At 72.0% G+C, this 57,671-nt stretch carries 46 protein-coding genes and 1 tRNA gene (1 of these 47 running past the window's edge); 24 read left to right on the top strand and 23 right to left on the bottom strand.

Annotated elements, in window-relative coordinates:
- Positions 1-123 precede the first annotated feature (123 nt).
- Positions 124-939, bottom strand: coding sequence for a nucleotidyltransferase domain-containing protein (locus ACFYZL_RS33905; protein ID WP_384749760.1), 816 nt, complete (start codon positions 937-939; stop codon positions 124-126).
- A gap of 169 nt (positions 940-1,108) precedes the next feature.
- Positions 1,109-1,783, bottom strand: coding sequence for a Crp/Fnr family transcriptional regulator (locus ACFYZL_RS33910; RefSeq protein ID WP_003981529.1), 675 nt, complete (start codon positions 1,781-1,783; stop codon positions 1,109-1,111).
- A gap of 254 nt (positions 1,784-2,037) precedes the next feature.
- Between ACFYZL_RS33910 and nth the strand changes: the two genes are divergently transcribed.
- The 3 genes from nth (at position 2,038) to ACFYZL_RS33925 (ending at position 4,997) form a co-directional block, all read left to right on the top strand.
- The gene (gene nth, locus ACFYZL_RS33915; RefSeq protein WP_384749758.1) at positions 2,038-2,952 is read left to right on the top strand and encodes an endonuclease III; all 915 of its coding nucleotides are present in this window, start codon (positions 2,038-2,040) and stop codon (positions 2,950-2,952) included.
- A gap of 106 nt (positions 2,953-3,058) precedes the next feature.
- On the top strand, positions 3,059-3,781 hold the full coding sequence (locus ACFYZL_RS33920; RefSeq protein ID WP_388684351.1) for an NUDIX hydrolase: 723 nt from the start codon (positions 3,059-3,061) through the stop codon (positions 3,779-3,781).
- 13 nt (positions 3,782-3,794) lie between these two features.
- A complete protein-coding gene (locus ACFYZL_RS33925; protein ID WP_384749754.1) occupies positions 3,795-4,997 on the top strand; it encodes a MarP family serine protease in 1,203 nt (400 codons plus the stop codon).
- 372 nt (positions 4,998-5,369) lie between these two features.
- Here the strand turns inward: ACFYZL_RS33925 and ACFYZL_RS33930 are convergent, their stop codons facing one another.
- The 5 genes from ACFYZL_RS33930 to ACFYZL_RS33950 all read right to left on the bottom strand — a co-directional run bounded on the left by ACFYZL_RS33930 (position 5,370) and on the right by ACFYZL_RS33950 (position 12,984).
- Positions 5,370-6,338, bottom strand: coding sequence for an alpha/beta fold hydrolase (locus ACFYZL_RS33930; protein ID WP_384749751.1), 969 nt, complete (start codon positions 6,336-6,338; stop codon positions 5,370-5,372).
- Positions 6,335-6,793, bottom strand: a complete 459-nt coding sequence (locus ACFYZL_RS33935; RefSeq protein ID WP_384749748.1) for a phage holin family protein — start codon at positions 6,791-6,793, stop codon at positions 6,335-6,337. Before ACFYZL_RS33935 ends, ACFYZL_RS33930 begins: the two co-directional genes overlap by 4 nt.
- 72 nt (positions 6,794-6,865) lie before the next feature.
- Complete coding sequence (gene nhaA, locus ACFYZL_RS33940) at positions 6,866-8,275, bottom strand: Na+/H+ antiporter NhaA (RefSeq protein ID WP_384749745.1); 1,410 nt, start codon at positions 8,273-8,275, stop codon at positions 6,866-6,868.
- A gap of 202 nt (positions 8,276-8,477) precedes the next feature.
- Positions 8,478-10,475 (bottom strand): acetate--CoA ligase, encoded by a 1,998-nt coding sequence (gene acs, locus ACFYZL_RS33945; protein WP_388684355.1) that lies wholly within the window; start codon positions 10,473-10,475, stop codon positions 8,478-8,480.
- Between the two features lie 184 nt (positions 10,476-10,659).
- Complete coding sequence (locus tag ACFYZL_RS33950) at positions 10,660-12,984, bottom strand: SulP family inorganic anion transporter (protein WP_384749741.1); 2,325 nt, start codon at positions 12,982-12,984, stop codon at positions 10,660-10,662.
- A 292-nt stretch (positions 12,985-13,276) separates the two neighbouring features.
- Between ACFYZL_RS33950 and ACFYZL_RS33955 the strand changes: the two genes are divergently transcribed.
- Positions 13,277-14,584, top strand: a complete 1,308-nt coding sequence (locus tag ACFYZL_RS33955; RefSeq protein WP_384749739.1) for a hypothetical protein — start codon at positions 13,277-13,279, stop codon at positions 14,582-14,584.
- On the opposite strand, the gene ACFYZL_RS33960 is transcribed toward ACFYZL_RS33955, so the two are convergent.
- Positions 14,538-15,569: an ATP-binding protein gene (locus ACFYZL_RS33960; protein ID WP_388684357.1), complete on the bottom strand. Its 1,032-nt coding sequence runs from the start codon at positions 15,567-15,569 to the stop codon at positions 14,538-14,540. The genes ACFYZL_RS33955 and ACFYZL_RS33960 overlap by 47 nt on opposite strands.
- A gap of 109 nt (positions 15,570-15,678) precedes the next feature.
- On the opposite strand from ACFYZL_RS33960, the gene ACFYZL_RS33965 reads away from it, so the two are divergent.
- Positions 15,679-16,500, top strand: coding sequence for an oxidoreductase (locus ACFYZL_RS33965; protein WP_388684359.1), 822 nt, complete (start codon positions 15,679-15,681; stop codon positions 16,498-16,500).
- Between the two features lie 404 nt (positions 16,501-16,904).
- On the opposite strand, the gene ACFYZL_RS33970 is transcribed toward ACFYZL_RS33965, so the two are convergent.
- A complete protein-coding gene (locus tag ACFYZL_RS33970; protein WP_388684362.1) occupies positions 16,905-17,780 on the bottom strand; it encodes an HAD family hydrolase in 876 nt (291 codons plus the stop codon).
- Positions 17,781-18,308: 528 nt separating this feature from the next.
- Here ACFYZL_RS33970 and ssd point away from each other — a divergent pair.
- From ssd to ACFYZL_RS34005, 7 genes are read left to right on the top strand one after another with little or no spacing between them, the layout of a single operon-like run.
- Entirely contained in the window at positions 18,309-19,457 is a 1,149-nt protein-coding gene (ssd, locus tag ACFYZL_RS33975; RefSeq protein WP_388684429.1) for a septum site-determining protein Ssd, read from the top strand.
- A complete protein-coding gene (locus tag ACFYZL_RS33980; RefSeq protein ID WP_384731031.1) occupies positions 19,454-20,602 on the top strand; it encodes a TadA family conjugal transfer-associated ATPase in 1,149 nt (382 codons plus the stop codon). Before ssd ends, ACFYZL_RS33980 begins: the two co-directional genes overlap by 4 nt.
- A complete protein-coding gene (locus tag ACFYZL_RS33985; protein ID WP_388684364.1) occupies positions 20,599-21,489 on the top strand; it encodes a type II secretion system F family protein in 891 nt (296 codons plus the stop codon). The genes ACFYZL_RS33980 and ACFYZL_RS33985 overlap by 4 nt, the downstream gene beginning before the upstream one ends.
- Positions 21,489-22,262: a type II secretion system F family protein gene (locus tag ACFYZL_RS33990; protein WP_388684367.1), complete on the top strand. Its 774-nt coding sequence runs from the start codon at positions 21,489-21,491 to the stop codon at positions 22,260-22,262. The genes ACFYZL_RS33985 and ACFYZL_RS33990 overlap by 1 nt, the downstream gene beginning before the upstream one ends.
- A gap of 49 nt (positions 22,263-22,311) precedes the next feature.
- Positions 22,312-22,509: a DUF4244 domain-containing protein gene (locus ACFYZL_RS33995; protein WP_384749724.1), complete on the top strand. Its 198-nt coding sequence runs from the start codon at positions 22,312-22,314 to the stop codon at positions 22,507-22,509.
- 25 nt (positions 22,510-22,534) lie between these two features.
- Positions 22,535-22,882 (top strand): TadE family type IV pilus minor pilin, encoded by a 348-nt coding sequence (locus tag ACFYZL_RS34000; protein WP_384749722.1) that lies wholly within the window; start codon positions 22,535-22,537, stop codon positions 22,880-22,882.
- A complete protein-coding gene (locus ACFYZL_RS34005) occupies positions 22,879-23,256 on the top strand; it encodes an Rv3654c family TadE-like protein (RefSeq protein ID WP_388684371.1) in 378 nt (125 codons plus the stop codon). The genes ACFYZL_RS34000 and ACFYZL_RS34005 overlap by 4 nt, the downstream gene beginning before the upstream one ends.
- Before the next feature lie 98 nt (positions 23,257-23,354).
- Here ACFYZL_RS34005 and ACFYZL_RS34010 read toward each other — a convergent pair whose 3' ends face one another.
- Positions 23,355-25,826, bottom strand: a complete 2,472-nt coding sequence (locus ACFYZL_RS34010; protein ID WP_384753221.1) for a DEAD/DEAH box helicase — start codon at positions 25,824-25,826, stop codon at positions 23,355-23,357.
- Between the two features lie 81 nt (positions 25,827-25,907).
- Between ACFYZL_RS34010 and bldG the strand changes: the two genes are divergently transcribed.
- The 11 genes from bldG to ACFYZL_RS34065 all read left to right on the top strand — a co-directional run bounded on the left by bldG (position 25,908) and on the right by ACFYZL_RS34065 (position 42,189).
- Positions 25,908-26,249: an anti-sigma factor antagonist BldG gene (bldG, locus tag ACFYZL_RS34015; protein ID WP_030199598.1), complete on the top strand. Its 342-nt coding sequence runs from the start codon at positions 25,908-25,910 to the stop codon at positions 26,247-26,249.
- 134 nt (positions 26,250-26,383) lie between these two features.
- Complete coding sequence (locus ACFYZL_RS34020) at positions 26,384-26,824, top strand: ATP-binding protein (RefSeq protein WP_384753223.1); 441 nt, start codon at positions 26,384-26,386, stop codon at positions 26,822-26,824.
- Between the two features lie 262 nt (positions 26,825-27,086).
- Positions 27,087-29,489 carry a sodium-translocating pyrophosphatase gene (locus ACFYZL_RS34025; protein ID WP_384753225.1) on the top strand — a complete coding sequence of 801 codons (2,403 nt, stop codon included), beginning with the start codon at positions 27,087-27,089 and terminating at the stop codon, positions 29,487-29,489.
- A gap of 160 nt (positions 29,490-29,649) precedes the next feature.
- Positions 29,650-30,210, top strand: a complete 561-nt coding sequence (locus tag ACFYZL_RS34030) for a small secreted protein (protein ID WP_384753228.1) — start codon at positions 29,650-29,652, stop codon at positions 30,208-30,210.
- Positions 30,211-30,379: 169 nt separating this feature from the next.
- Positions 30,380-31,894, top strand: a complete 1,515-nt coding sequence (locus ACFYZL_RS34035) for a methyltransferase (protein ID WP_388684376.1) — start codon at positions 30,380-30,382, stop codon at positions 31,892-31,894.
- Positions 31,895-32,021: 127 nt separating this feature from the next.
- Complete coding sequence (locus ACFYZL_RS34040) at positions 32,022-32,219, top strand: hypothetical protein (RefSeq protein ID WP_384758701.1); 198 nt, start codon at positions 32,022-32,024, stop codon at positions 32,217-32,219.
- Positions 32,220-32,521: 302 nt separating this feature from the next.
- Positions 32,522-35,341, top strand: a complete 2,820-nt coding sequence (topA, locus tag ACFYZL_RS34045) for a type I DNA topoisomerase (RefSeq protein ID WP_388684379.1) — start codon at positions 32,522-32,524, stop codon at positions 35,339-35,341.
- Between the two features lie 392 nt (positions 35,342-35,733).
- On the top strand, positions 35,734-38,979 hold the full coding sequence (tmk, locus tag ACFYZL_RS34050) for a dTMP kinase (RefSeq protein WP_388684382.1): 3,246 nt from the start codon (positions 35,734-35,736) through the stop codon (positions 38,977-38,979).
- Positions 38,980-39,066: 87 nt separating this feature from the next.
- Positions 39,067-40,278: a DNA polymerase III subunit delta' gene (locus ACFYZL_RS34055; RefSeq protein ID WP_388684384.1), complete on the top strand. Its 1,212-nt coding sequence runs from the start codon at positions 39,067-39,069 to the stop codon at positions 40,276-40,278.
- A 162-nt stretch (positions 40,279-40,440) separates the two neighbouring features.
- Positions 40,441-42,000 (top strand): alpha/beta hydrolase, encoded by a 1,560-nt coding sequence (locus ACFYZL_RS34060; protein ID WP_384749089.1) that lies wholly within the window; start codon positions 40,441-40,443, stop codon positions 41,998-42,000.
- A gap of 112 nt (positions 42,001-42,112) precedes the next feature.
- A tRNA-Thr gene (locus tag ACFYZL_RS34065) sits at positions 42,113-42,189 on the top strand.
- 149 nt (positions 42,190-42,338) lie between these two features.
- On the opposite strand, the gene ACFYZL_RS34070 is transcribed toward ACFYZL_RS34065, so the two are convergent.
- Together ACFYZL_RS34070 and ACFYZL_RS34075 are read right to left on the bottom strand one after the other, a co-directional pair.
- Positions 42,339-42,536 carry a hypothetical protein gene (locus tag ACFYZL_RS34070; RefSeq protein ID WP_388684387.1) on the bottom strand — a complete coding sequence of 66 codons (198 nt, stop codon included), beginning with the start codon at positions 42,534-42,536 and terminating at the stop codon, positions 42,339-42,341.
- Between the two features lie 10 nt (positions 42,537-42,546).
- Positions 42,547-43,398 carry a helix-turn-helix domain-containing protein gene (locus ACFYZL_RS34075; protein WP_388684390.1) on the bottom strand — a complete coding sequence of 284 codons (852 nt, stop codon included), beginning with the start codon at positions 43,396-43,398 and terminating at the stop codon, positions 42,547-42,549.
- 258 nt (positions 43,399-43,656) lie between these two features.
- Here ACFYZL_RS34075 and ACFYZL_RS34080 point away from each other — a divergent pair, with 258 nt between their 5' ends.
- Positions 43,657-44,151, top strand: coding sequence for an ATP-binding protein (locus ACFYZL_RS34080; protein ID WP_388684392.1), 495 nt, complete (start codon positions 43,657-43,659; stop codon positions 44,149-44,151).
- Positions 44,152-44,157: 6 nt separating this feature from the next.
- Here ACFYZL_RS34080 and ACFYZL_RS34085 read toward each other — a convergent pair whose 3' ends face one another.
- The 11 genes from ACFYZL_RS34085 to ACFYZL_RS34135 form a co-directional block, all read right to left on the bottom strand.
- Positions 44,158-44,709 (bottom strand): hypothetical protein, encoded by a 552-nt coding sequence (locus tag ACFYZL_RS34085; protein WP_388684395.1) that lies wholly within the window; start codon positions 44,707-44,709, stop codon positions 44,158-44,160.
- A 293-nt stretch (positions 44,710-45,002) separates the two neighbouring features.
- Positions 45,003-45,647: a hypothetical protein gene (locus ACFYZL_RS34090; RefSeq protein WP_388684398.1), complete on the bottom strand. Its 645-nt coding sequence runs from the start codon at positions 45,645-45,647 to the stop codon at positions 45,003-45,005.
- Between the two features lie 22 nt (positions 45,648-45,669).
- Positions 45,670-46,527 carry an immunity 49 family protein gene (locus tag ACFYZL_RS34095; RefSeq protein ID WP_388684400.1) on the bottom strand — a complete coding sequence of 286 codons (858 nt, stop codon included), beginning with the start codon at positions 46,525-46,527 and terminating at the stop codon, positions 45,670-45,672.
- A 238-nt stretch (positions 46,528-46,765) separates the two neighbouring features.
- Positions 46,766-47,620 carry an immunity 49 family protein gene (locus tag ACFYZL_RS34100; protein WP_388684403.1) on the bottom strand — a complete coding sequence of 285 codons (855 nt, stop codon included), beginning with the start codon at positions 47,618-47,620 and terminating at the stop codon, positions 46,766-46,768.
- Positions 47,621-47,637: 17 nt separating this feature from the next.
- On the bottom strand, positions 47,638-50,466 hold the full coding sequence (locus ACFYZL_RS34105) for a hypothetical protein (protein ID WP_388684406.1): 2,829 nt from the start codon (positions 50,464-50,466) through the stop codon (positions 47,638-47,640).
- Positions 50,463-50,876, bottom strand: coding sequence for a DUF6507 family protein (locus tag ACFYZL_RS34110; RefSeq protein ID WP_384588253.1), 414 nt, complete (start codon positions 50,874-50,876; stop codon positions 50,463-50,465). Before ACFYZL_RS34110 ends, ACFYZL_RS34105 begins: the two co-directional genes overlap by 4 nt.
- A gap of 70 nt (positions 50,877-50,946) precedes the next feature.
- A complete protein-coding gene (locus tag ACFYZL_RS34115; protein ID WP_384749121.1) occupies positions 50,947-51,258 on the bottom strand; it encodes a pore-forming ESAT-6 family protein in 312 nt (103 codons plus the stop codon).
- A gap of 25 nt (positions 51,259-51,283) precedes the next feature.
- On the bottom strand, positions 51,284-51,616 hold the full coding sequence (locus tag ACFYZL_RS34120) for a hypothetical protein (RefSeq protein WP_384588259.1): 333 nt from the start codon (positions 51,614-51,616) through the stop codon (positions 51,284-51,286).
- Between the two features lie 123 nt (positions 51,617-51,739).
- Positions 51,740-53,158, bottom strand: a complete 1,419-nt coding sequence (locus ACFYZL_RS34125) for a DUF6177 family protein (RefSeq protein WP_388684409.1) — start codon at positions 53,156-53,158, stop codon at positions 51,740-51,742.
- Between the two features lie 16 nt (positions 53,159-53,174).
- Positions 53,175-57,149 carry a type VII secretion protein EccCa gene (gene eccCa / locus ACFYZL_RS34130; RefSeq protein WP_384749126.1) on the bottom strand — a complete coding sequence of 1,325 codons (3,975 nt, stop codon included), beginning with the start codon at positions 57,147-57,149 and terminating at the stop codon, positions 53,175-53,177.
- Positions 57,150-57,248: 99 nt separating this feature from the next.
- A protein-coding gene (locus ACFYZL_RS34135; protein ID WP_388684412.1) for a cobalamin biosynthesis protein CbiA crosses the window boundary here: on the bottom strand, positions 57,249-57,671 show its 3' portion. Its footprint extends 1,542 nt past the window's final position; 423 of the gene's 1,965 nt are visible here — the last part of the coding sequence; its start codon lies beyond the right edge, outside the window; the stop codon is at positions 57,249-57,251.

The following is a 57,671-nucleotide window of genomic DNA, read 5'->3' on the forward strand; positions in this document are numbered from 1 at the left end:
CGGCTGGCTGCACTCCTACAATCACCACCGCGGACACACCGCGCTCGCAGGCAAACCACCCGCCAGCCGCGTCCCCAACCTCACTGAGCAATACATCTAGGGCCTGATCCCAAAGACAGACCCCTACGTCCGCTCGGGTGGTCGGGGGCCCTTGGTGCCGTGCCGGGCCGCGTACTCGTCCGCGAGCCACGGCCCGAGGTCCTCGACGTACGAGCGCAGCACCGCCGGGTCGTCGACCGGCTCCCGCGCCACCGTGGTCGCGGCCCGCATCTGCGCCGCGCGCTCGGGGTAGTACAGGCCGAAGATCTCCGCGGACTCGGCGAGATCGCCGGTCCAGCCGCCCCACCGGGGCATGACCAGGGTGAATCCGGTGCGTACGAGACGCCGTGCGAAGGACCGGCTCAGCTGCCGGTACTCCTGCGGGGTGGACGCGGCCCGCGTCCTCGTGCGCCAGTCGGGCAGCAGCTCGGCCAGGTCGCCGTTGGTCTCGCGGGCGAGCAGGCTGTCGGGCCGGTAGCGCGGCAGGTGCTCGGCCAGGTCCGCGCCGAGCAGCGGGGTGCACAGGCAGGCGAGGAACCAGCCGAGGTCGAATCGTTCCGCCTCGCCGAGCACCCGGTCCTTGCCGTGGAGCAGGACGTCGACCCCGTCGATCTCCGTGAAGTCCTCGTCGAGTCCGCGCGCCAGCACCTCGGTGGTGTCGCGGTCCTCGTGCGTGGGCTCGTGGTGCAGGACGATCAGCAGGTCGAGGTTCGAGTGCCCGGGGCGGGCCGTCCCGCGCGGCAGGGAACCGTGCAGGTAGGCGCTGTGCAGCCGGCGCCCGTACGCCTCGGAGATCCGCTCGCGCGCGGCCGCGACGACGCCCCTGAATTCGGCCGGCACCTGTCCGAGCGACCCCTCGCGCTCGAAGAAGCCGTCCGCGTCCACGCCTCTGCGCTCCATACGGCCACTGTGCACGTCCCCTGGCCGGGGGGCCTGGGGGCGATCTCGGCTCGCCGGCGCTTGAGGCGCGGGGCCCGGAACGGAGGCTCCGGCGACGGCGCCGCACCCGCAAACGCGAGAGGGGCCCCGCCCAACCGGGCAGGACCCCCTCGAACAGTGCCTACGAGCGTCAGCGGGAGCGCTTCGCGAGGCGCTCCACGTCGAGCAGGATCACCGCGCGGGCCTCCAGCCGCAGCCAGCCGCGGCCCGCGAAGTCGGCCAGGGCCTTGTTCACGGTTTCGCGCGACGCGCCGACGAGCTGGGCCAGCTCCTCCTGCGTGAGGTCGTGGACGACGTGGATGCCCTCTTCGGACTGGACGCCGAAGCGGCGCGACAGGTCCAGGAGCGCCCGCGCCACACGGCCGGGAACGTCGGAGAAGACCAGGTCGGACATCTGGTCGTTGGTCTTGCGCAGGCGGCGGGCGACGGCGCGCAGCAGCGCGGTCGCGACCTCGGGCCGGGCGTTGAGCCAGGGCTGGAGGTCGCCGTGACCGAGGCCGAGCAGCTTGACCTCGGTCAGCGCGGTGGCGGTGGCGGTGCGCGGGCCCGGGTCGAAGAGCGACAGCTCGCCGATCAGCTCGCCGGGGCCGAGGACGGCCAGCATGTTCTCGCGGCCGTCGGGGGAGGTGCGGTGGAGCTTCACCTTGCCCTCGGTCACGACATACAGCCGGTCGCCGGGGTCGCCCTCGTGGAACAGGGCGTCGCCGCGTGCGAGGGTCACCTCGCCCATGGAGGCGCGGAGCTCCGCGGCCTGCTCGTCATCGAGCGCCGCGAAGAGCGGGGCGCGCCGCAGAACGTCGTCCACGAGTCTCTCTCCTATGTCGACCAGCTCAGGGGACCGGTCCCCCATTTTGCCGGACGGCTCAAACAGTGCGATCAATCACTACTAAGGATGCCGGACGGAGGCGCGTGCTGTGCGGTGGGAGACCAATCGGGGTGGTGTTACCTGAGGTCCGGGCGGGTGTCGGCGCCCGGCCTTAGGCTGGCCGGGTGTCCAATAAGCCGGTGAGAGCACAGGCCAAGGGGTCCTCAGGAGTGACGACGCCCCAAAATTCAGCCGTGGGCGAACAAGCCCCCAGGAAGGTGTCCGCGGGGGCCCGAGCCGCCTCCGAGGGCAAAGGTTCGGCCAAGAAAGCATCGAAGCCGCCGCAGCCGCCGAAGCCGAGGGCCGCCGCGAAGCCGGAATCGCACCTCGCCATGGTGCGCAGGGCCCGCCGCATCAACCGCGAGCTGGCCGAGGTCTATCCGTACGCCCATCCGGAGCTCGACTTCCGCAATCCCTTCGAGCTGCTCGTCGCGACGGTGCTGTCGGCCCAGACCACCGACCTGCGGGTGAACCAGACGACCCCGGCCCTGTTCGCCGCCTACCCGACCCCCGAGGACATGGCCGCGGCCGTTCCGGAGGATCTGGAGGAGCTCATCCGGCCGACCGGGTTCTTCCGGGCCAAGGCCAGGTCCCTGCTCGGCCTGTCGCAGGCGCTGCGGGACGACTTCGGCGGGGAGGTCCCGGGCCGGATCGAGGACCTGGTGACCCTGCCCGGAGTCGGCCGCAAGACGGCGAACGTGGTGCTCGGCAACGCGTTCGGCGTCCCGGGGATCACCGTCGACACCCACTTCGGCCGGCTCGTGCGCCGCTGGAAGTGGACCGAGCAGGAGGATCCGGAAAAGGTCGAGGCGGAGATCTGCGCGATCTTCCCGAAGAGCGAGTGGACCATGCTCTCGCACCGGGTCGTCTTCCACGGCCGCCGGATCTGCCATGCGCGCAAGCCCGCCTGCGGCGCCTGCCCGATCGCCCCGCTCTGCCCGGCGTACGGGGAGGGGGAGACCGACCCGGAGAAGGCGAAGAAGCTGCTCAAGTACGAGAAGGGCGGCCAGCCCGGTCAGCGCCTGACCCCGCCCGCGGACTACCCCGGCCTCCCGGCCCCGGCACCGTCCGGCTCAGCCTCGGCGAAATCCGGCCCCTCCGGCGTTTGAGGAGCGGGGTCCGGGGCGGAGCCCCGGCAGCGGCGCCGCGGCCGTAGGAACGAATCAGCACCCGGATCGCGTTTGGCGGTGTGGGAGATCACGGACGGGGATGCCTATGACGCGCGGTAGCGATACTCGGGACGAAACGGCCACGGGAGCCCGGGCGGGCGGCGACGTCGCCGTGAGCACCGACGGGCTGCCCTCCTGGCTCGACCCCGTCGTCGAGGCGGCCCGCAGCGTGCAGGGGCCGCAGCTCAGCCGGTTCCTGCCCCCGGCCGACGGCCGCGGGCGGCAGTCGGCCGTGCTCGTCCTCTTCGGCGAGGGCCCCCGCGGCCCCGAGCTGCTGCTGATGGAGCGCGCCGGCACCTTGCGCTCGCACGCGGGCCAGCCGTCCTTCCCGGGCGGCGCCCTGGACCCGGAGGACGGCGATCCGGCCACCACCGGCCCGCTGCGCGCCGCCCTGCGGGAGGCCGAGGAGGAGACGGGGCTCGATCCCTCCGGGGTCCAGCTCTTCGGGGTGCTGCCCCGGCTCTACATCCCGGTGAGCGAGTTCGTCGTGACCCCGGTCCTCGGCTGGTGGCGCACGCCGAGCCCCGTGGGCGCCGTGGACCCGGCGGAGACGGCCCGGGTTTTCACGGTCCCCGTGGCCGATCTCACGGACCCGGCACACCGGGTCACCACCGTCCACCCGCGCGGCCACCTGGGCCCGGGTTTCACCGTCGAATCGGCTCTGGTCTGGGGTTTCACCGCCGGGGTGATCGACCGGATCCTGCACTTCGCGGGGTGGGAGCGACCGTGGGACCGGTCACGGCAGGTCCCGCTCGACTGGCACGCATGAGACGGTGGCCCACGTGAACGTGCTGGACATCTTGTTGTTGGTCGCCGCCGTGTGGTTCGCGATCGTCGGCTACCGGCAGGGGTTCGTCGTCGGCATCCTGTCGGTGATCGGCTTCCTGGGCGGTGGCCTCATCGCCGTGTCCCTGCTGCCGCTGGTCTGGAACCGGGTGACGGACAACGGCAGCCAGGTGTCCACCACGGTCGTGGTGATCGCCGTCGTCGTGATCATCGTCTTCGCCTCCGTCGGCCAGGCCCTGACCACCCATCTCGGCAGCAGACTCCGCCGCCGCATCACCTGGTCACCGGCGCGCGTCATCGACGCGACCGGCGGGGCCGTGGTCAACGTGGTCGCGATGCTGCTGGTGGCCTGGCTGATCGGCCTGCTGGTCGCCGGTACCTCGATACCCACGCTGGGCAAGGAGGTTCGCACCTCCAGGGTGCTGCTCGGCGTCTCGCGGGTGCTGCCCGACCAGGCCAACACCTGGTTCTCGAACTTCAGCTCCACCCTGGAGCGCAACGGCTTCCCACAGGTGTTCACCCCGTTCGCCAACGAGCCGATCCCCACGGTGCAGGCGCCGGACCCGGACCTCGTCAGCAGCCCCGTCACCCAGCAGGCCAAGGGCTCGATCGTCAAGGTCGTCGGCACCGCGCCCAGCTGCAGCAAGGTGCTGGAGGGCACGGGCTTCGTGTTCGCGCCCGGCAAGGTGATGACCAACGCGCACGTCGTCGGCGGGGTCGCCGAGCCGACCGTGCAGATCGGCGGCGAGGGCAAGCTGTACGACGGCAAGGTCGTGCTCTACGACTGGGCGCGCGACATCGCCGTCCTGGACGTGCCCAAGCTGAAGGCGCCGGCGTTGGAGTTCACCGACAAGGACGCGGTGAGCGGCAACGACGCGATCGTCGCCGGCTTCCCGGAGAACGGCGCGTACGACGTGCGAGCGGCCCGCGTCCGCGGCCGGATCAACGCCAACGGCCCGGACATCTACCACCGGGGCACCGTCCGACGGGACGTCTACTCGCTCTTCGCGACCGTCCGCCAGGGCAACTCCGGCGGCCCGCTGCTGACGCCCGACGGCAAGGTGTACGGGGTCGTCTTCGCGAAGTCCCTCGACGACCCGAACACCGGCTACGCACTGACGGCGGACGAGATCCGCGACGACATCAGGGTCGGCAAGACCGCCGGCCAGAGGGTCGACAGCCAGGGCTGCGCCCTCTGACCCGCCGCCGACCCGCCCCTGAGCCGTCCACGCCGCCCGCGTCCTCAGCGCCTTCCGCGCCCTCTGCGTTCTCTGCGTTTTCTACGTTCGTGGATGACGCAGGCGTGCCGAGACCCACATGGCCCGGCGGCGCAGGATGCGCGGAATCCCGAGTCTGAGGTCGTGGCCGTGCCGGCCGGCCCTCTCGTGGGTGCCCGGCGCGGCGGCCGAGCGGTCTTCGTGTGCGGTGTCACCGTAGTCGTGCGTCCAGCCCATACTCCGAGCTGTGCCCGTGCCCCAAGGTCGGTAACCCCGTATGCGGGGGCCAATTGGCCTATGCGCCAGGCAATTGAATGCTTGTCATACCGGTTATGCCGGTTATGTGAGGGTCGGTCAGCGGTCCGGCTCGGGGTCCTTGAGCCAGTTCACCAACTCGGTGGAGAAGGCCACCGGGTCCTCCTCGTGCGGGAAGTGCCCGAGCCCGTCGAACAGCCGCCACCGGTACGGGGCTTCGACGTATTCACCGGAACCGGCCGCGCTGCGCGTCCGCATCACCGGGTCGAGCGAGCCGTGCAGGTGCAGCGTCGGCACGCGCACCGGCCGCTTCATCCGCCGGTTGAACTGGAGCCCGTCGGGCCGCGCCATCGAGCGCATCATCCAGCGGTACGGCTCCACCGAGCAGTGGGCGGTGGACGGGATGCACATGGCCCGCCGGTACACGGCGATGTCCTCGTCGGTGATGGACTCCTGGAGTCGGGGACCCGACCACTCCCGGATCAACTCCCCCACGAGCGCCCCGTCGTCGGCGACGAGCCGGCGCTCGGGGATGAACGGGCGCTGGAAGCCCCAGATGTGCGAACTGGCCCTGGTCTGGCCGAAGTCCGAGAGCATCGCCGAACGCCAGCGGCGCGGGTGCGGCATCGAGGAGACCACGAGCCGGCGCACCAGCTTCGGCCGCATCACCGCGGCCGTCCACGCGAGGTACCCGCCCAGGTCGTGCCCGACGAGGGCGGCGTCCGGCTCGCCCAGGGACCGTACGACCCCGGTGATGTCGAGCGCCAGGTTCGCGGGGTCGTAGCCGCGCGGGGTGCGGTCGCTGCCGCCCACCCCGCGCAGGTCCATCGCGACCGCCCGGTATCCGGCGTCGGCGAGCGCGGTCAGCTGGTGCCGCCAGGTCCACCAGAACTGCGGGAATCCGTGCAGCAACAGCACCAGCGGCCCGTCGCCGACCTCGGCGACGTGGAAGCGGGCGCCGTTGGCCGCGACGTCCCGGTGCGTCACCGCTCTGCCGCCGGGGAGGTCGAGCCGTACCGCCGTGGCGGCGGTGGGGGGAGTGCTCGGGTCCGGCGTGGGGGCTGTCATGAGGACGAGCGTGCCACACCCACGGCCTGGTCACTCACCGGCCGCGGGTGCGGCTTGACGGTTCCGAGGACCGCGGACGTCTGCTTGACGGACTCGATGGTCTTCACCGGCGGCTTGACCTTCTTGAACTTGGACATGGCGATCAGCCCGATCACGGCCGCGAGCACCCAGAACGCCACGCCGACGATGAGGAACGACCACGCGAGGCCGAGTCCGAGGTTGTGGATCCCGTAGGCCGCGGCGAAGCTCAGCACCGGCAGGGAGAAGAGCAGCAGCACTCCGGCGACGATCGCGGCGCCGCTGCCGATGCCCGCGCGCTTGACGTCCTGCTTGAGCTCCACCTTGGCGAGGGCGATCTCGTCGTGCACCAGGGCGGACATCTCGGCGGTGGCCGAGGCGACCAGCTGGCCCAGCGTGCGCTCGGCTCCTTGCGCCCCTTGGTCCACTGCGGTCATCGCTCTCTCCCTCTTGTCGTCTGCCGGTCTGCTTCGTGTGTCGCCGGCGGCTGTCCTCCGTCGTCAGTCAGATCATGCCGGACGGTCGGCCTCGTTGCTGGCCCCGGCCGCCGCTTCGGCCTTGCGGCGGTGCTCCGCGGCCCTCTCCTCGTAGATCTTCGCCATCCGCAGGTGGTACGCCGGGTTGTGCTCCTCGTAGATGTCCGGGATGCCGTCCTGGTCCTCGTCGCGCTCCTCGGCCTCGGTGAGCGCCTTGTACTTGCGGTTGCGGAGCTTGAGCAGGACGCAGGCGATCACCGCGGCGATGAGGGAACCGATCAGGACGGCGGCCTTGATCTCGTCGGTGAGCACGGGGTCGCCCGCGAAGGCGAGCTCGCCGATGAGGAGGGAGACGGTGAAGCCGATGCCGGCGAGGGAGGCCACGGCCAGTACGTCGGGCCAGGCGAGGTCCTCGTTCAGCTCGGCCTTGGTGAATCGGGCGGCCAGCCAGGTGCCGCCGAAGATGCCGACGGCCTTGCCGACGACCAGGCCGAGGACCACGCCGAGGGTCTCGGGCCGGGTGAAGACCGCGGTGATGGCCTCGTCGGAGAGCGAGACACCGGCGGCGAAGAGCGCGAACAGCGGCACGGCGAGACCGGCCGAAATCGGCCGTACCAGATGCTCGATGTGCTCGCCGGGGGAGTGCTGCTCGCCCTCCCTGGTGTGGCAGCGGAGCATCAGGCCCATCGCGACGCCGGCGATGGTGGCGTGGACCCCGCTGTTGTACATCAGCCCCCAGATGACCAGGGCGAGCGGGACGTAGACGTACCAGCCGTGGACGCCCCGGCGCTGCAGGAACCAGAAGAGGGCCAGGCCGACGACCGCGCCGCCGAGTGCCAGGAAGTCGATCTTCTCGGTGAAGAACACGGCGATGATGATGATCGCGAAGAGGTCGTCGACGACGGCGAGGGTCAGCAGGAACGCGCGCAGGGCCGAGGGCAGCGAGGTGCCGATGACCGCGAGGACGGCGAGCGCGAAGGCGATGTCGGTGGCGGTCGGGACGGCCCAGCCGGCCATCGAACCGTTGCCGATGAGGTTGTCGAGGGCGTAGACCCCGGCCGGCACGGCCATGCCGCAGAGGGCGGCGATGACCGGGAGGGCGGCCGCCTTGGGGTCGCGCAGGTCGCCCGCGACCAGCTCGCGCTTGAGCTCGATGCCGGCCACGAAGAAGAAGATCGCGAGCAGGCCGTCGGCGGCCCAGTGCTGGATCGAGAGGTCCAGGCCGAGGGCGGCGGGGCCGATGTGGAAGTTCTTGACGGTCTGGTAGCTCTCCGCCAGGCCCGGGGTGTTCGCCCAGATCAGGGCGGCGACCGCGGCCACGAGGAGCAGCACACCGCCGACGGTCTCGGCGCGCAGGGCATCGGCGATGAAACGCCGCTCGGGCAGCGAGAGCAGACCGAGGAACTTGCGGCTCTGGCGGTCGGTGCGGTCGGGCGTGGCCACAGCGGGGCACCTCCGGGGTCGGTTGGACGGCATGGCGAAGCTCGTTGCCGACCAGACTTCCCGGCGCACCCTGTGGTTTCACGCTTGGTTTTTACGCTTTGAATACTTTACAGGGTGTACGCGAGGGCATATCCGGTGATCATCACTTTATGCGCGAAAGGGGCACCCGGCGCGGCGCGCCCGGTGCCCCTTTCGTCGTGTCTCAGTCCTCGCTGGAGGCGTTCGGCAGCTTGCTCTGGATCAGGCTCATCACCGAGGAGTCGGCGAGTGTGGTCACGTCACCGACGGCGCGGTTCTCGGCCACGTCGCGCAGCAGGCGGCGCATGATCTTGCCGGAGCGGGTCTTCGGCAGCTCCTGCACCGGCAGGATCCGCTTCGGCTTGGCGATCGGGCCGAGGGTGGCGCCGACGTGGTTGCGCAGTTCGGCGACCAGACCCTCGGTCTCCGAGGCGCTGCCGCGCAGGATGACGAAGGCCACGATGGCCTGGCCGGTGGTCTCGTCGTTCGCGCCGACCACGGCCGCCTCGGCGACCGAGGGGTGCGAGACGAGCGCGGACTCGACCTCCGTGGTCGAGATGTTGTGGCCGGACACGAGCATCACGTCGTCCACCCGGCCGAGCAGCCAGATGTCGCCGTCCTCGTCCTTCTTGGCGCCGTCGCCCGCGAAGTACTTGCCCTCGAAGCGCGACCAGTAGGTGTCGATGAACCGCTGGTCGTCGCCCCAGATGGTGCGCAGCATCGAAGGCCACGGCTCGGTGAGGACCAGGTAGCCGCCTCCGCCGTTCGGGACCTCGTGGGCCTCGTCGTCCACCACGGTGGCCGAGATCCCGGGCAGCGCGCGCTGCGCCGAGCCCGGCTTGGTCTCCGTGACGCCGGGCAGCGGGGAGATCATCATCGCGCCGGTCTCGGTCTGCCACCAGGTGTCCACGATCGGGCAGCGGTCGCCGCCGATGTGCTTGCGGTACCAGATCCAGGCCTCGGGGTTGATCGGCTCGCCGACCGAGCCCAGCACGCGCAGGCTCGACAGGTCGAACTTCGCGGGGATGTCGTCGCCCCACTTCATGAACGTACGGATGGCCGTGGGGGCGGTGTAGAGGATGGTGACGCCGTACTTCTGCACGACCTCCCAGAACCGGCCCTGGTGCGGGGTGTCCGGCGTGCCCTCGTACATCACCTGGGTGGCGCCGTTCGCGAGCGGCCCGTAGACGATGTACGAGTGCCCGGTCACCCAGCCGATGTCGGCGGTGCACCAGTAGACGTCGCTCTCCGGCTTCAGGTCGAAGACGGCGTGGTGGGTGTACGAGGCCTGGGTGAGGTAGCCGCCCGAGGTGTGCAGGATGCCCTTCGGCTTGCCCGTGGTCCCCGAGGTGTACAGGATGAAGAGCGGGTGCTCGGCGTCGAAGGCCTGCGGGGTGTGTTCGGCGGACTGACGGCCGACCAGGTCGTGCCACCAGAGGTCGCGGCCCTCGCTGAAGGCGGTGTCCTGGCCGGTGCGCCGTACGACGAGCACGTGCTCGACCTGCGGGCACTTGCCGACGGCCTCGTCGATCGCGGGCTTCAGGGCGGTCGCCTTGCCGCGGCGGTAGCCGCCGTCGGCGGTGATGACCAGCTTGGCGTCGGCGTCCTGGATGCGGGAGGCGACGGCGTCGGCGGAGAAGCCGCCGAAGACCACGGAGTGCGCGGCGCCGACACGGGCGCACGCGAGCATCGCGACGACCGCCTCGGGGATCATCGGGAGGTAGACGGCGACCCGGTCGCCGGCCCGGACGCCCAGCTCGGTCAGGGCGTTGGCGGCCTTGGAGACCTCGTCCTTGAGCTCGGCGTAGGTGATCGCGCGGCTGTCGCCGGGCTCGCCCTCGAAGTGGATGGCGACGCGGTCGCCGTTGCCGGCCTCGACGTGGCGGTCCACGCAGTTGTAGGCGACGTTCAGCTTGCCGTCGGCGAACCACTTCGCGAAGGGCGGGTTGGTCCAGTCGAGCGTCTCGGTCGGCTCCGTGGCCCAGGTCAGCCGCCGGGCCTGCTCGGCCCAGAAGCCCAGCCGGTCCGCGTCGGCCTGTGCGTACGCAGCCTCTTTCGCGTTGGCGGCGGCGGCCAGATCGGCGGGCGGTGCGAACCGCCGCTCCTCCTTGAGCAGATTGGCCAGGCTTTCATTGCTCACGAGATCTCCCTTTCCCAGGGTGTCCGTTGTGTCCCCGGGCATAGCTCATCAGTCGGTGGCCCGGGTGACAAGGGGTAGCCGACAATTGGTTTAGACCTATGTCCGTTCCGGTGCCGCGCGAGACGGCGTGCGAAGGCCCCTTCCCGCTGCAGGGTGCGAGAAGGGGCCACGCGATTGCACGGATACGGGAGGGTATCGGTTCACACCTCGCGGTCAGGGGATCAGGTCAGGCGTTCTGGCCGACACTGTCGAAGACGCGGCAGTCGAAGAAGTCCTCACCCTCGGACAGCAGGTACGCCTGCGCCTCGCCCACGTGGAAGTACATTCCGTGCAGCTCCAGCGTCCCCTCGGCGAGCCGCCTGGCCACCGACTCGTGGGCCCGCAAGTGCTCCAGCTGCTGCACCACGTTGGTCAGGCACAGCTGCTCCACGGCGTCGGCCGGGAGCCGCCCGGAGATCCGGGCCCAGGCGTGGTGGCGGCTGGCCATCCGCTCCAGGCTGGGCAGCCCGTGCCGCAGCCAGCGGCGCAGCGGGGTCATCGGCTGGCCGGGGGCGGAGTTGAGCAGCGCCTGCATGGCCCCGCAGCCCGAGTGGCCGCACACCGTGATGCTGTCCACCTTGAGCACGTCCACGGCGTACTCGATGGCCGCGGCGACCGAGTCGTCCGTGGACTCCGCCCCGGGGAGCGGGACCAGATTGCCGACGTTGCGGACGGTGAAGAGGTCCCCGGGGCCGCTGGCCGTGATCATGCTGGTCACCAGACGGGAGTCCGCGCAGGTGAGGAAGAGCTGCGAGGGCCGCTGCCCCTCGCGGGCCAGCCGGGCCAGCTCGTCTCGTACGTGGGGCGCCGTATCGCGCTGGAAGGCGCCGATGCCGTTGGCCAGTTGACCTGCCCCGCGCCCCCGGGGGCGCGCCTCCCGCGAGGCCGCCGACTCCAGGGCCTCGGCCGCCGCCTCCAGGCCGCCGGGCTCCGCCGTACGGGGCCGGTCCGGTCGGTGGTCGCAGTGGTTCTGCCAGGGCGTCCAGGGCCGGCAGCAGTGGTGCGCCCCGCGCTGCGGCCCGCCGCGGGGCCGGTCGGCCGCGCTGGCGCGGCCGGTCACCTTCAGCGAACCTCCGTGCGCCACATGGGAGTCCTGCCAGTCCTGCAGGGTCTCGTAGGCCGCGTGGTCCATGAACGAGCCGTCCAGCTCGATCAATGCCTGCCCGTCGTGCGGGATCTGGTTCAGCGCCCGGCTCAGCCGCGGCACCGCGAGGAAGGTCAACTGTCCGCGCGCCCGCACCCGGTGCACCCCGCCGTCCAGCTGCTCCACCGTGATCCTGGTCCGGGCGAGGCGGTGCAGGGCCAGCGCCACGGCGACCGCGACCCCGATGGCCACGCCCTCCAGGACCCCGCCGAACACCACGGCGACGATCGTCGTGACGTAGACGAGGATCTCGCGGTGCCGGGTGACGGTGCGCAGGTGCGTGGCATTGACCATCTGCACGCCCAGCGCCATGACCAGGGCGGCCAGCGCGGCGAGCGGGATGAGGTCGAGGACGGGGACGAGCAGCCCGGCCGCCAGCAGCACCCAGAGCCCGTGCAGCATGACCGACCGCCGGCTGACGGCCCCGTACTTGACGTTGGCGACGCTGCGGACGGCCCCGCCCGCGACGGGCAAGCCGCCCAGGGCCCCGGAGACGATGTTCGCCACGCCCTGGCCGCGGAGCTCCTTGTCGAGGTCGGCGCGCGGCGGGCGGTTCCCCGTCTGCCGCTCGGAGGCGATCAGCTTGTCGGTGGCGACCGCCGAGAGCAGGGATTCCACGCTGCCGACCAGGGTGATGGTGAGTACGGCGGCGATGATGCCGAGGACCGGCCCCTCGGGCAGCTCGGGCAGCGCGTGGCTGCGCCAGGACGGCAGGTCCACACGGGGCACCGTGAGCCCGGCGAGGGCGGCGAGGACGGTGGCTGTGGCGACGGCGGCCAGCGCCGCCGGAACCTTGCGCAGCGCCTGCCCCGCCCGGCCGGGCAGCCGCGGCCAGGCGATGAGGACGGCCAGCGTGAACACGCTGACGGCGAGTGCGCCCGGGTGCAGGTCGGCCAACTGGCCGGGCAGTGCCCGGACATTGGCCACGGCAGAGCTCTGCGGGGTGCCGCCGAGCACGATGTGCAGGTTGGCCAGTGCGATGGTCACGCCGACGCCCGCGAGCATGCCGTGCACGATGGCCGGGCTGACCATGAGCGCCGACCGGGCGGTCCGCAGCGCGGCGAGCCCGAGCTGGCAGCATCCCGCGAGCACGGTGATGGCGCAGGTGGTCCGCCACCCGTAGCGCTGGATCAATTCGGCGGAGACCACGGTGAGTCCGGCCGCCGGCCCGCTCACCTGGAGCGGGGCACCGCCGAGCCGCCCGGCGACGATCCCCCCGACCGCCGCGGCGACCAGACCCGCCTGGAGCGGGGCTCCGGTGGCCAGGGCGATGCCGAGCGAGAACGGGAGGGCGATGAGGAACACCGCGAGGGAGGCCGAAAGGTCGGCCGGGAGGTTGGCGGGGAGGTTTTTGGCAGGGGCAGTCATAAGGTCCCGTCTCCTCTGGCCTGGTCTGGCCCGGTCTGGTCTGGGGAGGGGTGAAGCGGCGGGAGTCTCAACGCTCAGTAAACGAATGGTAATGGTGAGTAAAGGCGGGTGAAAGGTAATACGGGCAAATGGCCCATGAAATACCCCCAAGGGGTGATTGAGCTTTTTATCCGGCTTGTCACACCTTCCTCAAAGCAGACCGCATGGGACGTTGCGGCGCGGAAGTCCCGTGAGGGAACCGCGATGAACCCCGATGGCTCTGCCATGGATCTGCGAGGGAGAGGTGGGGCGGATGATCGCCGCCACGAAGAAGATCGCCGGTGGCCTGGTCGCCACGGCTCTGGCCCTGGGGGTCGCCGGGTGCACCGCCTCGGAACCCGTCAAGTCCCCGGCCCCCGGACCCCAGAACGCCAGGAAGGGAGCGGCCGCCCCGGAGGCCCCGGGCAGCGTCAACCGGCCCATCGGCGACGGCTCGACCGCCTACACCGGCCCGCAGCCGAACGTACGGAAGCCGCAGAAGCTGAAGCCGGGTGAAAAGCCGCCGCAGTTCGTGGTGTTCTCCTGGGACGGGGCCGGCGAGGACAGCCAGAAGCTGTTCTCGCACTTCCGCGAGGTCGGCAAGAAGTACAACGCCCGCATGACGTACTTCCTCAGCGGCGTGTACATGCTCCCGGAGGAGAAGCGTTCCCTCTACACGGCCCCGCAGCACTCGTCCGGCCGCTCCGACATCGGCTTCGGCGACCTCCAGGGCATCAAGGACACCGCCACCCAGGTCCGCGAGGCCTGGCTGGAGGGCAACGAGATCGGCACCCACTTCAACGGCCACTTCTGCGGCCCCGACGGCGGCGTCGGCACCTGGTCCGTGGAGGAGTGGAAGAGCGAGATCAACCAGGCCAAGTCGTTCGTCAAGAACTGGAAGACGAACGCGGACCTGAAGGCCATGCCGGCGCTGCCGTTCGACTACGACAAGGAGCTCATCGGCGCCCGCACCCCCTGCCTCGAAGGCCAGAAGAACTTCATGCTGGCGGCCAAGGACATGGGCTTCCGCTACGACTCCAGCGGCATCAGCAAGCAGATCTGGCCCAAGAAGACGGACGGCCTCTGGGACATCCCGCTCCAGCTCGTACCCATGCCGGGCCGCGCCTTCGACACGCTGAGCATGGACTACAACTACATGGTCAACCAGTCCGGGACGACGTCCCAGGGCGACCCGTCCCAGCACGCGTACTGGGGCGACCAGATGCGCGACGGCCTGCGCCAGGCCTTCGACCGCGTCTACCAGGGCAACCGGGCGCCGCTGATCATCGGCAACCACTTCGAGTCCTGGAACGGCGGCACCTACATGCGTGCCGTCGAGGAGTCCATCAAGACCATGTGCACCAAGCCCGAGGTCCGCTGCGTGCCGTTCCGAGAGCTCGCGGACTGGCTGGACGCCCAGGACCCGAAGACCCTGGATTGGATGCGGTCGCTCGACGTCGGCGAGGCGCCGAAGGCGGGCTGGGCGAAGTTCCTGACCGCGGGGCCGCCGGCGAAGCCGGCCGCCCCCGCGGGCGTCAAGCCGGCTGCGGAGCCGGCCGATGGGGCTGCGGACGAGGGCTGAGGATCGCCTCCACGGCCGCCGCGTCCTCGCGGAGCACGAAGTCGGGGTCGATCTGGTCCGCCAGGTCGACCCCGGTCTTGGCGTTGCCCCAGCTCTCCGCGTTCTTGAGGTGGAAGCGCACCATCTGCTCGGTGTACCGGCCCCAGTCGCGGTGCGCGTAGGAGTCGTCGGCGGCGTCCTGGAGGGCCTGGAGGGCCAGCCGGTTGCTCGCCTCCAGCAGCTCGAAGGCGGCCGGGCGGCCCTTTTCCATCGCCCGCACCCAGTCCGAGTGCCCCAGGGTGACCAGCAGGTCCTCGCCGACCTCGTCCTGGAGGAACTCGATGTCCTCCAGCCCCTGGACCTTGTTGCCGATGACCTTGAGCGTGATCCCGAAGTCCCGGGCGTACTCCTTGTACTGGCGGTAGACGGAGATGCCCTTGCGGGTCGGCTCGGCGACCAGGAAGGTCACGTCGAAACGGGTGAACATGCCCGACGCGAAGGAGTCCGAGCCGGCCGTCATGTCGACGACCACGTACTCGTCGGGTCCGTCGACGAGGTGGTTGAGGCAGAGCTCGACCGCTCCCACCTTGGAGTGGTAGCAGGCGACCCCGAGGTCGGCCTCGGTGAACGGCCCGGTCGCCATGAGCCGTACGGGCTCCCCGTCCAGCAGCAGCGTGCGCGCGCAGGCCTCGTACACCGGGTTGTCCTCGGTGATGCGCAGCAGGCGCGAGCCTCTGCCCGGCGGGGTGGTCTTGATCATCGTGTCGGCGGACGCGATGCGCGGGTTGGAGCCCCGCAGGTACTCCTTGATCAGGGGCAGGTGCGCGCCCATGGCGGGCAGTTCGGCTGCCTCCTCGTCGCCGAGGCCGAGCGCGGTGCCCAGGTGCTGGTTGATGTCGGCGTCCACCGCGACGACGGGGGCTTCATTGGCGGCGAGGTGGCGGATGAAGAGGGAGGACAGCGTCGTCTTGCCGCTGCCGCCCTTTCCCACGAAAGCGATCTTCATGTTCACCAAGCGTAGTGGGTCGACGACGGGGAGTTGTCAAGGTGAGTGAAGAAGACCACTCCAAGGAGGGGTCGGTGCTACGGGGGCGCAGTGCGTAGGCTCCTTACTTATGAGTAGCGCTGCTGACCCGCTGGCCGCACTGGCCGGGCTGCCGGGTGTCGCCGATTCCGTGGATTCCGTACGCAAGGCCGTGGACCGGGTCTACGGGCACCGCGTGATGCGCCGCCGGAGCGGAGAGATCACCTCGGAGGCCGCGCTGCGCGGCGCGCGCGCCAGTGCGGCGCTGTCCGGTGCCGACTGGGCGCTGGAGGAGGTGCGCCGCCGGACGGACTTCGGTTCGGAGCCCGAGGCCCGCATGGTCGGAGCCGCCCTCCGGCTCACCGCCGAGGCCGGCCAACTGCTGAGCATCTGGCGCCAGTCGCCGCTGCGGGTGCTGGCGCGCCTGCACCTGGTGGCGTCGGGGTCGACGGTGGAAGGGGACGTCGTGGGGCGTCCGCGACTGGCGGGCGAGCCGGTGGACGAACCGCTGGTGGACCTGCCGCTGCCGAGCGCGGACGAGGTCGCGGGCCGGCTCGACGGCCTGTCCCGCCTGGTCATCGCGGGCGGTTCCGCCCCGGCGCTGATCACGGCCGCCGTGGTGCACGGAGAGCTGCTGGCCCTGCGTCCCTTCGCCACGTACAACGGTCTGGTCGCACGGGCGGCGGAGCGGATCGTCCTGATCAACAGCGGGCTGGACCCCAAGGCGATCTGCCCGGCCGAGGTCGGTCACGCGGAGCAGGGGCGCGAGGCGTACCTGGAGGCCTTCGCGGGCTACGTCTCCGGCACCGCCGAGGGGATGGCCGCCTGGATCGCCCACTGCGGGCGGTCGATCGAACTCGGTGTGCGCGAGTCGACGGCTGTCTGCGAGGCGCTTCAGCGGGGCGCGGCCTGAGCGGTTTCACCCGTCCGGGCCGTCGGGCCCCGTTCGGCCTGCGATTTTCGTCCGGACACGGGTTGCGGCGACACCCATACCGCTCTGGTGTCGCCGCTGGCATTCACGCCCAGTTACCAAGCGTCCTCGATGGTTGCCCATCAGGTCGGGAGCTTTGCCCGTTCCCTGGTGCGGCTGGCCCGTAATCGACGGGTCGACGTCGCGTGGGTGCTCGGCGCTCATGCTTCGGTCCGTGGGCCTTACTGCGTTTTAAAGATGATCCTCTCGGATGTTCTTTGGTCTCGCGGGCCGTTGCTTTATTTGTACTCCGGTTCGGTTCCATGCGAAACCCCTGGCTCCACTTTTTACTTTCCGGGGCGAGCTCGGGCGAACCGGACAGCCGCTATCGGTGCAGGTCAGGACATTCACCTGGACGCGGCGGCCGGCAGTGCGCTCGCGCGGCGCCGGCTCGCGTACCAGACCAGCCCGGCCGTGACCGCCGCGGCCCCCACGGCGGCCGCTGCGACGAGCGCGGGCCGCGCGGGCATGGACAGCCCGGGGAGCCGCTGCTTGAGCCGCACGGGCCGGTCGAAGACCAGGACGGGCCATTCGCGCGCCAGGGCCTCCTTGCGCAGCGCCCGGTCCGGGTTGACCGCGTGCGGGTGCCCCACGGCCTCCAGCATCGGGACGTCGGTGATCGAGTCGCTGTACGCGTAGCAGCGGGCGAGGTCGTAGCCCTCGGACTCGGCCAGCTCGCGCACGGCCTCCGCCTTCGTGGGCCCGTACGCGTAGTACTCGATCTCACCCGTGAAGCAGCCGTCCTCGCCCACGACCATGCGCGTGGCGACGACCCGGTCCGCGCCGAGCATCTCCCCGATCGGTTCGACCACTTCGGCGCCGGAGGTGGACACGATCACCACATCGCGGCCGGCGGTGTGATGGGCCTCGATGAGGGACGCCGCCTCGTCGTAGATGATCGGGTCGATGAGGTCGTGCAGCGCTTCCGCGACGATCTCCCGCACCTGCTGCACGTTCCACCCCTTGCAGAGGGCGGACAGGTACTCCCGCATCCGCTCCATCTGGTCGTGATCGGCGCCGCCGGCCAGGAAGATGAACTGTGTGTACGCGGTGCGCAGCACTGCGCGGCGGTTGATCAGGCCGCCCTGGTAGAAGGACTTGCTGAACGTCAAGGTGCTCGACTTCGCAATGACCGTCTTGTCCAGGTCGAAGAAGGCTGCGGTACGAGGCGAGGAGTGCGGCAAGGGCTGATTTTCCACGCCCCGAGCATATGCGCCCACCATTCGGCGTAAGGTGTGGCGCGTGGGTTTGCCTGAGAAGGCTCTCGGGTACACCATGGAAGTCACGGATCGTTCGCGACCGTGCTAACCCGGTCTGGCTCCTCCCCCCCCGAGTCGGACCGTGGGGACGACCCCCGCTCTCCCCCCCGGCGGGGGTCGTCGCATGTCCGGACGCGGTTCGCGTCCCTGCCTTCGGCCCCAAGTGACCATCTCCCGGCCCTTCCTCTTGTGCTGGGCCCTGTCCGTCGAAGGCCCCCACCACATCAGACTCGTAACGGAGCGTAGTGGTTCCGGCGCGTTCCGGAACTCACCTGTGAGGGTGACCGGGTTATTCACAATCGGTCTGCTGTCCACAGTTTTCGAGCAAGATCCACTTCTTTTTCCCGATCGCTGCACGGTGATTCCGGCCGCGAAGTCCGCGGCGCACGGATTTGCAGGGAGAAGGGGGCGGAGATCGTGGCTCGATCGAAGTCGTGTGAATCGCGGTCGGGGGAGTCGGCCGGGGTCGTGGCCGGCGCTGTGGCCGGTGCTGTGGCCGTCGCCGGGAGCGCCTCGGGTCGCGCGGCCGGGGCGGAGCCCGCCGGCGGGCGACCGCTGATCATCACCGAGGATCCGCTGCTGCTCGACGACCTGCTGCGGCTGTGCGCCGCGGCGGGCGCCGAGCCGCACGTGCACCACGCGGTGCCGGGGCAGGGCGTCGGGAGCGGTGGGAGCAACGGGACTGCTGCGGGGATCGGTTGGGAGTCCGCGCCGCTCGTGCTCGTCGGGGACGACGCGGCCCGTCGGGTGCGCGGGGCGCCGCGCAGGGGCGGGGTGTTCCTCGTCGGCCGCGAGTTGGACGACCCCCTGGTGTGGCAGCGGGCCGTGGAGATCGGAGCGGAGGAGGTGCTGCGGCTCCCCGATGCCGAGAGCCGGCTCGTCGACCGCATCGCCGATGTGGTCGAGGGCGCCGGGCGGCCCGCCCTCGCCGTAGGAGTGATCGGCGGCAGCGGCGGTGCCGGTGCCTCCACCCTCGCCTGCGCGCTCGCCCTGCGGGCCGCCCGCGGCGGGGAGCGGACCATCCTGATCGACGGCGACCCGCTGGGCGGGGGCATGGACGTCCTCCTCGGGGGCGAGACCGCGGAAGGGCTGCGCTGGCCGGACTTCGCGGGCTCCCGGGGGCGGGTCGGCGCCGGAGCCCTGGAGGAGTCCCTGCCCGAGCTGCACGCCCTGCGGGTGCTCAGCTGGGACCGGGGGGACCGGGTGGTGGTGCCGCCCACCGCGATGCGGTCGGTGGTGGCCGCCGCCCGGCGCAGGGGCGGGGTGGTGGTGGTCGACCTCCCCCGCCGGGTGGACGAAGCCGTGGCCGAGGTGCTGGCCCAGCTCGACCTGGTGCTGATGGTGGTGCCGGGCGAGCTGAGGGCGGTGGCCGCGGCGGGCCGGGTGGCGGCCGGGGTGCGGATGGTGGCCCGGGACGTGCGCGTGGTCGTACGGGGCCGCTGCCCGGGCGGGCTCGACGCGGAGGCCGTGGCCGGGCTGCTGGGGGCGCCGCTGGCCGGTGAGGTGCCGGTCGAGGTGGGACTGCCCGGACGGGTGGCCGAGGGCGAACCGCCGGGAGGGCAGGGGCGGGGCGCGCTGGCCCGCTTCTGCGACGGATTCTGGCAGCGCGTGCTCGGCCCCGCCCGAGGGGCGGCGGCATGAGCGCGGTGCTGCTGGAGGCGGTGCGCAGGCAGCTCGCCGAGAGCGGGGCGGAGCCGACCCCGGCGCGGGTGGCGGCCGCCCTGCGGGCCCAGGGCAGGCTGCTCGGCGACGCCGAAGTGCTGGGTGCGGCCGCCGAGTTACGGTCCGAGCTGGTCGGAGCCGGCCCGCTGGAGGCGCTGCTCGCCGACCCCGGGGTCACCGACGTGCTGGTGGCGGCGCCCGACCGGGTGTGGGTGGACCGCGGTGGCGGGCTGGAGCTGACCCCGGTGACCTTCCCCGACGCGCAGGCCGTGCGCAGGCTCGCCCAGCGGCTGGCCGCCGTCGCCGGCCGCCGCCTGGACGACGCCCGGCCCTGGGTGGACGCCCGGATGCCCGACGGGACCCGGCTGCATGCCGTCCTGCCCCCGATCGCGGTCGGGTCGGCCTGCCTCTCGCTGCGGGTGGTGCGACCACGCGCCTTCACCCTGGAGGAGCTCGTCACGGCGGGGACGCTGCCGCCCGGAGGGCACCGGCTGCTCCGGGCGATCGTCGAGGCCCGGCTGTCGTTCCTCGTCTCCGGAGGCACGGGGACCGGCAAGACCACCCTCCTCAGCGCCCTGTTGGGACTGGTGGGCCCCGGTGAGCGGATCGTGCTGGCCGAGGACTCCGCCGAGCTGCGCCCCGACCATCCGCACGTGGTGCGGCTGGAGACCCGACCGGCCAACCAGGAGGGTGCCGGCCTGGTCACCCTGGCGGATCTGGTGCGGCAGGCGCTGCGGATGCGGCCCGACCGGCTGGTGGTCGGCGAGGTCCGGGGTGCCGAAGTCGCCGACCTCCTGGCCGCGTTGAACACCGGCCACGAAGGCGGGTGCGGCACTGTGCACGCCAACGCCGCCGCTCATGTACCGGCCCGGCTGGAAGCGCTCGGGACGGCCGCCGGGCTCGACCGGGCCGCCCTGCACAGCCAGTTGGCGGCCGCGCTGACCCTGGTGGTCCACCTGGCCCGGGACCGGGCGGGGCGGCGCCGGGTCGCCGAGGTGCACGTGCTGGAGCGGGACGCCGCCGGGCTGGTGGTGACCGTACCGGCGCTGCGCTGGGCCGCACGCGGATTCCTGCGGGAACGGGGCTGGGAACGGCTCGGTCCCCTGCTGCGGGGTGCGCGATGAGTGCCTGGGCGGGGGCGGGCTTGTCGGTGCCGGTGTTCGCCGGGGTGCTGTGCGCGGGTGCGGCCGCCTGGGTGCTGGCCGGGGGCGACCGGGCCTCCCGACGGGCCCGGCTGGTGCTCGCGGGGGTCGGGCCGGTGGCCGCGGGCGGGCCGGTGCGCCGGGAGCGGTGGCTGATCGGGCTGCGGGTCCGGGCGGCGCAGGGGCGGGAGTGGGCCTGCCTCGGGGTCGGACTGCTGGTCGCACTGCTCGGCGGATCGGTGCTCCCGCTGCTGGTGGGAGCGGCCGCGGTGCCGCTGGTGCGGCGGTGGCTGCGCACCCGGGCCCGGGAGCGGGCCCGGGTGGCTCGGGCCGCCGAGGTGGCGGAGCTGTGCGGGGCGGTGGTGGGGGAGCTGCGGGCCGGCTCCCAGCCCGGTCAGGCGCTGACGGCGGCGATACGGCGGACGGTGGCGGGCCCCGGCGGACCGGGCGCGGCGGAAGCGGGAGTGCTGGCCGCCGCGGCGTTCGGCGGGGACGTGCCCGGGGCGCTGCGCCAGGCGGCGCGGGAATCCGGGGCGGAGGGATTGGCCGGGATGGCGGCCTGCTGGCGGGTCTCGGTGGACGGCGGTGCGGGGCTGGCCGCCGGGCTGGACCGGCTGGAGGGGGCGCTGCGCGCCGAGCGGGACCGCGAGGAGTCCCTGCGGGCCCAGCTCGCGGGGGCGCGCTCGACGGCGGTCGTGCTGGCCCTGCTGCCGCTCGTGGGGCTGCTCATCGGCACCGCACTGGGCGCGGACCCACTGCGCGTGCTGCTGCACACCCCGGTGGGGTGGGGCTGTCTGCTGGCGGGCGCGGTGCTGGAGGCGCTGGGGCTGCTGTGGTGCCGACGGATCGTACGGACGGGGGAGCGGTGATGGGCGGCTTCGCGGTCCACAGGCTGGGGACGGTGCTGTGCCTGGCTGCGGTGGCCCTGAGCGTGCTGTCCGCCGTGACGGCGGGCGTGCGGGCGCGGGCCGCCCGGCGCAGGGTCGCGGTCCTCCTGGGGGTCGCCCCCGGGCGGCGTAGGCCTGCGGTGCCCCTTCGGATACGGGGTGCGGCGGGCTGGGTCGGGCCGGCCGGAGCGGTGCTGGCGGGCTGGGTGCTCGGCGGTGGCGTCGCGGGAGTGGCCGTGGGAGCCCTCGCGGCCCTCGGTGTGCGGCGCCGGCTCGTCCGGGCCCGCCCGCCCGCCGGGGTCGATCCACGGGAGGCGGAGCGTCAGCTGCCCTTCGCCGCGGACCTGTTGGCCGCGTGTCTGGCGGCCGGCGCCGGCCCGGTGGAGGCCGCGGAAGTGGTGGGGGAGTCGCTGGGCGGCCCGTTGGGCGAGCGGCTGGCGAGTGCCGGTGCCGAGCTGCGGCTGGGCGGCGAACCGGGAGCCGGGTGGGGGAGGTTGGCGGAGATACCGGGCGCCCGGCCGCTCGCGGACTGCCTGGAGCGGGCCGCCCGTACGGGAGCGCCGGCGGCGGAGCCGGTCTCCCGCCTCGCCTCGCACCTGCGGGCGGACCGGGCCCGGCGGGCGGGAGCCCGTGCGCAGAAGGCGGCGGTGCTCGTCACCGCACCGGTGGGGCTGTGCTTCCTCCCCGCATTTCTCGCGATCGGGGTCGCGCCCGTGGTGATCGGAATGGCCTCGGGTCTTCTCTCGAACAACTGACGTCACATGAATCACGCGCATCAACAAGGGAAATCAACAGGAGGTTGCCATGAGGATCATCTGGTTTCGTGTACGGACGGCGCTGAGCGGTCGTCGGAGCGATGCGGGGATGTCCACTTCCGAATACGCCATGGGCACCATCGCGGCCTGTGCGTTCGCGGCGGTGCTGTACAAGGTCGTGACGAGTGAAGTCGTCTCCACCGCCCTTCAGTCGACGATCGGGAAGGCGCTCGATGTGCCGTTCTGAGAGGGAATCCGGGGCACGTCGAAAAATGGGGGACCGCGGATATGTGACGGCGGAGGCCGCCCTGGTGATCCCGGCCCTGGTGCTGTTCGCGGCGCTGCTGGTGTGGGCGCTGATGGCGGCCGCCGCGCAGATCCGGTGCGTGGACGCGGCCCGGGCCGGGGCCAGGGCGGCAGCCCGGTCCGAGCCCGCGGACGTCGCGGTGGCGGCCGCCCGGGCGGCCGCGCCCGAGGGGGCCCGGGTGGGGCTGGAGCGGGTGGGTGACCTCTGGCGGGTCCGGGTCGAGGCGCGGGCGCCGGGGCCGGGGTCCCTGCCGGTGCGGCTCGGCGCGCAGGCGGTGGCCCTGGCGGAGGACAGCGTGGGGCCGCCGCCGTGAGCCGGGACCGGGGCTCGGCCACCGTGTGGGCGGTGCTGGTGGTGGCGGTGCTGAGCGCGGTGTTCGGCGGGGTGCTGCTGCTGGGCCAGGCGGTCGTGGCGCGCCACCGGGCGGCGGCGGCAGCGGACCTCGCGGCCCTCGCGGCGGCGGCGAGCTGGGCCCACGGCCCGGCGACCGCCTGCGCGGCGGCGGCGAGGGTGGCCGGGGCGCAGGGGGCTCGGCTGTCCGGGTGCGTCCTGGAGGGTGAGGTCGCGGAGGTCACCGCCGGGGTGGCGGCGGGCCCCTTCGACCCCACGATCCGGTCCCGAGCCGGCCCCGCCCCGGAGCCGCCGAGGGGCCCGGCGGCGGAACCTCTGCGGCGCCCGGGGCCGTAGCGGCCCCCCAGCCGCCCGCAAGCGTCTGCCCCGGGCCTTCTACCCGGGGGCGGCGCGCCCCGGCCCTGGTACGGCCTCGGGCGCCGGTCAGGCAGTCGTCAGGGCCCGGCGGGCGGGGCGGTGGGGGCTTCGGCCAGGAGGCGGGTGAGGAGACGGATGGCGCCGCGCTTGTGGAGGGGGTCGTTGCCGTTGCCGCACTTGGGTGACTGGATGCAGGAGGGGCAGCCGGCCTCGCACTCGCAGGCGGCGATGGCGTCCCGGGTCGCCGTCAGCCAGGCGCGGGCCGTGTGGAAGGCGCGCTCCGCGAAGCCCGCGCCGCCGGGGTGGCCGTCGTACACGAAGACCGTCGGAAGGAGGGTGTCGGGATGCAGCGGCACGGAGACGCCGCCGATGTCCCAGCGGTCGCAGGTGGCGAACAGCGGGAGCAGGCCGATGGAGGCGTGCTCGGCCGCGTGCAGGGCGCCGCCGAGGATCTCCGGGTTGATCCGGGCCTCGTCGAGCTGGTCCTCGGTGACCGTCCACCACACGGCCCTGGTGCGCAGGGTGCGGGGCGGCAGGTCCAGCTTGGCCTCGCCCAGCACCTCGCCGGTGATCAGTTTGCGCCGCAGATAGGACACGACCTGGTTGGTGACCTCGACGGAGCCGTAGCAGAGCCGCCCCGATCCCCAGGGGACCTCGGTCTCGGTCTCCAGGACGGAGATGGAGGTGGTGTCGCGGGCGGTCGTGGAGAAGGGCGGGTCCGCCTCTTCGACGAGGGCCGCCGAATCCTCCAGGTCCAGGTGTTTCACGAGGTAGGTGCGGCCCTGGTGGAGGTGGACGGCCCCGTCGTGGACGGCGGTGTGCGCGGCCGACTCGTCGACCGTGCCGAGCAGCCGCCCGGTCGAGGCCTCGACGATCTGCACCGGCCGGCCGCCGCCGCCCCGGATGTCGGTCAGGTCCGAGGCCCGCTCCCGCCGGGTCCAGTGCCAGGCCGTGGCCCGCCGGCGCAGCAGCTTCGCCGCTTCGAGCTGGGGCAGGAGTTCCCCGGTCGCCGGGCCGAAGAGCTCCAGATCGGGCTCGGTCAGCGGGAGCTCCGCCGCGGCCGCGCACAGGTGCGGGGCGAGGACGTACGGGTTGTCCGGGTCGAGGACGGTGGCTTCCACCGGTTGGCGGAACAGGGCCTCGGGGTGGTGGACGAGGTAGGTGTCCAGCGGGTCGTCGCGGGCGATCAGGACGGCCAGGGCGCCCTGCCCCGAGCGCCCGGCGCGGCCGGCCTGCTGCCACAGCGACGCCCGCGTGCCCGGGTATCCCGTGATCAGGACGGCGTCCAGGCCGGAGACGTCCACGCCGAGCTCCAGGGCGGTCGTGGCGGCGAGACCGAGCAGCTCGCCGGAGTGCAGGGCCCGCTCCAGGGCCCGGCGCTCCTCCGGCAGGTATCCGCCACGGTAGGCGGCAACCCGCCGGGGCAGGGACCTGTCCACGTCCGTGAGGCGTTCCTTGGCGATCACGGAGATCAGCTCGGCGCCGCGCCGGGAGCGGACGAAGGCGACCGTGCGGACCCCCTGGACGACCAGGTCGGTCAGCAGGTCGGCGGTCTCGGCCGTGGCCGTACGGCGTACGGGAGCGCCCTTCTCGCCCCGCAACTCGGTGAGCAGCGGCGGCTCCCACAGGGCGAAGACCACCTCGCCGCGCGGAGAGGCGTCGTCGGTGATCTCGGTCACCGGTACGCCCGTCAGCCGCGAGGCGGCGGTCGCCGGGTCGCTGGAGGTGGCCGAGGCCAGCAGGAAGACCGGTTCGGAGCCGTAGCGGGCGCACAGCCGCCGCAGCCGGCGCAGCACCTGTGCCACGTGGGAGCCGAAGACCCCGCGGTAGGTGTGGCACTCGTCGATCACCACGTAGCGCAGGGCCCTCAGGAAGGAGGACCAGCGGGGGTGGGCCGGGAGGATCCCGCGGTGGAGCATGTCGGGGTTGGTCAGGACGTAGTTGGCGTACTGGCGCACCCATTCGCGTTCCTCGACGGGCGTGTCCCCGTCGTAGACGGCGGGCCGGACGGCGTTGCCGAGCGGGGCCGCCAGCTCTCGTACGGCGCGGCGCTGATCGGCCGCCAGGGCCTTGGTGGGGGCCAGGTACAGGGCCGTCGCGCCCCGCCCGTTCGGGGCCTCGGCGCCGTCCGCCAGCGCCGAGAGCAGGGGCGCGAGGTACGCGAGGGACTTGCCCGAGGCCGTGCCGGTGGCGACGACCACCGAGCGGCCGTCGAGGGCGTGCTCGGCGGCGGCCGCCTGGTGTTCCCACGGGTGTTCGATCCCGGCCGCCTGGATGGCGGCTACTACATCCGTTCGGATGCGGTCGGGCCAGACGGCATGACGGCCCTCCCGAGGGGGCAAGTGCTCCGTATGGGTGATGCGCGCAGCCCGGGAAGGCCCCCGGGACAAGCGGTCGAGGACCGCGCCGGGGGTGGGTCGAGGGTCCGCGGGTGGCGTGGGCCGCCTGGGACGGTGAGTATTGGCCATTGGAACCGAGTGTGTCACCGGCGTGCGGGACAATGGTCCGAAGGCGTCGTGCGCGCCTGCCGGTAAGTGATTGAATGCCATCGCGGCAGCCGATCCCTCACCTACCTTCGGGTGGGGAGGCCCCCGGGGGGCGCCGCTCGATAGCAAGGTGCTGGAGGATCCGTGGACCTGTCCCTGTCGACTCGCACTGTCGGCGACCGTACGGTCGTGGCGGTCGGTGGCGAGATTGATGTGTATACCGCGCCCAAGCTGCGCGAGCAGTTGGTCGAGTTGGTGAACGACGGCAGCTATCACCTGGTTGTCGACATGGAGGGAGTGGACTTCCTCGACTCCACCGGTCTCGGTGTGCTCGTGGGAGGTCTCAAGCGCGTCCGCGCGCACGAGGGTTCGCTCCGTCTGGTGTGCAACCAGGAGCGCATCCTGAAGATCTTCCGGATCACCGGTCTCACCAAGGTGTTCCCGATCCACACCACTGTGGAAGACGCCGTCAACGCCACCGACTGACGACTCCCGGCCGCCCGTGGGACGCCCTGGGGCGCCCCGCGGACGGCGAGGAGCCGACGAGGAGAACGGGGGTGCCGGGCCACGGTCGGTCCGGGCCCCTGTCAAGGCACGCCCGTAGTCCGAGGGGGACGCGCATGGCCACCGTTGAACTGCGCTTCAGCGCCCAGCCCGAACACGTCCGGACGGCCCGCCTGGTCGCGGCCGCCGTGGCACGCCGGGCCGGCGTGGAGGAAGCCGTCCTCGACGAGGTCCGCCTCGCCGTGGGCGAGGCCTGCTCGCGCGCCGTCGGACTCCACCGCAGCAACGGGCTGACCGCGCCCGTCCGGGTCGTGCTGACCGAGGAGGAGAAGGTGTTCTCCATCGAGGTCGGCGACGAGGTCCCCGGACCGGGCGGCGGCCCGGATTCCGCCGTGCCCGGACTCGAGGCCGCCCTCGACTCCGACGGCGACGGCGAGGACGAGATGGGCCTCGCCGTGATCAGCGGGCTCGTCGACGACGTCGAGGTGAGCACCGGGGAGTCGGGTGGCACGATCCGGATGAGCTGGCCCGTGTCCGCGTCCTCCGATCTTCCCTAGATCCAAAGAAGGCAGGACAACATTCGGTCCTATCTTCCGATCTTTATCAAGGCCCTGCTGAGCAGGGCCTTTTTCATGCCCGTAGATCAATGACCAGGCGTCAATGCCTTTGCCCCATTACCGCTTTCGAGGGTATTGGAGTGACGCGATCTATTGGTGAGGAGCAAGAGAACGCCAATTCCGTTTGCTGCGTACTGTTTTGATCGGGGCGCGCTCCCTACAATCCGTCCACATCTTGAGCTCATCACGTCAAGGAGGACGAATGACGGGGCTCTTCACCCCCAATGCGCCGGATCACACGATCGATCTGGCATCCGCGGTACTCACCGATGACAATCGGCTCATCGTGATCGTCATTGCGGTCGTGGCACTCGCCGCACTCGTCGTCGCGCAGATCCTGGTCCGCCAGGTCCTCTCGGCCGACGAGGGAACCGACAGCATGAAGAAGATCGCCGCCGCCGTCCAGGAAGGCGCCAACGCCTACCTCGGCCGCCAGCTGCGCACCCTCGGCATCTTCGCCGTCGTGGTGTTCTTCCTGCTCTTCCTGCTCCCCGCCGACACCTGGTCGCAGCGGGCGGGACGGTCCGCCTTCTTCCTCGTGGGCGCCCTCTTCTCGGCGGCCACGGGCTACATCGGCATGCGGCTCGCGGTCCGCGCCAACGTCCGCGTCGCCGCGGCCGCCCGCGAGGCCACCCCCGCCGAGGGAGAGCCCGCCAGAGACCTGACCGAGGTCTCCCACAAGGCGATGAAGATCGCCTTCCGCACGGGCGGCGTCGTCGGCATGTTCACCGTCGGCCTCGGCCTCCTCGGCGCCTCCTGCGTCGTCCTGGTCTACGCCGCCGACGCACCCAAGGTGCTGGAGGGCTTCGGCCTCGGGGCCGCCCTGATCGCGATGTTCATGCGCGTGGGCGGCGGCATCTTCACCAAGGCCGCCGACGTCGGCGCCGACCTTGTCGGCAAGGTCGAACAGGGCATTCCGGAGGACGACCCGCGCAATGCCGCGACCATCGCCGACAACGTGGGCGACAACGTCGGCGACTGCGCCGGAATGGCCGCCGACCTCTTCGAGTCGTACGCCGTCACCCTCGTGGCCGCACTCATCCTCGGCAAGGCGGCCTTCGGCGACCTGGGCCTGGCCTTCCCGCTGATCGTCCCCGCCATCGGCGTGATCACGGCCATGATCGGCATCTTCGCGGTCTCCCCGCGCCGCAGCGACCGCAGCGGCATGACCGCCATCAACCGCGGATTCTTCATCTCCGCGGTGATCTCCCTGGTGCTGGTCGGGATCGCCGTGTTCGCGTACCTGCCGGCCACCTACAAGGAGCTCGTCGGCGTCGACAACCCGGCGATCACCAACCACTCCGGTGACCCGCGCGTCCTGGCCCTCGTCGCCGTCGCCATCGGCATCGTGCTCGCCGCCCTCATCCAGCAGCTGACCGGCTACTTCACCGAGACCAACCGCCGTCCCGTCCGGGACATCGGCAAGTCCTCCCTCACCGGCGCGGCCACCGTCGTCCTCGCCGGCATCTCCGTCGGTCTGGAGTCCGCCGTCTACACGGCGCTGCTCATCGGCCTCGGCGTCTACGGGGCGTTCCTGCTCGGCGGCACCTCGATCATGCTCGCGCTGTTCGCGGTGGCCCTGGCCGGCACCGGCCTGCTCACCACCGTCGGCGTCATCGTCGCCATGGACACCTTCGGGCCCGTCTCCGACAACGCCCAGGGCATCGCCGAGATGTCCGGCGACGTCGAGGGCGCCGGCGCGCAGGTCCTGACCGACCTGGACGCCGTCGGCAACACCACCAAGGCCATCACCAAGGGCATCGCCATCGCCACCGCCGTGCTCGCCGCGGCCGCGCTCTTCGGCTCGTACAACGACGCCATCGCCACCGCGGTCAAGGAAGTCGGCGCCAAGGCCGGGGAGATGAACCTCAGCCTGGACATCGCGCAGCCCAACAACCTCGTCGGGCTGATCCTGGGCGCGGCCGTGGTGTTCCTGTTCTCCGGCCTCGCCATCAACGCGGTGTCCCGCTCCGCGGGCGCCGTGGTCTACGAGGTGCGCCGCCAGTTCCGCGAGCACCCCGGGATCATGGACTACAGCGAGAAGCCCGAGTACGGGCGCGTCGTCGACATCTGCACCAAGGACGCGCTGCGCGAACTCGCCACGCCCGGCCTGCTCGCCGTTCTCACCCCGATCGCGGTGGGCTTCACCCTCGGCGTCGGCGCGCTCGGTTCCTTCCTCGCGGGGGCCATCGGCACCGGCACCCTGATGGCGGTCTTCCTCGCCAACTCCGGCGGCGCGTGGGACAACGCGAAGAAGCTCGTCGAGGACGGCCACCACGGTGGCAAGGGCAGCGAGGCCCACGAGGCCGTCGTCATCGGCGACACCGTCGGCGACCCGTTCAAGGACACCGCGGGTCCCGCGATCAACCCGCTGCTCAAGGTCATGAACCTGGTGGCGCTGCTGATCGCCCCCGCCGTCGTGCAGTTCAGCTTCGGCGAGGACACCAGCGCGGGCATCCGGGCGATCGTCGCGGTCCTCGCGATCGGCGTCATCATCGCCGCCGTGTACGTGTCCAAGCGCCGCGGCATCGCGGTGGGCGAGGACGGCGACGGCGGAGCCGCCGAGCGGGTGGCCCAGTCGGCCGACCCGGCGACGGTCTCCTGACCCTCTCGCCACGAGACAAGGGCGCAGCCGGGCAGGGCCGGTGGTACGCCCGAACGACGGACGGGCGGCGCGGACCGACGCGCCGCCCGTCCGCCTTTGTACGTCGCCGGAGGGGAGCCGTGTATCTTCCGGGCCGAGAGCCTTCGAAGGGACCAATCCGGTGAACAAGAAGCTTGCGGCCGCGCTGTCGGGCGGCGCTGTGCTGATGCTCGTCCTGTCCGGCTGCGGCGGGGATGACAGCGACGCGAAGGGCAACGCCTGGGCCAAGAAGGTCTGTGACCAGTGGTCGCCCGAACTCAAGAAGATCGAGACCGCCAACGCCGACATCAAGCGGGTGGCGACGGAGAGCAGCAAGCCCGAGGAAGTCCAGAAGACCGACTCTGCCGCCTTCGGGACGATGTCCGAGTCGTACAAGACGATGGGCAGCGCCCTGCAGGGCGCCGGAGTTCCCCCGGTCAAGGACGGGGAGAAGACCCTGGGCGCGGCGGTCCAGGGCTTCGAGTCGACCTCCAAGGGTTACGCCGACCTGAAGGCCAAGATGGACGCCCTCGACCCCAAGGACCAGACGAAGTTCGCCGAGGGCCTCAAGGAGCTCGCGGGTGGTCTGGAAGAGGCCACGAAGGGCGGCAAGGACGCCCTCGACCAGCTGAAGTCGGGTGGCCTGGACAAGTCGATGAACGCCCAGAAGGGCTGCCAGGTCACGGCGCCGTCGCCCAAGTAGCGCCCTCCGCACGCCCTCCGGGCGCCAGTACGTCGGCCAGGGCGGCCGGGGCCCCGGAAGGGCCCCGGCCGCCCTGTCGTACACCCGGACGCGCGCGGTCCGGCGCGCCGCCCGGGACGTCTGCCCGCGCGGCGCACGGATTGTGGCCGCCGGCGGCCACAATGGACGGGTGAGTACCACCAGCCTTCCCACGCCCGAACGCGCCGCCGAGCTGCGCACCGCCCTGCTCGCCGCCGGCTTCACCGCCGACGGTCTGCTCGACCTGCTCGGCGCGCCCGCCTACGCCGCGCTCGCCCGCAGCGAGACGGTCCCCGCCCTGCGCGCCACGCGGAGCGGCGGCGACGGCCCGCTGCCGAGCCTGGTCCGGCTGTTCCTGCTCCAGGAGCCCGTGGCGTACGCGCACGCCGCGGCGGCGCTGCCCGTGGAGGCGGCCCTGGCCGACGGGTGGCTCCGGCGTGACGCCGACGACGTACGCGCCACCGTCGACGTGCGCCCGTACGGCGGCCCGGACGGCGAGGACTGGTTCATCGTCTCCGACCTCGGCTGCGCCGTCGGCGGGGCCGGCGGGATCGGCAGCCGCGAGGAGGGGGTCGTCCTCGGGGTGGGCGGTGCCTCCACCACCCTCGCCGGGATCACCGTGCGCATCCCGGTCGGCTCGGCCCTCGACCTCGGCACCGGTTCGGGCATCCAGGCACTGCACGCGGCCCAGCACGCCACCCGGGTCACCGCCACCGACGTCAACCCCCGGGCCCTGGAATTCACCCGGTTGACGCTGGCGCTGTCCGGGGCTCCCGAGGCCGAGCTGCTCACCGGCTCCCTCTTCGAGCCGGTCGGCGGTGCCACGTACGACCTGATCGTGTCGAACCCGCCGTTCGTGATCTCCCCCGGCGCCCGGCTCACGTACCGGGACGGCGGCATGGGGGGCGACGACCTGTGCCGGACCCTGGTCCAGGAGGCCGGCACCCACCTCAACCCCGGCGGGTACGCGCAGTTCCTCGGCAACTGGCAGCACGTGGAGGGCGAGGAGTGGCACGACCGGGTCCGCTCCTGGGTGCCGCACGGCTGCGACGCCTGGATCGTGCAGCGTGACGTACAGGACGTGACGCAGTACGCGGAGCTGTGGTTGCGCGACGCGGGCGACCACCGCACGGATCCGGCCGAGTACGCGCGGCGCTACGAGGACTGGCTCGACGAGTTCGAGGCCCGCAAGACCAAGGCGGTCGGCTTCGGCTGGATCACCCTGCGCCGGACGGACGCGGCCGAACCCTCGATCGTGGTCGAGGAGTGGCCGCACTCGGTGGAGCAGCCGCTCGGCGAGGCCGTCCTGGCCCACTTCGCCCGCCAGGACTACCTGCGCGAGCACGACGACGCGTCCCTGCTGGAAGGCCGTTTCGTGCTGGCCGCCGAGGTGGTCCAGGAGCAGGTCGGCGCGCCCGGCGCGGAGGATCCGGAACACGTGGTGCTCCGGCAGAACCGCGGGATGCGGCGCGCGACCAAGGTCGACACGGTCGGCGCGGGATTCGCCGGAGTGTGTGACGGCTCACTGAGCGCGGGCCGGATCCTGGACGCGATCGCGCAGCTGATGCAGGAGGACCCGGTCGTGCTGCGGGACCGTACGCCGGAGGCGATCCGGATGCTCGTCGAGCAGGGCTTCCTGGAGCCCGTGGCGGGCCAGGGGCAGTAGCCGCGTCCGGGAGCGGAACCTGAATGTCACCCGGGGTTCGCCTGGTGTACGCCGGGGGCTGAAAGGGTTCTGTCCAGCGGGATCCGGGGGGGGTCCCGAGAGTGGTCCGGGGGATGGGGGAAACAGCATGGACGCCGGTCCTGCGATCTTCGCGGGGGCCGTGTTCCTGCTGTTCGGAGCCGCTCTGCTGACCTGGACGGGGGCGCGCGTCCTGAAGGGCGCGCCGGTGGCCGAAGGCGTGCGCCCCGTCCTGGCGGTACCGCTGGCCGTGCTCGTCGGCGGGGTCTCGCTCGCCCTCGGCGCGTGGTGCCTCGCGCGGCTCTGACGCGGGGCCGACAGCGCCACGGAACCGCCGGTCAGAGCACACGCCGCGCCGCACGCGGAACCACATGCGGGACCACATCCGGAAGCCGCCGCGGGGGAGGGGCCAGACGGCCCCCCAGCCACTCGGCCCGGTGATCGCGAACGGTCAGCCGCGACATCCGGGCGGCAGAACCGGCACTTGTCGGGTTACCGTTCGAGTGGCCGTTGCGGGCTTGTGCCGTTTGACACGGGGGCGGGTTGTACCGTCACACTCCGCAGCGTCGCCGTACCGCGACCGAGTGCCGACCGGAGAGAAGAGCCAAGTTGTCCCCGACCAGCGAGACCGCAAAGGGCGGCCGCCGACTCGTCATCGTCGAGTCCCCTGCCAAGGCGAAGACCATCAAGGGCTACCTCGGCCCGGGATACGTCGTCGAGGCGAGCGTCGGGCACATCCGCGACCTCCCCAGTGGCGCGGCGGAGGTTCCCGACAAGTACACCGGCGAGGTGCGCCGTCTCGGCGTCGACGTCGAGCACGACTTCGCGCCGATCTACGTGGTCAACGCCGACAAGAAGTCGCAGGTCAGGAAGCTCAAGGACCTGCTCGCCGAGTCCGACGAACTCTTCCTCGCCACCGATGAGGACCGCGAGGGCGAAGCCATCGCGTGGCACCTCCAGGAAGTCCTCAAGCCCAAGGTCCCCGTCCACCGGATGGTCTTCCACGAGATCACCAAGGACGCGATCCGCGACGCCGTCGCCAACCCGCGCGAGCTGAACCAGCGCATGGTCGACGCCCAGGAGACCCGCCGCATCCTCGACCGCCTCTACGGCTACGAGGTCTCGCCGGTCCTGTGGAAGAAGGTCATGCCGAAGCTGTCGGCCGGCCGCGTCCAGTCGGTCGCCACCCGCCTCGTCGTCGAGCGGGAGCGCGAGCGCATCGCCTTCCGCTCCGCCGAGTACTGGGACCTGACCGGCACCTTCTCCACCGGCCGCGCCGGTGACGCCTCCGACCCCTCGACGCTGGTCGCCCGCCTGAACACGGTCGACGGCAAGCGCATCGCCCAGGGCCGCGACTTCGGCGCGAACGGGCAGCTCAAGGGCGAGGTGCTGCACCTCGACGAGACGAACGCGCGGGCGCTCGCCGCCGCGCTGGAGAACGCCTCGTTCACCGTCCGCTCGGTCGAGTCCAAGCCGTACCGCCGCTCCCCGTACGCCCCGTTCCGCACGACGACGCTCCAGCAGGAGGCCTCGCGCAAGCTGGGCTTCGGCGCGAAGGCGACGATGCAGGTGGCGCAGAAGCTGTACGAGAACGGCTTCATCACCTACATGCGTACGGACTCCACGACGCTCTCCGACACCGCGGTGTCGGCGGCGCGCGCGCAGGTCACGCAGCTCTACGGCGCCGACTACCTGCCGGAGAAGCCGCGCGTCTACGCGGGCAAGGTCAAGAACGCGCAGGAGGCGCACGAGGCGATCCGGCCTTCGGGTGATCGTTTCCGCACCCCGGCCGAGACGGGTCTGACCGGCGACCAGTTCCGCCTGTACGAGCTGATCTGGAAGCGGACCGTCGCCTCGCAGATGAAGGACGCGACCGGCAACTCGGTCACCGTCAAGATCGGCGGCCGCGCGTCGGACGGCCGCGACGCCGAGTTCAGCGCCTCCGGCAAGACGATCACCTTCCATGGCTTCATGAAGGCGTACGTCGAGGGCGCGGACGACCCGAACGCCGAGCTCGACGACCGCGAGAAGCGGCTGCCGCAGGTTGCGGAGGGCGACGCGCTGGCCGCTGCGGAGATCACGGCGGACGGCCACTCCACCAAGCCGCCGGCCCGCTACACCGAGGCCTCCCTGGTCAAGGAGCTGGAGGAGCGGGAGATCGGCCGCCCGTCGACGTACGCGTCGATCATCGGCACGATCCTCGACCGCGGATACGTCTTCAAGAAGGGCACGGCGCTCGTCCCGTCCTTCCTGTCCTTCGCCGTCGTCAACCTGCTGGAGAAGCACTTCGGCCGGCTCGTCGACTACGACTTCACCGCGAAGATGGAGGACGACCTCGACCGCATCGCGCGGGGCGAGGCCCAGTCCGTGCCGTGGCTGAAGCGGTTCTACTTCGGCTCGGAGGACGCGAGCGAGGTCGTCCCGGCCGACGGCGACGCGCTCGGCGGCCTGAAGGAACTGGTCACGGACCTGGGCGCGATCGACGCCCGGGAGATCTCCTCCTTCCCGGTCGGCGAGGGCATCGTGCTGCGGGTCGGCCGCTACGGGCCGTACGTGGAGCGGGGCGAGAAGGACGCCGAGGGCCACCAGCGGGCCGACGTACCGGACGACATGGCTCCGGACGAGCTGACGGTCGAGTACGCGGAGGAGCTCTTCGCGAAGCCGAGCGGCGAGTTCGCGCTGGGTGCCGACCCGGTGAGCGGGAACCAGATCGTCGCGAAGGACGGCCGCTACGGGCCGTACGTGACGGAGATCCTGCCCGAGGGCACGCCGAAGACGGGCAAGAACGCGGTGAAGCCGCGCACGGCCTCGCTCTTCAAGTCGATGTCCCTGGACACGGTCACCCTCGACGACGCCCTGCGCCTCATGTCGCTGCCGCGAGTGGTGGGCACGGACGCCGAGGGCGTGGAGATCACGGCCCAGAACGGCCGCTACGGCCCGTACCTGAAGAAGGGCACGGACTCGCGGTCCCTGGAGACCGAGGACCAGCTGTTCTCGATCACCCTGGACGAGGCCCTCGCGATCTACGCGCAGCCGAAGCAGCGGGGCCGGGCCGCGGCCAAGCCGCCGCTGAAGGAGCTGGGCACGGACCCGGTCAGCGAGAAGCCTGTGGTCGTCAAGGACGGCCGCTTCGGTCCGTACGTGACGGACGGCGAGACGAACGCGACGCTGCGGCGGGACGACGACGTCGAGACGATCACGCCGGAGCGGGGCTACGAGCTGCTCGCCGAGAAGCGGGCGAAGGGCCCGGCCAAGAAGGTGGCGAAGAAGGCCCCCGCCAAGAAGGCCCCGGCGAAGAAGGCGGCGGCGACGAAGACCGCGGCCAAGAAGACGACCGCCGCGGCGAAGAAGACGGCGGCGAAGAAGACGACCGCCACGGCGAAGAAGACGGTGGCCAAGAAGGCCGCCGCGGCCCCGGCGGACGAATAGCCGCCGGCCGCCGGCGGTGGCTCACTTGAGGCAGGGCCCCGTGCGATCCGCACGGGGCCCTGCCGCCTTTCCGCTTCGCCGGTGTTTGAGGCGCGGGGGACCTTTCCAGCCTCGCCGGCGTTTGAGGCGCGGGGTCTGGGGCGGAGCCCCAGGAGGGATCCGGGCGGAGCCCGGGGAACGGTGGAAGGTCGGGTAGGGGACGGCTCCGCGCAGCGGCACCCCACGGGGGCGCCCCACCGCACACCCGACCCCGACGGCAGCCGCCCCGGGGCCAGGAAGCCGACACCCGTGAGGGCAGCACGGCAGCCGGTGCCCGGAGGTGGGTGCGGGGTCACACCGGACCTTGTCCACAGGCCTCCGCAGCGGCCAAGCGCAGCGGATAGGCTGGGCGGATGACGCGAGCCGAGCAGCCAACGGTCGTGACCGCCGACGCGAACCCCACCTACGACGAAGCCCTGGCCGCGGATTCCCGCGAGCGAGCGGTGCGCGCACTGCTGCGCACCCCCAGGCTGCGCCGGCTGTGGAGCGCCCAGCTGGTGAGCGGCATCGGTGACGCACTGGCGTTGCTGGTGCTGGTGCTGCTGGCCCTCCAGGCGGCCGTGCAGGAAGGTGCCTTCGGCGACGGGTACCGGGGCGCCGCCCTCGCCGTCGCCGCCGTCTTCGGCGTGCGGATCCTCGCCACCCTGCTCTTCGGCGCGGTCCTCCTCGGCCCGCTCTCCGCGCTCGTCGCCCCCGGCGGCAAGCTGGACCGCCGCTGGACGATGATCGGCGCGGACGGCGTGCGGCTCGCGCTCTTCGTCGTCGCCCCGCTGTGGCTCGACTGGATCCCGGCGCAGGCGCTCACCGCGCTGCTGGCCACGGTCTTCGTCTCCGGTGCCGCCGAACGGTTGTGGGGCCTGGCCAAGGACAGCGCCGCCCCCGCCCTGCTGCCCGCGCCGCCGCCGGAGGGGGCGACCGTACGGCCGCTCCCGGACCACCTCGAGGCACTGCGGCGCCTGACCCTGCGTACGGCCTTCGCGGCGCTCCCCGCCGCCGCGGCCGTGCTGCTCGCCGCGACCCTGGTCGGCGAGGCCCTCGGCCTCGGCGTGGACTGGTTCGCCGAGAACCAGGCCGCGCTCGGCTCGTACGTGGCCTCCGGCCTCTTCGCGGCGTCGGTCTCGCTGCTGCTCCCGCTGGTGCTGCCCGACACGAAGACCCCGCGGCCGCGGTCCCCGCTGGAGGGTCTGCGCACGCCCAAGGCGGGGGACCGCCCGGAGAAGGGGCGTACGGGAGCGATCCCGCTGCTCGTCCTGGCCTCGGCCGCCGTCGCCGGAGCGGTGTCCTGCGCCGCCGCGGTCGCCGTGCTGCACGCCTTCGACCTGGGCGGTGGCCCGGCCGGCTTCGCGCTGCTGGTGCTCGCGCTGCTCGGCGGCACCGCCGCCGGGATCCGCGCCACCCAGGCCGGCAAGGTGCTGCCCGCGCTGTCCCGCCGTCGCCTGCTGGCCCTCGCCATAGCGGTGACCGGGCTCGCGCTGCTGCTGACCGGGCTCGTCCCGGACACCGCGACCGTGGTCTTCCTGTCGCTGCTCGCCGGCCTCGCCGCGGGCGTCGCCGCCAACACCGGGCACACGCTGCTGGACCAGGAGACCGAGGAGTTCCGCCGGGCCCGGCTCACCGAGCACCTCCAGGCGGTCGTACGGGTGGCCGTGGCCCTCGGCGCCGTCCTGGCCCCGGCGCTGGCCGCGGTGATCGGCCCGCACCGGCTCACCGCCGGTGAGATCGTCTTCGCGCACGGCGGGGCCGCCTTCACCCTGATGCTGGTCGGGGCCCTGCTGCTGCCCGTCGCCGTGGTCGTGCTCACCAAGGCCGACGACCGCAGCGGAGTGCCCCTGCGCCGCGACCTGCGCGAGGCGCTGCGCGGCGGGGAGCCCGTACAGGCCGCGTCCGCCACCGGCTTCTTCATCGCCCTGGAGGGCGGCGACGGGGCCGGCAAGTCCACCCAGGTGGAGGCGCTGGCCGACTGGATACGGGGCAAGGGCCACGAGGTCGTGGTGACCCGCGAGCCGGGGGCCACCCCCGTCGGCAAGCGACTGCGTTCGATCCTGCTGGACGTCTCCTCGGCCGGGCTGTCGAACCGCGCCGAGGCGCTGCTGTACGCCGCCGACCGCGCGGAACACGTGGACACCGTCGTGCGTCCCGCCCTGGAGCGCGGCGCCGTCGTCATCACGGACCGCTACATCGACTCCTCGGTGGCCTACCAGGGCGCCGGGCGCGACCTGTCGCCGACGGAGATCGCCCGGATCTCGCGCTGGGCCACCGGCGGGCTGGTCCCGAACCTGACCGTGCTGCTGGACGTGTCGCCGGAGACGGCGCGGGAACGGTTCACGGAGGCGCCGGACCGGCTGGAGTCGGAGCCGGCCGAGTTCCACCAGCGGGTGCGGGCCGGGTTCCTGACGCTCGCCGCGGCCGACCCCGGGCGCTACCTGGTGGTGGACGCGGGCCAGGACCCCGCCTCGGTGACCACCGTCGTGCGCCACCGCCTGGACCGGATGCTTCCGCTCTCGGAGGCCGAGGTGGCGGCCCAGGCAGAGGCCCGGCGCCTCGCCGAGGAGGAGGCCCGCCGCAAGGCCGAGGAAGAGGCCGCGCGCAAGGCGGAGGAAGCCCGACTGAAGGCCGAGGAGGAGGCCAGGCTCGCCCGCGAGGCCGAGGAGGCCCGGATCAAGGCCGAGGCCGAGGCCGCCCGCAAGGCGGAGGAGGAGCGGCTGCGCGCCGAGGAGGAGGCCCGTGCCCGGGCCGAGGCCGAGCGCCTGCGCATGGAGGCCGAGGAGAAGGCCCGTGCCGCGGAGGCCGAGCGGCTGCGGAAGCAGGCCGAGGAGGAGGCCCGGCTGCGGGCCGAGGCCGAGGAGCGCCGGCTGGAGAAGCAGCGGCGGGCCGAAGAGGCCCTGCTGAAGGCGGAGGAGGCCCGCAGGCTGGCCGAAGCGGCGAAGGCCGCGGCCGCGGCCAAGGCGGCTGCTGCTGCCGCTGCGGCGGCCCCGCCCGTGCCGGCGACCCCCACGACTCCCGAGGCCCCTGCGACTCCCGAGGCCCCCATGGCTCCCGAGGCGCCCGCGGCCCCCGCGCCCAAGGTCGGCATGACCAAGGACCCGCACCCGGACGACGCCGTGACGGTCGAGACCCCGATGGTCCAGCCGGACAGGCGGGTCATGCGGCCCGACGACGTGACGCAGACGGTGCCGGTGCCGAAGGTCGACCCCTCGGCCCCCGCTCCCGCGGACGCGGCGGAGACCGCGGTGCTGCCGCCGGTCCGGGCCACCGACGAGACGGCCGTGCTGCCGCCCGTACGTCCCTCCGGCGCGGCCACCCCGCCGCAGGCCGAGCGGGCCAAGGGCGGCGCGGCGGCCCACTCCGCCACGCGTCCGACGGCCCAGCGCCCCGAGCAGAACCCGGCCGACCGGGTGCCGCCGGGCATCTTCCGGGATTCGGCGAACGACCGGACGCGGGAGATCCCCGTACTCGACGACGCCGGCCGCCCGCGCCGGCCGCGCCCCGACTGGGCCGAGGAGACCCCGCTGGACGATCTGCCGACGCTCGCGGACGAACTGCTCGGCCCGCACCGGGACGACGACGAGGACGGCCGCGGCCCGGGCCGCCGCCGCTGACCCGGGCCGTCCCCGGGCGGGGCCGGATTGTCAGTGCCGCGCGCCACAATGGGTGCACGGAGAGTGAAGTGAAAGGTGGTGGGCGGGATGCCCGTATGGGACGACCTGGTGGGACAGGAGCGGGTCCGGGCACAGCTCACCGCCGCCGCCCGTGACGCCGACGCCCTGGTCACGGCCGCCGCCGAGGGGACAGCGCCGCCGGCGGCCTCCAAGATGACCCACGCCTGGCTGTTCACCGGGCCGCCCGGATCGGGGCGGGCCACCGCCGCCCGGGCCTTCGCGGCGGCCCTGCAGTGCACCAGCCCGGACCGCGCCCTCGGCGGCGAACCGGGCTGCGGGTTCTGCGACGGCTGCCACACCACGATGGTCGGCACGCACGCCGACGTCTCCACCGTCGTCGCGGTCGGCAGCCAGATCCTCGTCGACGCCATGCGCGACACCGTCCGCAAGTCCTACACGTCCCCGGCCACGGGCCGCTGGCAGGTCATCCTGGTCGAGGACGCCGAGCGGCTGAACGAGAAGTCCGCCAACGCGGTCCTCAAGGCGGTGGAGGAGCCCGCTCCCCGCACGGTCTGGCTGCTGTGCTCGCCCTCCGTGGAGGACGTGCTGCCCACCATCCGATCCCGCTGCCGCCACCTCAACCTCAGCACCCCCTCGGTCGCCGCCGTCGCCGACGTGCTGGTGCGACGGGACGGCATCGAGCCGCCGGTGGCCCTGGCCGCCGCCCGGGCCACCCAGGGGCACGTGGACCGGGCCCGCCGGCTCGCCACCGACGAGGGGGCCCGGGCGCGCAGGGCGACGGTCCTGAAGCTCCCGCTCCGCGTGGACGACGTCGGCGCCTGCCTGAAGGCCGCCCAGGAGCTGGTGGACGCGGCCGCCGAGGACGCCAAGCTGGTGGCCGAGGAGGTCGACACCAAGGAGACCGAGGAGCTCCGGGCCGCCCTCGGCGCCGGCGCCGGGACCGGCGGACGCATGCCGCGCGGCACGGCCGGCGTCATGAAGGAGCTGGAGGACAACCAGAAGCGGCGCCGGACCCGCACCCAGCGCAACAGCCTCGACGTGGCCCTCTCCGACCTGACCGGCTTCTACCGCGACGTCCTGGCCCTCCAGCTGGGCTCCGACCTCGCCATCGCCAACGAGGACATACGGCAGGACCTGGAGCGCGTCGCCCGCGCCTCCGGCCCGGAGCGGACCCTGCGCCGGATCGAGGCGATCATCGCCTGCGGGGAGGCCCTCGACCGGAACGTGGCCCCGCTCCTCGCGGTCGAGGCGATGACGATGGCCCTGCGCGCGGGCTGACCGGAGGCGGTTGACCGGCCGGCTCACCCTTACGGGCGGACCGGTCGCCCGGGACGGGAGCGGCCCGGTCCGTGTCCTGCCAGGTGCGGGCCACGGAAGGCGCGCGGCCGTCCGGGGCAGGGACCCCCGGTGCCCAGGGCCGACAGGCCGTAGGCTCCTGGGATGGACACCAGTCGCCTGCTGCGTACGACCGGAACCGTGATCGCAGCCGCCGGGCTGCTCGTCTCCGGGTGCACCTCGGGCGGGTCGGGAGGACCGCGGGCCTCCGCGTCCTCCACGGGCCCCTCCGCAGCCCGCCCGTCCGTCGACGAGGCCGCGCTGCGCCCGTACTACGAGCAGAAGCTGAACTGGCGGGAGTGTGGCGTCCCCGGATTCCAGTGCGCCACCATGAAGGCCCCGCTGGACTACGCGAACGCCGGCGCGGGCCAGGACGTCGACATCGCGGTGGCCCGCCGCAAGGCCACCGGCCCGGGCAAGCGACTCGGCTCGCTGGTGGTCAACCCGGGCGGCCCGGGCGGCTCCGGCATCGGCTACCTCCAGGCGTACGCGGGCATCGGCTACCCCGCGCCGGTCCGCGCCCGGTACGACATGGTCTCCTTCGACCCGCGCGGGGTGGACCGCAGCAGCCCCGTCGAGTGCCTGACCGGTCCCGAAATGGACAAGTACACCCAGGTGGACCAGACGCCCGACACCCCGGCGGAGCGTGCCGCGCTGGTGACGGCCTTCAAGGAGTTCGCGGCGGGCTGCGAGAAGCGCTCGCAGCGGGTCCTGCCGCACGTCTCCACGGTGGAGGCCGCCCGGGACATGGACCTGCTGCGCGCGGTGCTCGGCGACGAGAAGCTCAATTACGTCGGGGCCTCGTACGGCACCTTCCTGGGGGCGACGTACGCGGACCTCTTCCCGGACCGGGTCGGGCGGCTGGTCCTGGACGGCGCGATGGACCCCTCCCGCAACGCGCTGGACCTCAATCGGGACCAGACGGCGGGCTTCGAGACGGCCTTCGTCTCCTTCGCCAAGGACTGCGCGAAGCAGCCGGACTGTCCCCTCGGCAAGGGTGACGAGGCGGCGATGGCGGAGCGCCTGAAGGAGTTCTTCCGCAAGGTCGACGCCCAACCGGCCCCCACCGGGGACCAGGCCCGCCCGCTGGGCGAGTCCCTCGCGACGACCGGGGTGATCGCGGCCCTGTACGACGAGAGCGCCTGGCCCCAGCTGCGGGAGTCCCTCACGGCCGCCATGAACGGCGACGGCACGGGCCTGCTGGCCCTCGCCGACAGCTACTACGAGCGCGAGCCGAACGGCAAGTACGCCAACCTGATGTTCGCGAACGCCGCCGTCAACTGTCTCGACCAGCCGGCGGCCTTCGACGGCCCGGAGGCCGTGGACGCCGCCCTCCCGTCCTTCGAGAAGGCCTCCCCTGTCTTCGGCGCCGGCCTGGCCTGGGCCTCCCTGAACTGCGGGTACTGGCCGGTGAAGGCCACGGGCACGGCGAAGCGGCTGGCGGCGAAGGGCGCCGCGCCGATCGTGGTCGTGGGCACCGTCCGCGACCCGGCGACCCCGTACAAGTGGGCGCAGGCCTTGGCGGAGCAGCTCGACTCGGGCACCCTCCTCACGTACGACGGCGACGGCCACACGGCGTACGGCCGCGGCAGCGACTGCATCGACACCGCGATCAACACGTACCTCCTGGAGGGCAAGGCCCCGGCGAACGGCAAAAAGTGCTGACCTGCCCCCACCCGGCAACAACCCGGTTCGGGGCACCCCTCCGGACCCTGTAGACTTGGCGCCGCTGCTGATGAGAGCCCCTCTCCGAGGGAACACTTGTCTAACCAGCGGTGCCGCCTTAGCTCAGTTGGCCAGAGCAACGCACTCGTAATGCGTAGGTCTCGGGTTCGAATCCCGAAGGCGGCTCCAGCGAAGCCCCGGGAATCACTCGCCGTGACCTGGGGCTTCTGCTTTTCCCGCCGGTGCTGACTGCCGGCCAGGCGTCCACCCGGAGGGCGTCCGCCTGCGCGCGATCCGTACCCGGCAGGCCCGGCAGGCCCGGCGGGCGAGGCCGTGCCCTATTCGGCCAGGAGATGGTCGGCCTTGCCGCCCTTGATGTCCCGGATCAGCTGTCGGAGGGCGTCGGCGGTGTCGGTGAGGTAGGTGTCCTCGCGGCCGGCGATGGCGATGTAGCTGTTGCCGTTGTCGTCGACGCCGATCCGGTAGCAGGCGCTCCCCTCGGCGCAGTACGGCTCTTCCCACGTGATGTCCGGCATGGCTGCTCCCTCAGAGTTCCTGCGCGATGGAGCGGATGAGGTCCCGCGTGCCCTGCGGAGACAGCGTGATCTTCTCCATCCAGTCCAGGTGTGCCCGGTACTTGTTCAACTGTGCCTCAGCGTGCACGTATTCGGGCCCGTGAGTGCTGTCGACCTGGACGGTGTCCAGCTGGGGGACGGGGCCTTCGGCGTAGGTCAGGGTCTGTCCCGAGCCGGGAAAGGCGCCTGCGCTGAACGGGATGGCGAGGATGGTGATGTGGTCCTGCTCGGACTGGGTCAGCAGGTGCTCCAGCTGCGCCTTTGCCACCCGTGCCCCGCCGAACTGCATCCGCAGGGCGGCTTCGTGCACGATGCCGGTGTACCTGGTCGGCTGGACGCCGCCGAGTACCTCCTGGCGCTCCATTCGGAACTCCAGTCGCAGTGCCAGCTCGTGCTCGGGAAGCTGTGGCACGGCAACGCCGAAGACGGCGAGGGCGTGGTCGAAGGTTTGGAGCAGCCCGGGGATGTGAACCGCGAGAGCTGTGCGCAGGTGTGGTGAGTGCGCCTCCAGCTCGGCGATGTCGAGCAGTTGGGCGGGCAAAGTGCCCCGGTACCGATCCCACCAGGCCCGCCGGCTGGGCTGGGCCATTGCCGCGAGGGCGTCGATGTACGCCTCGTCGGCGCAGTCGCAATTGCAGGCCAGAGTCCGCAGGCGGTCGGAGCTGATGGCGCGGTAGCCCTGCTCGATCTGCGAGAGGCGGGGCCGGTCGACTTTGAGGAGCCCGGCCGCGGTCTCAGCGGATACCCCGGCAGCCAGTCGCATCCGCTTCAGTTCCGCACCCAGCCGGCGCTGCCGCTCGGTCGGCGATGTCCTGGCCCCCATGACTTCCTCCCTCGGGCTGTGCGTTCGCAGTCTGCCCCGCTGAACGGCGCGGTGGCCACCGAGCAACGATTTTCGCGGCGGTGTAAAAATGTGCACCGGACGCGCTACATTAAGTAATGCACCGCTCACGCAGGGGAGTTGAAGTGCACCGCCGCAGCATGCCTAGGCCTCGGCGACGAGCCACGCTTCCCGCCGCCGCGTCAGCCACCCGTGCGCGTCGAACTCGCCGTAGTCACCTCAGACCTCAGGGAGTCCGCGATGTCCACATACCCGTTCACCGCCTGCCCCTCCTCCCCGCCCGCGCCCGCCGCAGGCGAACCCGCGCTCGACACGCTCACGTGCAGCCTGACCATCCCCGGGGAGCCGCTCAGCGGCCAGATCGCGCGGGCTGCCGTCCGCTCGGTCCTCCACGCCTACGACCTCGACCCGCTCGCGCCCGCCGCCGAACAGGTGACCGGGGAGCTGGTCGCGGCGGGCTGGCATTTGGACCCTGGCCGCGCCCTGTACCTGTCCGTCCGCTACCGGGACGACGCCCTGCGCCTCACCGTCTACGACGGCCACGCGCCCCACGCCCACCCCCGCCTCGCCGCCCACTGCGAGGCCCGCCGTCGGGCCGCCCTGAGGGTCATGGGCGCGGTGGTCCGGGAGTGCGGCGGGGCCTGGGGTTTCGGCGAGTCCCGCGAGCCGGGCGGCGGGACCAGGACCTGGGCGAACCTGCCCCGGCGCGGGGCGGCCGGCTACCTCCGCGCCTGAACGGGCCTACGCGTGGGTGATGATGTTGGTGATGACCCAGCCCACCCATATCACCGGTGCGATCGCGAGGTACGCCATCGGGCGCCGGAGGACCGGCTTTCCCTCATCGAGAGGGGTGGCACCCGGCATGGCCGGGCCCGGCGCCGGCAGAGCGGCGACCTTGCGGCTGACGACGAGGTTCCAGATCAGCGTGAACGGGCTGAAGAACACCAGGGAGAACGGGGACCACCAGCCCAGTCCCAGCGTGTTGGTCGTCATCTGGCGGACGACGGACGTACCGCAGGACTTGCAGAACGGCCCCTCGACCTTGTGGAAGCGCATCACGATCAGAAAGCCCGCGTGGGAGCGGACGGTCATCGGGGCGGCGGGCTGCGCACCGCAGCTGCGGCAGAACGGGGTGCCGGGCTGCGGCTGCCATGCGGGAGCGCCGGGGTGGGCGGGTGCCTGCATCCCGGCCGTGGCACCGTACGACGGGTTGGGCTGGGCGTAGGGGTTCGGCTGGGCGTACGGGTTGGACTGGGCGTACGGGTTGGGCTGCGGTGCGGGTGGAGTGGACATGGGGAAGCCTCCCAAGGGCTGGTCGGGATAGAGAAAGGCATGGCGGACGGGGGACTTGTCCGTGCGCTCTGCTCGCTGAAGAGCAAAAGGTACTGCGGGGGCGGATGTTGTCCCACTTTGGGGGCTGGGCCGCGGCCGGGTCGGTCGCGGGCCCGGTGAACGGGCGTGGAGCTCGCTCATGGGGAGCGCGTCGGTATGCGGGGTGGGAGAAGCACGGCACGAAGGACTCGTCCCGTAGGGGGTGTACAGCCGTGGCCTGCGCGGCCACGGTTTCGTTCTCCTCCTGCCGCCGCCTAGCCGTAGGCGGTATCGGTCAGGTCCGGCCCCCGCCCGTCGATGAGGTCGGGAGCCCGGAGGCCGTAGCCCTCGGCCCGGCCGTAGTACGTCGGCTCGCCGGGCTGCGCCTCGACCCCGAGGAGCTGGTCGAGTTCCCGCAGGGCCGTCGCGAGCCGTGGCGCGTTGTTGGCGTGGATGGCCGGGTGCGGGTCGCCAAGGAAATCGCACTGGCCCCATACGTCGTGGTACACGGACAGTTCCGCCGAGGGGCCGATCTCGTCCGGTGACACCATGAGTTCGACCAGGCGGTACTCGGTGTGGCGTGTTCCGTTCGCGTCGAACCAGGCGCCGGAACCCAGTACGAGGATTCCGCCCATCTCCGCCTGTGGGTGTCCGGCCGGTTGGCAGGCACGGAGGTCACCGGGCAGTGCCGGATCATCGAGCGAACGCCTGACGAGGTCCAGGCGGCTGTGGATGCCGAGGCCGCCCTCGCCGATCCGGAACCAGTGCCACTCAAGGGAGGACGGCTCCAGCAGGGCGTGCTTCCGAAGCACCGCACCCATGCGCGCCGCGGTCGCGAGCGCGGACTCCAGGCCGGGCTCCGCCACGTCGTCCAGGTCCCAGAACCACGAGCCGCACTCCTTCGGCGCGCGCATCAGCATCGACACGACTTCCTTACGTCCCTCACGTGTCGAACTCACCCAGCCACGACCGGTCGAGGAGGCGGAGGGGCAGGTAGTCGGACTCGACCTCGATCTCCAGGCCGGCGTCGTACGCGAGGCAGGCGATGGCCAGTGGGCCCAAGGCGAGGAAGCCCGCGATGTCGCCGGCGCGTTCCGGGGCGCTCCAGTAGGCCCTGTGGAGCTCCAGGGCTTCCGCGAGGGCCCGGTTGAAGCCGTCCTCGTCCTTGCGCAGGAACTGGTGGAAGAGGTTGATCGGCGGGTAGAGGACGCACTGGAGCAGGTCGCGCGGCGCGTTCGTGGCGATGTCCGGGTGGGACTGCTCGATGGCGCGCGTCAGCTTCTCCAGCAGGCCCGGCTGCTCGTGCCAGTACGTCTGGAGGGCGTCGACCCAGTGGTGGACGTACGCGTCGTCGTCCTCGGCCCCGGATGCCCGCAGGAGACCGAGTGGGAGGCGGCACATCGCGTCCATGCGGGGCTGGTCCCGGCAGACGATCACGAACCAGAGCGTGGTCAGCCAATTGCCCGCATTCGCATGGGACTGCGGCCCGGTTGCCGAGATGGTCCGCATCTCGTGCGCGATGCGCGTTTCGAAGGACCCTTCGGTGACGGAGGCGGCGGCGAAGGCGGCCGTACCCACCTGCATGGCGCAGACGGTGGCATCCCAGGTGCCGAACCGGTTGGCCCTCGGGTTCAGCGCCTGGTGCACCTGCACTTGGAGGAGTGCCTCGTTCATCGCCCTGGCGATGATCGCGGGGGACGCGTCCAGGTTCCGGATGGTCGTCTCGAACTGCTCGGCCAAGCGCCCGGTGAGCTGCTCGTCGACCACGGGAACGGCGTGCCGCTCCACCGTCACCGTCACGGATCGCTCCTGTCAGTGGCCTCGAGGCCGCCGTCGTAGGCGAAGCAGGCCATGGCCGGCGGACCGATCGCCCACAGGCCTCTGACGGGGCGGCGCTCCAACCTGTCGATGTGCCCGGTCAGGTCCTCACGGAGTGACTCAGCCCAGCGCTCCTCGATTGCCCCAGGCGAGAAGTGTCGACTCACGGTGACGGTCATGGTTACGGAAGGCTTCTCCAGGTGGCTGACGTAGCGGGGTGTTACGCGTCGAACTCGCCGCGCCAGAGGAAGTCGAGGAGGGCCTCGGGGAGGTACTCGGACTGGACCTCGACCGGGAGGTTGTTGGCCTTGGCCAGGCAGGCGATGGCCAGCGGAGCGAGGGCCACGATGCCGTGGGTGTGTTCGGTGCGGTCCTCGTTGGCGGTCCAGTACTCCTTGTGCCAGGTGACCGCGTCGGCCAGGGCGTCGTTGAAGCCGGCGGCGTCGTTGCGGAGGTAGCGGTAGAACATCATGATCGGCGGATACTTGAGCTTGGTCATCTCCTCCGCGTCGATGACGCGGGCGTGCTCGGCCGCGCTCAGGTCCACGGCGCGCACCAGGTGGCTTTGCAGGTCGTCACGGCGGAGCCAGAAGCTCTGGAGGGTCTCCACCCAGGCGTAGGCGTACTCGTCCAGTGTGCCGCCGAAGTCGCGCAGGAAAGAGACCGGGATCCGGGCCAGCATGTCGAGGCGAGCTGCTTCACGGCAGATGACCGAGAGGTAGAAGGCGTTGAGCCAGGTGTTCGCGGTGAGGTAGGTCTGCGGTCCGGTGGTGGCGAGGTGGCGTTCCTCCTCGCGGATCTTGCAGGTGACCGTTTCCTGGTCGGTGGTGGAGGCGGCGAAGACGGCCGAGTGCACCTGCATGGCCAGCAGCCAGGACTCCCAGGTCTCCAGCATGCCGGCAGTGGGGTCCCCGACACAGCGGACGAGGGCGACGTTCAGCGACCTTATGAGCGCGCCCGACCTGGAGTTGTGCGAGGTCTCGATCTCTTCCAGCGAATAGGACAGCGACCCCTCCATGGAGGGAACCACTTCTGTCCACTCGTCCTTCTCGTATTCATGGCGCGGCACGATCACGAACACTGCCTCCTTTGTCAGATCTTGAAGAATTCGAGAACGGCTCCAGCGTACTTACCGCCACCGTCCGTGGCCTTCACCATGGCGTACTCCAGGTTCTTGCTGTCCAGGGCTTTGGTGAGCTCATCGGCAAGGGCCTCGTTCGTCCATACCTTGCCCGAGGCATCGGTCACCTTCAGCTTCGGCCGGGCCAGCATCTCGGCGATGATCGTCCGAAGGTACGGCTCGGTGCCCTGCTTCACCATGAAGCCTTCGGCCGGACCGACGCCCTTGCGCCAGAGGAGGCTGGACGAGGGCGCCTTCGCCTCGATGATCATCAGCTTGCCGTCCGGACGGCGGTACAGCTGGTCGAACATGTTGGCGCCGTTGGGCGTCTTCGGCAGCGGCTGCTCCACCGAGCCCGGGAACTTCTCCGGGACCACGTGCAGCCGCGCCGCGTCCTCGCCCAGGCGTTCCGAGAACGAGGTGTTGTTGGACGTGTTCTCACCCCACCGCGGGGTCATCCGAGCGTCGAAACGCTCCTGCGCCTTCGTCAGTTGGTCGAGCGTCTCGGCGGTGGGCGAGGCCTTGTGTGCCCGCTCGGCGTTGGCGAGATCCACGGAGGCCTTGCGGTCCCTGGCGACGTCGTCGAGATGGTCGATCGCGGGGTGGGCCTCGTCGCGGACGAACGGGTCACGGCCGAACTTGGTCTCGGAGCCGGCGGACGGCAGGCTGTTCTTGGAGATCCAGGCTCCGTCGCTGTCCTTCGCGAGGATCGGCAGCTCCACGCCGTCGATCTTGGTGTGGATGCTGTGACGGTGTCCATCCGACCGGTAGTACTGCTCGAACCAGGTCTTGTCGGGGTCGTTCGCCCTCTGCACGAACTCGTCCTGCTTGGCCTTGACCTCCTCGGGCGTCAGCTTCTCGCCGGTGGCCGGGTTCGTCGGCTGGCTGTCGTGACCGCCCGCGGGGGTCGTACCGTCGCCCGCGTGCGCCGCGCCGTCCACACCGCCCGCACCCGGGTTGTCCGGGAGGTGGCCTCCGCCGCCGCCGGACGGGTCGCTGCCGTGGCCGCCTGAGCCCGGGCCGTCCGGGTGGGTGCCGCCTCCGCCCGGGCCGTCCGGGGTGTGGGTGGTCGGGGTGTCCGGGTGGGTGCCGCCGCCGTGGGGGCCGTTGTTCAGGTCGTTGCGGGGCATGTGGTCCGGGGCGTGACCGCCCGGGGTGCCGTGGTCGCCCGCTCGGCCCGTGGGGGTGTTGTCGAAGCCGTGCGGGTTGCCGTGAGCGCCGTTGTCCAGAGGGTGGAGCGGGTGGGAGGTGTCGCTGCCCAGGCGGATGGCGTCGTCGCCGCCGCGCCCGCCTACGCCGACCAACTCGCGTTCCGGGACCCTGACCGTGGACGGGGAGTCGATCTTCGGGGCGTCGGTCTTCGGCACGCCCGCGCCCGCGCCGGGCTCCTTCGGGGAGTGCGTGCCGTCCTGGAGGAGGCTGCCGTCCTCCTTGTACAGGTTGCCCGCGCCGTCGACGTACTTCGCGTCCGCGTGTTCGAAGGGCAGCTTGACCGCGTCCGGGGGCAGGGTGGCGGTGCCTTCGGGGAGCTTGATGTTGCCGTCCGGGAGCTTGGTCGCGCCCTCCGGGATCGGTGCGCCGTCCGGGAGCTTGATCGCGCCGTCCGGGAGGTGGATGCTGCCCTCGGGGAGGGCGATGGCGTTGTCGATGTTGATGGTGGGGACTTCGACCTTGCCCATGCCCTTGAGGGCGGTCATGACGTCGCCGATCTTGGAGATGCCGGCGCCGGCGCCCTTGAAGACGTACGTCATGGGGTCGACGTAGTGGCCGACCTTGCCCGCCGCCGAGAGGGCCTTGGCGACCGCGCCGGCCTTGCCCGCGCCGGCGGCCGCGCTGCCCGAGCCGCCCGTGGCGATGGTGGTGATCACGTTGAAGGTGACGGCGCCCGCCGCGCGGCCCGGGTTGGAGCTCCACTGGTCCCAGGCGAGGAGGGCCTTGCCGGTCTCCTTCAGCGCGGTGCGTGAATCGCGCACCCAGGTGGGGAGCTTGTCGTCCGGGACGGCCATGAAGAGGGGGCCGGCGCCGGGTATGGAGATGATCGCGAGGCCGGTAGCGAGTTTGGCCAGGCCGGTCCAGGACTGCTTGAAGGTGTCCCAGCCCTGGAGGCCGACGAGGCCGCCGAGGCCCTTGAGGGTGCCCCAGACGCCGTCGACGAAGAAGCCCTTGGTGAACTCCCAGGCGTGTTCCCAGATCTGCCAGGCGGGGATGTCCTCCTCGACCGCCTCGCCCCAGGGCAGGGTCTTGGCCTGCTTCATGGCCTCGGCGTCGTAGCCGTACATGCCCTTGCCGTGGGAGCCGTCGTCCTTGGTGAGGGGGGTGCCGCCCACCAGGGCGACGATCTTGGCGTGGGCGGCGCGTTCGACGTCCTGGAACTGGGCCCAGACCTCGGCGATCTTGTTGCGGCGTTCGAGGTTCTCGTCGATCAGGTCGCCGTCGCGGTCCCAGTGCTCGTCGGACGCGACCTTGGTGCGGAAGGCCTCGGCTTCCTTCTTGAGCGAGTCGAGGCGTTTGGCGATGGGCTCCGCGTCGCGGGCGTAGGTGCCGAGGGCGCCCGCGATCGTGCACATGTCCGAGCTGAGCTTCAGGCCCAGGTCGGCGACGGGCTTCGTCGTCGCGAAGAGCTGGTCGGCTTCGGGTGCCTGGTAGAACGCCGACAGGCCGCCGAAGCTGCTGTGGACGTCGCTCGTGGCCGTCGAGATCGCGGCGCCGCCCGCCGAGATCGCTTTGACCTTCAGGTCGAGTTGCGCGAAGTCTCCGGTGAAGACGGGTACTTCGGCCGGATCTACCGGTGCCGCGGTCACTTCTGCTCCCCCGAGTGCTCGCGCAGGTACTGGAGGTTCACGGAGCGGGCGGCGTCCTGGGCTGCCTTCGCCTGGTCCAGGTCGCCTTCCAGGTACTCGTTGGTCGCCGTCGCGGCGCCGCGCATGCAGGCCTCGATGCGTTCCGTCATCGACTTGAGTTCCGGCTTCCGGCCGTTCAGGTACTCACCGAGGGCGGCCGCCACCGGGCCCATGGCGTTGCGCGCCTGGCCGGGGGCCAGCGGGCCGACGACCTTCGACTGGGAGCCCATGATCGCCGTGCCCGCGAACTGCGCCGCCAGCGACATGTCCGTCAGCAGGGCGTTCAAGGCCTTCTCCAGCTCGCCGGCGTGGTCGCCGACGGTCTTCAACTGACCCTGTACGCCTTGCGGCTTGATGTCCCATGACGTCATCGACGACCCACCCCCGTGTAACCCGCTGCCCTACTGCCCTGCCGTACTGCTGAAACGATTCGGCTGAGGCTCAGCCGATGTTGTCGACCGCGGCCTTCGCGCGCTGCAGCGTCTGCTGCGCCGTGCCGTCGTTCTTCTCCAGCGTCGTGTTCAGCAGGTGGATGATGTTCTTGACCTCCTGCGAGGCGTTCTTCCAGCGCTGTTCCTTGGCGTGGTAGTCGTCCGACACGCCGTCCGCCGCGAAGTCCGCCATCGCGGCCGCCACCTGCGCGTCGCGTTCGGCGATCAGCCGCTCCAGCTGTCCGATCACCGCTTTGATGTTGCCCTGGGCCTCCGTCGAGGCGCCCAGGTCGTACGAACGGCGGTCCTTGTCACCGGCCATCACACATCACTCCCCGTGAAGTAGATCAGCGGCCCGAGAAGCGGGCCGCGTCGAAGTTCGCCGCGGACTGCTGCTGCCGCGCGTTGTCGCCCTGCTCCTGGTCACCCGAGCCGAAGGCCTGCTCCATGCCCGACTGGCCGCCCAGGATCGCCGACAGCGAGGCGTTCAGCTCCGCCGCGATCGAGTCCGAGCGGGACTTGAACGAGTCGAACGCGACCTTGCCCTGGCCGTTGAACTTGCCCTCCAGCGGCTGGGCGGCGTGGACCAGCTGCTTGACCAGTGCGCCGAGGTCCGTACTCGAATTCCGCGACCCCTTCATCAGGTTCGAAAGAACCTGAGTCCCCATGTCGAACTTCATCCCACTCCCCCGCGGTCGTACGTGCGAACGATCAAAAGTATGCCTGGTTCTATCAACATACATCGCTGATGCAATCAGCAACGAGCCACTTGTGACTCACTCATGACATACCGACAGAGATCTTCACACGCCCTTCAGATGCCTCATCAACTGCTCGAAGTCGCTCCAGCCGGAGAGATCGGACGGATCCCCCGGCAGCGGGTAGTAGTAGCCGGGGCGGGCCTTCGGCCCCAGCCGCAAGGGCTGTTCGGCGAGCGGCGTGCGCCGGGCGCGGTCGTCGGGCATGTTCCGGACCTCCTCCGCGCCCAGGACGAAGCCCAGCGGCACCCCCGGCCCCTCGAAGCGCGGCGGCACCAGCAGGTCGCGGCGGGCTTTGCGGAGCTGTACGAGCATCGACCGGAGGTGGTGGCGGGTGACGAGGGTCTCGGCGGTGCGGTGGAGGGCCTCCAGCGGGAGTTCCTCGTCGGCCCCGTAGCCGAAGGCCAGGGTGATGTCCTCCTCGACCCCCGTCTTCGTGCGCCGCACACGGACCGTGGCGAGGCCGGGGCGATCCGGGCTGCCCACGACCACGAACCAGGTCGGCTCGGGGGAGCGGGCGTGGGCGACGTCGGTGAGGCGGCCCGGAGACCACGGCAGGTTCGCGGGCTCCGCCGTGCCCCAACCCGCCGGGGGCTCGCCGGTCAGCTCCCGCCAGACCGTCTCCAGGGCCCCGCCGAGGACCAGCCGGTCGTCGGCGGGGTGGACCGTACGGAAAGTGACGGCGAGCTGTCGTTCGCCCGTGTCCGTGACCTCCTGGTACGAGGCCGCGACCGGGGTCGCCGGGTCCTCCTCGGTGGCCCGTGGCGAGACCAGAGTGCCGAACATGCCGTCCTGCCAGCGCAGCACCGCACCCGAGAGGCCGTCGTAGTAGCCCTCCCGCTCGTCCTGCACGACCCACCGCGACGGCCAGCCCGGCATGTTCGCCAGCACCGCCGGGGAGAGCGTCGTCCCCGGCGGGGTCACGATCTGCAGGCCCCGCTCGGCCGCCGCCGCGCCCCGGAAGGCGTCGGACAGCCAGGCCGTCATGGCGACGACCGGGCGGTCCATGATGATCACCGCCACGCTGTGGGTCAGCACGTCGACGGCGGGCTGCGCCGCCGCGGGCGCGGGCGCGACGCTCACGCCGTCGGTCCGCACCACGCCCAGCGAGCGCGCCATCTCCGGCGGCCAGGCGGACCCGTCGGACAGGGTGGCGAGGCGGCCCGCGAAGGTCCCCGCGAGCCGTTCCGCGTCCGGGACCCCGGTCGTGGCGCGGGCCTCGGTCCACCAGTAGGGGACCCGCGGCGGGGTTGCTCCGAGCAGCCGCTCGGCCTCTCCCTCGACCTGGATCAGCATCGGCGCCTCGACCGAGACCAGCGGCCGGCCCTGCTCGTCGCAGAGCTGGACGACCGCGCCCTCGCCCGTGGCGTTCACCAGCTTGTCCGGGCCCCCGGAGAGCAGGCCCGCGAGCACCGCCCACGGGTCGGGCATCCGCTGGGTGAGGGCTATGACGTCCTTGGTCATGTGGTCGTGCGGTCCTTCACTCGGGGGTGTAGACGGTCTGGATCAGGCGGTTGGACTGGCCCCTGCGGACGAGGACGCCGCGGCCGGCGGGCTGCTGCGAGGCGTACACGCCCGGGAACAGCTGGCCCTCGCCGCGGTCGCCCGCCATGACGATCGCGGAGGCCCCCGATTCGCGCAGGCCCTGCACCAGCGGCTCGTACATCCCGCGCGAGGCGCCGGCGACGCGCCGGGTCAGGACGAAGTGCAGGCCGATGTCCATGGCCGACGGGATGTACGGCAGGAACGGTTGCAGCGGCGACTGCCCGGCCGTGGTCAGTACGTCGTAGTCGTCGACGAGTACGACGATCCGCGGCCCGCCGCCCCAGCTGCCGGGCTCCAGGTCCTCCAGCGGGGCGTCGTCGTCGGGCATCCGCCGCTCCAGCTCGGTGGCGATGCCGGCGGCCAGGCCCGCGCACATCTTGGCGTTGTAGGCGTAGCCGCCGTTGAACTCCTCCGGGATCGCACCGCGCAGACTGCGCCGCGGATCCATGATCGCGAAGACCAGCTCGTCCTCGCCGTACCGCTCGATGAGCCCGGCCGCGACGGTCTTGAGCAGGTTGGTCTTGCCGCACTCGCTGTCGCCCATGACCAGCAGGTGCTGGTCGTGGTGGAACAGGTCGAGCAGTACGGGCGCCAGCGCGCCCTGGTCGAGGCCGATCGGCACCCGCTTCGGCTCCGCGACCGGGCCGGGCAGCAGGTGCGGCTCCAGCACGTGCGGCAGCACCCGCACCGGCTGGGCGGTCTCGCCGGTCCAGGTGGCGCGGACCGTGCGCGCCGTGCGCTCCAGCACCGCGCCCAGCTCGGCGGTGTCGCGCAGCCCGTCCGTCCGGGGCAGCGCCACCTGCGCGAAGAGCTTGCCGTCGGTCAGTACGCGGCCGGGCTCGTCGGGCGAGAGCGTCTCGGCGAGCTTGCGCTCGATGCTGGACTCGCTGGGGTCGTTGAGGCGCAGTTCGACGCGGGTGCCGAAGTTCGACTGGGTCGCGATGCGGACGTCGTTCCAGCGGAGCATGCCCGCGACGACGTGGATGCCGTAGCCGCCGCCGCGCTTGAGGATGTCGGCGATGGCGTCGTCGAGCTGCTCGAAGTCGTCGCGCAGCGCGCCGAACCCGTCGATGACCAGGACGATCTCGGCGGAGGCCAGCTGCGGCAGCCGGCCGGCCGCGTGCAGGGTGCGCAGCTGCTCCACGGAGTCGATGCCGTGGTCGCGGAAGAGGTCCTCGCGGGTGGCGAGCATGTTCCGTACCTCTTCGACGGTACGGGCCGCCCGCTCGCGGTCGGCGCGCCCCGCGATGCCGCCGACGTGCGGCAGGCCGGACAGGGCCTGGAGGCCGCCGCCGACCAGGTCGAGCCCGTAGACGCCGACCTCCTGCGGGGTGTGGGTCAGCGCGAGCGACAGGACGAGCGTGCGCAGCAGGGTGGTCTTGCCGGACTGCGGGCCGCCGATGACGGCGGCGTGGCCGCCCGCGACGGTCAGGTCGAGGTACCACTCGCCCTGCCACTGCCGGGTCGGGTCGTCGATGAGGCCGAGCGGCACCGCGAGCCGGCCGCGGCGCTTGGAGAGCTGCATGCCGCGGGCGCCCACGTCGAGGGGGCCGGCGACCGCGTCCAGGGGGATCGCCTCGGGCAGCGGAGGCAGCCAGATGCGGCGCACCGGGCCCGCGGCGCGCTCCAGCTGCTCGACGATGACGCCCAGCTCGGTCGGCCCGGTCTCGCGGCGCCGGGAGGCCGGTTCCTGCGGGCCCGCGCCATCCGGCTCGGACAGGGTGTTGAAGGCCTCGTACTCCAGGGCGAGGGGGCCGCTGTCCTCCTGCTCCGCGCGCTGCACGGGGCCGTGGTAGCCGCCCGAGACGTAGCTCGCCTTGAACCGCTCGTAGTGGCTGGTGTCGACCTTGAGGTAGCCGAAACCGGGCAGGGGCGGGAGGTGGAAGGCGTCCGAGGTGTCCAGGACGGTACGGGACTCGTCGGCGGAGAAGGTGCGCAGGCCCAGCCGGTACGAGAGGTACGTGTCGAGGCCCTTGAGCCGGCCGCCCTCGATGCGCTGGCTGGACAGCAGCAGGTGCACGCCGATGGACCGGCCGATCCGGCCGATGGACAGGAACAGGTCGATGAAGTCGGGCTTGGCGGTGAGCAGTTCGCCGAACTCGTCGATGACGACGAAGAGGTGCGGCAGCGGCTCCAGGTCGGGCCGGCGTTCGGCGCGCAGCGCGGCGTAGTCGCCGATGTCGGCCACGTTGCCCGCGTCCTTGAGGACCTGCTGGCGGCGCTTGACCTCGCCGGCGAGGGAGGCGTGGACGCGCTCGACGAGACCGGCCTGGTTCTCCAGGTTGGTGATGACACCGGCGACGTGCGGCAGGTCCGCGAACGGCGCGAAGGTCGCGCCGCCCTTGTAGTCGACGAGGACCAGGGCGAGGTCCTCCGGCGGGTGCGTCGCCACCAGGGCGAGGACGAGGGTGCGCAGCAGCTCGGACTTGCCGGAGCCGGTCGCGCCGACGCACAGGCCGTGCGGGCCCATGCCGAGCTCGGAGGACTCCTTCAGGTCGAGCAGCACGGGCTCGCGGGCGTCGCTGATGCCGATGGGCACGCGCAGGAAGGCGCGTTCGCCGCGCGGGGCCCACAGGCTCGCCAGGTCGAGGCGGGCCACGTCGTCGATGCCGAGCAGGTCGGCGAAGTCGACGGGCCCGGACAGCGGGGCGTCGATCAGGGATTCAGCGGACAGGCGCAGCGGCGCCAGCATCCGGGCCAGGCCCTCGGCGAAGGGGATGCCGACCTCGTCCACGGTGCCGTGGGCGCTGATGGGCTCGTCCTGGCGCAGGTCCTCGATGAACACCCGGTCGCCCTCGACGGTGATGCGCACGCCCACGTGGCCGGGCTCCTGGACGCGCTGGTCGAGGAGGTGGAGGACGGTGACGCCCATCTCGCGCAGGCCGACCGCCTCGTCGGGTACGGGCAGTTCGACGGCGTCCTCACCGTGTCCGTCGGTCACGACGAGCAGCCGGGAGGTCATCGACAGGGCGTCCTGGCCGGACAGTCCGCGACGCACCTCGGCCGCGTACGAGGCGCGACGGCGCAGCTCCGGGCCGATCTGGCGGGCGAGCTGGGCCGTGGAGGGGGCGATCCGGCGGGCGGCGACGGGGCCGTCGAGCTGCTCGGTGTCGAGGAGGTGCGGCATCCACTTGGCCCACTCCCAGTCGGGGAGCCGGTCGCCGGGGACGGCCAGGGCGATGGCCACGTCGTCGGGGGCGTGCAGGGCGGCGGCCTGCACGAGCAGGGCGCGGGCGACGCGCAGGCAGTCCTCGCGGGGGCCGACGACGCTGATGTTGCCGACGCGGTCGAGCGGGATGGTGAGCGGGAGGTCGGTGCCGCTGCGGAAGCGGGCCGTGAGCGCCGACGCCTCGTTGAGCATGAAGCGGTCGGGCGGGGTGAGGACGGTGGAGCCCTGCTGGCCGATCTGCAGGTCGCGCACGGGCATTTCGCCGGTGCCGACGCGCACGCGCAGGAAGTCGCCGTCGACGCGGCGGCGTTCCCACAGCCGGGCCGGGTCGCGGACGATGTCGTACAGGGCGTGCGGGGGCGGGTTGAGCACGTCGGCGAGCTCGCCGCGCTCGCGTTCCTCGCCGGCGAGTTCCTCGCGCAGGTCCTCCAGGTAGGCGAGGTAGGCCTCGCGCTGGGTGCGGCGGGTGCGCTGGGCCTTGCCGCGCTGCGAGAAGACGAGCGCGAGGGATCCGATGATGGTGACGACGAGGATCAGGGCGCCGAGTCCGGCGAACTGGCTGTTGCGGACGACCGTCATCATCACGACGGACGACATGACGCCGGCCACCGGCAGCAGCGACATCGCGATGTTGCCCGCCTTCCCCTCGGGGAGGTTGGGCGGGGCCTCGATGAGGCGGGCGGCGGGGGCGACCAGGGGCCGGACGGTCCTGGCCGGGCGGTGGATCAGTCGGGTGCTCATGGTTGGTGTCGTCCGCCGTTCGCGGTCGGGCTCGTCGGGGTCGTCGGGCTCGTTGGGCTCGTTGGGCTCGTCGGGGTCTGGCTCGGCATGTCGGTCGGGTCAGTGGCGTTGCTGGGACAGCTGGAAGACGTCCGCGGCGAGCCCGGCGGCGGTCTGCCGGGTGGAGTGGGCGAGCAGTTCGGTGCGGATGCGGCCGCCGGCCGCCAGGTGGCGGTCGTACGGCAGGACGTGGACGCTCGTCCCGATGGACTCCAGGCTGCGCACGGCCTCGGCGAGGCCGATTCCGGAGTGCGGGGACTGCTCGGTGAGCACGACGACCGTGCCGGCGATCACGTGCGGGGGCAGGCCCCGCATCCACTGGAGGACCGCGTACGTGCTCATGACGCCGTCGAGGGTGGCGGGGGTGGTCAGGACGCGGGCCTGGGAGGCGGTGAGCGCGACGCGGGCGACCTCGGCGGGCAGCGTCTCGCAGTCGACGACGGTCACGCCGAAGTAGCGGCGCAGGGCGACCATGGCCCGCTC

The sequence above is a fragment of the Streptomyces sp. NPDC001717 genome (assembly GCF_042892775.1).
In the GTDB taxonomy this organism is placed as follows: Bacteria; Actinomycetota; Actinomycetes; order Streptomycetales; family Streptomycetaceae; genus Streptomyces.

Bases quoted from the DNA above. Each gene is read 5' to 3' on its own strand.
- ACFYZL_RS33905 (WP_384749760.1), bottom strand. From the start codon at position 939: ATGGAGCGCAGAGGCGTGGACGCGGACGGCTTCTTCGAGCGCGAGGGG.
- ACFYZL_RS33920 (WP_388684351.1), top strand. From the start codon at position 3,059: ATGACGCGCGGTAGCGATACTCGGGACGAAACGGCCACGGGAGCCCGG.
- ACFYZL_RS33930 (WP_384749751.1), bottom strand. From the start codon at position 6,338: ATGACAGCCCCCACGCCGGACCCGAGCACTCCCCCCACCGCCGCCACG.
- ACFYZL_RS33935 (WP_384749748.1), bottom strand. From the start codon at position 6,793: ATGACCGCAGTGGACCAAGGGGCGCAAGGAGCCGAGCGCACGCTGGGC.
- acs (WP_388684355.1), bottom strand. From the start codon at position 10,475: ATGCCCGGGGACACAACGGACACCCTGGGAAAGGGAGATCTCGTGAGC.
- ACFYZL_RS33950 (WP_384749741.1), bottom strand. From the start codon at position 12,984: ATGACTGCCCCTGCCAAAAACCTCCCCGCCAACCTCCCGGCCGACCTT.
- ACFYZL_RS33955 (WP_384749739.1), top strand. From the start codon at position 13,277: ATGATCGCCGCCACGAAGAAGATCGCCGGTGGCCTGGTCGCCACGGCT.
- ACFYZL_RS33960 (WP_388684357.1), bottom strand. From the start codon at position 15,569: ATGAAGATCGCTTTCGTGGGAAAGGGCGGCAGCGGCAAGACGACGCTG.
- ACFYZL_RS33965 (WP_388684359.1), top strand. From the start codon at position 15,679: ATGAGTAGCGCTGCTGACCCGCTGGCCGCACTGGCCGGGCTGCCGGGT.
- ACFYZL_RS33970 (WP_388684362.1), bottom strand. From the start codon at position 17,780: ATGGTGGGCGCATATGCTCGGGGCGTGGAAAATCAGCCCTTGCCGCAC.
- ACFYZL_RS33980 (WP_384731031.1), top strand. From the start codon at position 19,454: ATGAGCGCGGTGCTGCTGGAGGCGGTGCGCAGGCAGCTCGCCGAGAGC.
- ACFYZL_RS33985 (WP_388684364.1), top strand. From the start codon at position 20,599: ATGAGTGCCTGGGCGGGGGCGGGCTTGTCGGTGCCGGTGTTCGCCGGG.
- ACFYZL_RS33990 (WP_388684367.1), top strand. From the start codon at position 21,489: ATGGGCGGCTTCGCGGTCCACAGGCTGGGGACGGTGCTGTGCCTGGCT.
- ACFYZL_RS33995 (WP_384749724.1), top strand. From the start codon at position 22,312: ATGAGGATCATCTGGTTTCGTGTACGGACGGCGCTGAGCGGTCGTCGG.
- ACFYZL_RS34000 (WP_384749722.1), top strand. From the start codon at position 22,535: ATGGGGGACCGCGGATATGTGACGGCGGAGGCCGCCCTGGTGATCCCG.
- ACFYZL_RS34010 (WP_384753221.1), bottom strand. From the start codon at position 25,826: ATGGCATTCAATCACTTACCGGCAGGCGCGCACGACGCCTTCGGACCA.
- ACFYZL_RS34020 (WP_384753223.1), top strand. From the start codon at position 26,384: ATGGCCACCGTTGAACTGCGCTTCAGCGCCCAGCCCGAACACGTCCGG.
- ACFYZL_RS34025 (WP_384753225.1), top strand. From the start codon at position 27,087: ATGACGGGGCTCTTCACCCCCAATGCGCCGGATCACACGATCGATCTG.
- ACFYZL_RS34040 (WP_384758701.1), top strand. From the start codon at position 32,022: ATGGACGCCGGTCCTGCGATCTTCGCGGGGGCCGTGTTCCTGCTGTTC.
- tmk (WP_388684382.1), top strand. From the start codon at position 35,734: ATGACGCGAGCCGAGCAGCCAACGGTCGTGACCGCCGACGCGAACCCC.
- ACFYZL_RS34055 (WP_388684384.1), top strand. From the start codon at position 39,067: ATGCCCGTATGGGACGACCTGGTGGGACAGGAGCGGGTCCGGGCACAG.
- ACFYZL_RS34060 (WP_384749089.1), top strand. From the start codon at position 40,441: ATGGACACCAGTCGCCTGCTGCGTACGACCGGAACCGTGATCGCAGCC.
- ACFYZL_RS34070 (WP_388684387.1), bottom strand. From the start codon at position 42,536: ATGCCGGACATCACGTGGGAAGAGCCGTACTGCGCCGAGGGGAGCGCC.
- ACFYZL_RS34075 (WP_388684390.1), bottom strand. From the start codon at position 43,398: ATGGGGGCCAGGACATCGCCGACCGAGCGGCAGCGCCGGCTGGGTGCG.
- ACFYZL_RS34080 (WP_388684392.1), top strand. From the start codon at position 43,657: ATGTCCACATACCCGTTCACCGCCTGCCCCTCCTCCCCGCCCGCGCCC.
- ACFYZL_RS34085 (WP_388684395.1), bottom strand. From the start codon at position 44,709: ATGTCCACTCCACCCGCACCGCAGCCCAACCCGTACGCCCAGTCCAAC.
- ACFYZL_RS34090 (WP_388684398.1), bottom strand. From the start codon at position 45,647: ATGCTGATGCGCGCGCCGAAGGAGTGCGGCTCGTGGTTCTGGGACCTG.
- ACFYZL_RS34110 (WP_384588253.1), bottom strand. From the start codon at position 50,876: ATGACGTCATGGGACATCAAGCCGCAAGGCGTACAGGGTCAGTTGAAG.
- ACFYZL_RS34115 (WP_384749121.1), bottom strand. From the start codon at position 51,258: ATGGCCGGTGACAAGGACCGCCGTTCGTACGACCTGGGCGCCTCGACG.
- ACFYZL_RS34120 (WP_384588259.1), bottom strand. From the start codon at position 51,616: ATGAAGTTCGACATGGGGACTCAGGTTCTTTCGAACCTGATGAAGGGG.
- ACFYZL_RS34125 (WP_388684409.1), bottom strand. From the start codon at position 53,158: ATGACCAAGGACGTCATAGCCCTCACCCAGCGGATGCCCGACCCGTGG.
- eccCa (WP_384749126.1), bottom strand. From the start codon at position 57,149: ATGAGCACCCGACTGATCCACCGCCCGGCCAGGACCGTCCGGCCCCTG.